Genomic DNA, 57,671 nt, shown 5'->3' on the forward strand with positions numbered 1-57,671 from the left:
GGTGCCGTTGAGTCCGAATCCGATGGACAATCCGGGGCGTCGGTTGGGTGGTCCGGGTGAGAATCCGTTCCCTGCGCCGGAGTCGAAGCCGCAGGGTTCCGGCGGGCCGGAGTCGCACTCCGACCCGATGGCGAATCCCGGCCGGACCTTGGTCGGCGCGAAGCCCGCGCCGGATTCGGGCTGGAAGGAGCCGGGTCGGGGCGGATCGTCCGGGACGTCATCCGGAACGTCGTCCAAGCCCGTCAGCTCCGATCCGATGGAGAATCCGGGACACCGCCTGGGCGGCGGCATCCCGGACCCGAACGGCCTGTGGAAGCCGCCCGGTTCAGGCAACCGGGGCGACGGCTCGCACGGGGCCGGACCGAAGCTGCCGCCCGCGCCGAAGCAGCCAACGCGCAAGGGTCCCGGTTACGACGGTCCTGCGACGCTCGACGACGTACCGGGCGGGCGGTCGAACTCCGGCAACGGGAGTTCGGGCGACGGCCCCGGCAATCTGCGGTCCAACCAGGGCAACAGCAGCCACACGCAGATCGAGACCGCGCCGCCGCCGCACGAGCCCGGTTCCGGGAAGGACTCCGGTTCCGGGAACGGCAGTCGGCCCGACGGCGGCCAGACCGTACCGCCGGTCGGCAAGGAACCCCCGGCCGCCGCACCGCACACGAAGGAGGCCCCGCCGACCACCGCGGCCCCCGAGCCCAAGTCGCCCGCTCCCTCCGGCAAGGAGGGCAAGCAGCCCCAGAACGGCAAGTCGACGTCGGAGACCACCACCGAGCCGGCCCCCGCCTCGTCGGACAAGGGCAAGGGCAAGGAGCCCGCGACGGACGAGGGCAAGGGCAAGGAGCCTGCCACGGACGGGGGCAAAGGCAAGGAGCCCGCGTCGGAGGAGGCACCCCCCTCGGAGCACGTGCCGCCGGGCGAACAGCCGCACGAGCAGGAGGGGTCGGGCCACGGTCCCGGTCTGAGCGAATTCGACAAGGTGATCCTGGCGCACGAGATCAACCGCGAATTGCACCGGCTCGATCCACGCCGCCCTCCGGTCCGCCCCGGGGACGTGGACGAGCTGCACGCCCAACTGCCCCACTGGCGGCAGCGCATGCCGTTGCGGCCACGCGGTGAGGCGATCGCGCAGACGATGGTGACGGGCAAGCCGCTGTCGCTCCCCGGCGGGTCCTCGCATTCGGGTTCGGGAGGATATTCCAGGACGTCCGTCTTCACCGACCCGAGGGAGCAGAGCAGGCCGCCGGTCTCGTCCTCCGGGCGCCGGTCGAGCCGGCGGTCCTATCCTTCCCCCGGGTCGGTCCAGCGGCCTGGCCTGCTGTCCTACCCCTCCTCCGGGCTCGGCCGCCGACCGATTGCGCCGCCCGCCCCCGCGCCGAGGAGGCAGCCCAGCAGCTCCGGGTCGCGCGGGCAGTCGTACGCCCCGCCGCCGTCGGGATCGAGCCGACAGCCGTACCCGCCGCCGAGTTCGAGCCGACCGCGCACCCCCGTCTCTGACATCGGGGACGTGGAGATGATGGACGCGCCGCCCCCGGAGCACGCCCCCTTCTACGCGCCGACCGCGACGGTCCGGCCCCACGGCATCTCCGACAGGCATTGGCACGACATCCTGGAGGCCCAGCGGATCTCCGAGCGATGGCACACCGACTACTACCGGCGAATGGGCCTTCAAGAGGAGGCGATCCGCCAGAACCTGCGAAATCAGGGAATTCCGGTCTCTCCGCACGACACATTGCCGTTCGAGCCGCTGCCGCGCGAGATCGAGTTGTTGAACTTCGGTCATGAGGTCTTCGCCGACGTACGCCGCATTCTCCACGGGGGCCAGTCGAATCAGGCGTCCTCGGTCGCGGCGACGGGCGGGGCGCTCCAGATTCGCCTTTCCCTGGCCCGGCAGGTCGCTCCCCGGGAGCAGCCCAGAAATACCATGGAACAACTGGGGCAGAGCGCGGCCACGGCATCCATCACCGGCACGGGCAACTGCGGTGAGCACGCGGCCTTGACCTACACGCTCGTGAACCGGCACAGGCTGCCCGAGGGCATGCGTATCTGGTACGTGCCTCTGAATCTGCACCGGGGTGAACGCGGCGACAACCCCGTCGCCCCGTACACCGACCATGTGTTCATCGCGGTCGGTTATCCCGAGCGGCCCCGTAACATCGTCATGCTCGACCCGTGGGAGGTGAACGCGACTCCGATCTTCGCCGGGGATCCCGCTTTCCGCTTCCCGTTCCTGGTCGGTCCGCGCAATGCGCCGTCGATCAACCCGCGGGCCGTTCTCCTGCCGAATGACGGAATCGACTACCTGGCCATCGGCCATCGTCAGATCGGGCACGAAGTCCACGACATCATGGATTTCACCGGTACGCCTCTCCCCGCCAGCCAGTACCAGGGGGTGTACAACATGTATCAGGACTTCGCCATGCCGGCGCCCGTCCGGAACATGTACCCGGCCGGCCCCGCGTGGGACGCCTATTTCGCGCACCGGCACCCCCAGCAGCCCGGCTTGATCCGGCCGGGCGGTTCGTCGGGTCAGCCGTCGGGTCTGATCCGTCCGGGTGGTCCGTCGGGTCAGCCGTCGGGGCTGATCCGGCCGGGTGGTCCGTCGGGTCAGCCGTCGGGGCTGATCCGGCCGGGTGGTCCGTCGGGTCAGCCGTCCGGCCTGATCCGGCCGAGCGGTTCGTCGAGTCGGCCGAGCAGCTCTTCGGGTCGGCCGGCCGGGCCGTCGAGGCAGCCGAGCGGCATGTCGCGTCAGCCCAGCGGTTCTTCGCGTCGGCCCAGCGGCTCATCGCGCCAGCCTGGCGGCTCTTCGGGTCAGCCCAGCGGTTCTTCACGGCGGCCGAGCGGCTCGTCGCGTCGGCCGAGCATGCCGTGGGACCAGCCGGGCGGCCCGGCCCGTACGGTGGGCGGTTCGCCGGACACGGGGATCGATCCGATCCGGGAGCAGTGGGGCATCGGGCGGGTGGTCACGCTGATGGAGCCGCGCTCCGACACGGGGCTGGTGCGCGGTCCTGCCCCGGAGACCGGTCCGCGTACGACCGGTCGACCTGGTGAGTTCGCGGTGTTCGACCTGCCGCTGCCTCCGGCCGACACGCCGTCGTCGTCACGGCCGTTGGGGTACGAGGTCGATCCGGGCGGCTGGATCAGGCTGCCGGACGGCAGCGTGCTGTCGCCCGGCGGCTGGGTCAGCTTCGGGGACGACTTCATCCACACCCCCACGGGCGCGATCATGCACGGTGACAGCGGCTGGATCGGCGAGGTCGGCAACATCGAGCAGATCGCCGAGACCTGGCACCACTTCGACCCGTCGGCGGCCCCACACCTGCCGGTGCCCTCCGGCGACGGCCTGCACATGGTGCCGGTACACCCCGGCGACCAGGCCGTGCACATCCCGCTGCGGCCCCGTACCGACTCGGAGACGCAGGCGGCGGCCCCGATCTCGCACCCCGGCTCCGGGACGCCGCGGCCCCGTGGCCCCGTGCCGACCGGCACATCGGGCACGGCGGGCACGGCGGGCACGGCGGGCACATCCGGTTCACCGGGTCCGTCCGCCAAGGGCAAGGAGCCCGCGACGGAGGGGACTTCCGGCTGGGACGAGACGCCCGCGGCGGCCTGGGCGCCCGTCGTCCGGCCGATGGCGCCGACGCCGTCCGCCGTGCCGTCGCCTCCCGCGCAGGGGACGTCCGGCCACGGTTCCGACCTGAGTGAATTCGATCAGGTGGTCCTGGCCCAGGACATCAACACGGAACTGCACCGGCTGGACGCGACGCATCCGCCGGTGACGGTGGCCGATGTGCCGGAGCTGCACGCGCAGTTGCCCGACTGGCGGCAGCGTATGCCGCTGCGGCCGCGTGGCCAGGCCATCGCGCAGATGATCGTGACCGGTCGTCCGATGTCGCTCCCGGGCGGGTCATCGTCGTACTCGGGTTCGGGAGGGTATTCCAGGACCACCGTCTACACCGATCCGAGGGAGGAGAGCCGGCCGCCGGTGTCGTCTTCCGGTCGCCGGTCGAGCCGCCGGTCCTATCCCTCCTCCGGGTCGGTCCGGCGGACGGGCGTGTTGTCCTACCCCTCCTCCGGGTTCACCCGCCGACCGAGCAGGGAGTCCTCCTTCGCCGAGCCGAGCAGGCAGCAGTACCCCTCGTCGGGATCGAGCAGGCAGCAGTATCCGCCGTCGTCGGGATCGAGCCGACAGCCGTACCCGCCCACCGCCGGATCGAGTCGGCAGCCGTATCCGCCGTCCGCCGGGTCGAGCAGGCAGCCGTATCCGCCGTCCGCGGGGCCCAGTCGGCCGCCTGCGCGCTCCTTCGAGCCGGAGGACGTGGAGATGGCGGACGCGCCGCCCTCACCCCGCCTGCCGAGCTGGCAGCCCGCCCCCTTCTACGTACCGACCGCGACGGCTCCGCCGCCCGGCATGGCGCCCGAGCAGTGGTTCGCCATCGACCGGCTCAACCGTCAGTCCGTGCAGTGGCACACCAACTACTACGCGCAACGGGACGCGGCCGAGGCGGCGAGTCGCGGCGGGCGGCGGGTGGGGATGGGCGATCCCCTTCCGCCCGACATGCTCCCGTCGGAGCCTTTGCAGAACGAGCTGTGGCTGATGGACCTCGGCCATGAGATCTTCGCCGGGGTACGCGAGATCCTGCACGGAGGCCAGTCGAATCAGGCGTCCTCGGTCGCGGCGACGGGCGGGGCGCTCCTGGTGCGCAACCACCTGGCCCGTCAGGTGCCCCGCGTTCAACCCCGCAATATCCAGGAGTCGTTGGGGCAGAGCGCGGCCCAGGCGTCGCTGGTCAACACCGGCAACTGCGGTGAGCACGCGGCCCTGACCTACGTCCTCCTGAACCGGAGGCAGCTGCCCCCGGGGATGCGGATCTGGCACGTGCCGCTCAACCTCCACCCGGGCGAACACCCGTTGCACGCCATCGCGCCGTACACCGACCACGTGTTCATCGCGGTCGGCTATCCCGAGCGGCCTCGCAACATCGTCCTGCTCGACCCGTGGGAGGTGAACGCGACTCCGATCTTCGCCGGAGACCCCGCGTTCCCCTTCCCGTTCCTGGTCGGTCCGCGCAACGCGCCGTCGATCACCCCGAGGGCCGTTCCGCTCCCGCACGACGGGGTGGACTACCTGAACGTCGGTCTCAGCCAGATCGACACGGGCGCGATCCTCAACATCATGGACTTCACCGGCACGCCTGTCGCGGCCAGTCAGTACGAGGGCTTGTACAACATGTACCAGGACCTCGCGATGCCGTCGCCCGTCCGGAACATGTATCCGCCCGGGCACGCTTGGGACGTCTACTTCGCGCACCGGCACCCTCGAATTCCGGGCTCGAACCGGCCGATTGGCGGTTCGTCAGGTCGGCCGGGAGGGTCGTCCGGCCGCCCGGGAAGTTCGTCGCGGCGGCCGAGCGTGTCCTTGAGTCAGCCGGGCGGGCTGTCGCGGCGGTCCAGCGTGTCCTCGGGGCGGCCGAGCGGACTGTCACGGCAGCCGAGCGGTATGTCGGGCCAGCCCAGCGGGTCTTCGAGTCGGCCCAGCGGGTCTTGGGACCGTCCGGGCGGGTCGTCGGGTCGACCGAGTGGGTCGTCGAGCCGACCGAGCGGGTCGTCGGGTCGGCCGGGAAGTTCGGCGGGGCGGCCGAGCGGCTCGTGGGATCTGCCGGGCAACCGGTGGGGAGCGCGGGGCGGTTCGCCGGACGTGGGGATCGATCCGATCCGGGAGCAGTGGGGCATCGGGCGGGTGGTCACGCTGATGGAGCCGCGCTCCGATACGGGTCTGGTGCGGGTTCCCGCTCCTGCGGCGGGTCCGCGTACGACCGGTCGACCTGGTGAGTTCGCGGTGTTCGACCTGCCGCTGCCTCCGGCCGACACGCCGTCGTCGTCACGGCCGTTGGGGTACGAGGTCGATCCGGGCGGCTGGATCAGGCTGCCGGACGGGACTGTCCTGTCTCCGGGTGGCTGGGTCAGTTTCGGTGACGACTTCATCCACACCCCGACCGGCATGATCATGTACGGGGACAGCGGCTGGATCGGCGAGGTCGGGAACATCGAGCAGGTCGCCGAGGTATGGGACGAGTTCGATCCGTCCGCGACCGCGTACGTGCCGGTGCTCTCCGGCGACGGCCTGCACATGGTGCCGGCCCTGCCGGGGGACGAGGCGGTCCACGTTCCCGTGACGCCTCGTACCGGCACCTCTTTCGCGGCGCCGCGCGTGCGGGCGGGCGCGGACGTTCCGCCGGGGAAGGGCAAGGAGCCTGCTACGGATCAGGCCCCGGCGGCGGGCGAGGTCCCTGTCACGTACGAGGCTCCTGTCACGGAACAGGCGCCCGTGTCCCGTCCGGTACCGGTCGAAGCCGTGGTACCGGCGGTACCGGCGATGCCCGTGGCCGTACGTCCGTCGCACGACGCCCCCGAACTCCCGTCCCCCGCACGCTCGCAGGAGGACCGGCTGGCCGAGCGCGGGCTGGCGCCGCTGTACATCCTCGACCAAGGGGACGCGGTGACACACGCGTTGACCGCCGTCGCGCCGGTGGAGAGCGGACGGCTCGTGGGGCACGGACGGCCCGCCGGGTCGCAGGAGTTGCGGGACACCCTGGCCGACGCGCTCGTGACCGACGCGCAACGGCCGCCGGGGGAGCGGCGGTTGTGGCCGCCGCTCACGGGCCTGACCGCCCCCGGACGGACGGCGCCGCTCGTCGGCTCCGAGGAAGCGGCCGTCGAAGCCGTACGTACGGGGACCGGTTCCGATGACGCGGACTGGCTCGTGCTCGCGGTGGCCGCACCCGTGCTCGGGCTCCGGGTCACCGTACTGACGCCGGACGGAACCCCCTGGACGGCAGGACCGGACGACGGCCGCCCCGTCCTGCTCTTCCAGCAGGCGGACCCCGCTCCGTACACCGCGCGGTGGGCGGCGACCGAGCCCGTCGGCGCCGTACCGGAGCAGCGGCCCGTACCGCCCGTATCGCCGCTGTCGGCACCGGAGTTGGCCTCGGACCAGGCCCCGGCCCCTGCCCCGGCTCCGGTGCCCTCTGCGCCCGACCGGCACGTGGCGGCCACCGTCCCGTCCTCGTCCCCGTCCGCGCCGCTGCGACTCGGCTTCGGTACGGCTAGTGGCCCGCGGCACCGGGCCGCCTCCGGCGGGGAACCGGCGCCCGAGGTCTTCTTCGGCTCCGAACCGCGCCCGGCCACGAGGCGGTGAGGGCGAGAGCGCCGATCGCCCCGGACACCTCGGCGGATCCGGTGCCCGCACCGGCACCGGATCCGCGAGAGGAACCGCCGTAGCGGGGTGCACGCGCCGTGTGATATTCGTGGTGCGCAAGGGGAGTGGGGACTCCGGTCACCAAGCGGTACGGGCACCGCCGCGCACGGCACGCGGCCGGTGGACGCCGCACCGGGCCGGGCGGCGCCGTCCCGCCGGTCCTTCTGCTCATGTCGTGCCCATTCCGTGCCCATCCGGTTTCGGGGGCGGCCGTTGGCCTCGGTCCTGGTGCTTGACTGGCCGGGTGTGACCTGAGGGCCTTCATGTGCGTCTGAGCGATGGGCATCTCTTTGTTGGACTTTTGGCGAGTGGGGAACGGGCGTTGAGCGACACCGATCAGGACGAGGCGAAGCGGCGGCGGCGGGCACGGTTCGTCGAGGTGCTCACGAGCAGTGCCCGCCAGCCGGGGGAGCGTTCCCGGCTGGGCTCCAGGGTCGCGGGCGCCACGGCCGTACTGGCGCTCGCCGCGGGCGCCACCATGGGGATCGGCGCCTGGCGCGGCCACCAGGCCGACCAGGACGCGAAGGAGCTCACGGCCGCGCAGACCAAGGCGGCCGACCGGCTCGCCCACCTCCCCACCGGCTCCGTCAGCCCGACCGCGAAGAAGCCGACGCCGAAGCCGTCGCACTCCGCCACGCCCAAGGCGCCGGTCCACACCACCCACTCGCCGACGCCTTCGCCGAAGCGGTCCAAGAAGGCGACCGCCACTCCCACGCCGACCATCGCCGTCTACCCCTCCACCGCGCTGCTCCTGAACGCCGCGACGGCGCTGTGCGCCGACATCCCCTACTTCGGCGCGGGCAAGGTCGGCGGGTCCGTCAACACCCACAAGTGCGACGGCACCAGCAACGACAACCAGATCTGGAACATGCGCGTCCAGCCCGTCGGCAAGGGCCCCGGCGGCACCGACCTCGTCCTCTTCGTCAACGCCAAGGACGATCTCTGCCTCGACATGCCCAACCGCGGCCCCCAGCCCGCCGGCACCACCCTCAACGAGGCCAACTGCGACGGCACCCTCGCCGACAACCAGCTCTGGTGGCTCGAACCCGTCGGCAACAGCGCCGTCCACATCCGCAGCTTCATCAGCGGCAACCTCTGCATCCGCCCCGGCAACGTCAGCCCCGGCGGCTCCGACCGCCGCCTCATGATCGCCACCTGCGGCGCCAACGACGAGTCCCGCTGGTTCCTCTACCCCGTCTCCGCCTGACCCGCCGCCACGGGCTGCTCCGCCTCAGCCCGCGCTGCTCCTCGCGGTTCAGCCGGGGATCATCGAACCGGGGTGGCGCCGGTCGATTGGTCACTCGTGCCGTTGCAACCGGCCGCGAGTACGGCCCCGGCTGCCTGGCGAATGGCGGCAATCACTGGACGTTCGCGGTCCGCCGCAGACCAGGCCAGTGCGGAGGTGCAGGGGGTTACGCCCACAAGGTCTATGTACGCCACACCGGGACGGGGAAAAAGGTGCGGAATGCCGACGGAAGGAAAGCCATAGCAGCACCTGTCGCCACGATGTGCAGCAGTGCTTCCAAATCAGTGGCAATGGGGCCGTATCGCACCGGCGAGCCGTCAAGTCGAGGATCGGAGACCCAGTAGTTCCACCAGGCTTGCGGGGTTCCCAGCGGAATGTCCACCACGGGGTGGTTGGTGAGGTCGGCGAGCGAAACCGACGGTCTGGCGGCGAGGGGGTCGTGAGTGGCGAGACAGACGACTCGCGTTTCGGTGGCCATGTGAAGCAGTTGAATACCCGGTGTGACGGGAGGACGTAGGAAGACGACGTCCACTTCCTTCGGTTGTCTCCACTTTGTGACTGCTCCTCCTGAACAGCTCGAACCCAGCCTTTGTTCAAGGTGCCTAAGTTGTCTGCTGAGTACCGGTTGCGACACGAACAAGCGGGCCGCGGCTCGCCCGCCCGGCCTTTCGGGAATGCTCTGAGCAAGGGTGCAGGGTGCATCCAGGGGAGGGAAACCGGCGTGAAAAAAGTTCTTTGCGGGCCGAGCGATACGAGCCGCTGCAGCGGTTCTCGCACTGGGTTGCATCAGCGTCGCGGCCAGCGGCACGGCCCACGCGGCCGACCCTGTGGTCACGCCGTTCGGAGTGGCCGGCACAATGATCCAGAACTTCCACACGCACAACTGCCTGGACGACAGCGAAAGTTACGGCCTGCGTGCGATCAACTGCACGGACGACAACAACCCCCACCAGCAGTTCTACTACTACCACGAGATCAACCAGACCGATTTTCCCGGCTTCCAAATCGTGAGCGTACAACTGGGAGTCTGTCTGGATGACAGTCCGACCTGGGGCCTGCGCAACAGTGCCTGCAGTTCTTTGTACAACGACCACCAGAGGTGGTTCAGCACCGTGTACTGATGCCGCCGCAGAGAACCGTGCCCGTGCCGGTTCTCCGCCTCGGCATTTCATGACGGCCCGCCAGCTCGACTGGCGGCCCGTCATGGCTTGTGAGCAGCCGAGAAGGTCACACATAGTTCCGCGTTGGTTCAGCGATGTGAGCCTACGTACGGCGCCAGACGGTGCAGGCGAGTGTGATAGTCAGGGTGAGAGGCCAGGAGCTTGCCCAGCAGGCCCGGGCGGTTTCGATGCGCTCGGGTGACCGAACCAAAGGCACCGGTGTTGCCGCGCGCAGCAAAGGATGCCGTCATAGGGACATCGGCTCCTGACCCCTGCGTATGCATCGTCTGGAGCACCTCGGCGAGCATCGGCCCGAAACCGAGAGCCGCGGCATGCTGGTCAGCACGCAGCTCTGCCCGGCGGGCCACGGCGGCCAGAAGATACGGCGCTACGACCAGAGCCAGAATGACGAACCAGTAGGCCAGGGCGAAGGCCACCACGGTGGTGACCGCCGCCACGAGAAGAGCCACCCCCAGACAGCCGTTGAGACGCCGGACGAGTGTGATACCGAGCCGGGCCAGCTTGCGGACGGCGGCCCACGCGAGCCGTCCGGGCACTGCGTACCACTCGCCCAGGAGTGAGGACCAGGCGTGGCCCCCGACGTGGTGCGCCAGTTCGTGAGCGAGAACGGCGCCAAGGTGACCACTGGATAGATTGTTGAGCGAGAACCGAGTGACGCTCACGATGTGGCCGGCCGCGGCAAGCGCATTGAGGTCGTCACTTTCTTCGATCCATAGCTCGTAGGCCCGGCCCTCGACGCCCGCCCGTGCGGTTACTTCCCGCCAGATCGGCTCCAACCGCTCACGTTCCCGTGGTGTTGGATAACGGAGGTTCAGCAGGTGCCGGGCGAGGACGCTTTCGGTCGGCCGATGGAACGCCAGCACGCCCGAGGTGAGCCAGAGGAGCACGACCACCCATCCCGCGTTCGGGAGCACCGCGTAGGAGGCTGTTACCACGATCAAGAAGCTCGCGCCGAACGGCGGTAAGTGCAGGATCAGTTGACCCACCGCCGTGGCATCGAGGCCCCGCTGCCGATCCGAAAGGTGCACCCGTCCGCGGCGGCCGAAGCCCATTTCGCGCGGCTGATCTGCGTTGGTGCCAGGTCCGGTTTCGGGGTGTGCGCCGGTGCCACACCATAAGTCCGCCGGCCCGGTAGGGGGGCGGGGAGCCGCGGTTCGTTCCGGGCTCGGCCGTGGCGCGACTGGATACGGCGGTGGCGGACCTGGCTGCAGTGCCTCCCCGGCGTCGCTCGAGCGCTGTAGGGGAACCGCAGCGCGCGGGTACGCCGGTGGGGGACACGCCATTGTGGTCGGGTGCTCGGGGATGTCAGAGGAGAGGGCGCTGCCGGAATTGATGGGATCGGGTGGGATAGTCACGGCGAAGTGTCTTCCTGGGTGAGCGTTCAGTCGTGCCTCAAGGCACGGCGATTGGATCGGCGACGATCAGTGCAGGGCAAGCGCGATCGGCAACAGCACCGCTCCCGCGAAGTAGAAGGCCAGGCCCGCGCGTATCCAGCGGTGCTTGCAGTCCACGATGCGGCTGTTCTCGGTGAGTGCACTGAGCAGTCCGGCGTCCGGGTCGGTTCTCGTCTGGTCGAGCGCTTCGGCCAGCAGACCCTGTCTTGCAGCGCGACGGATGTCGTCGAAGTACGTCAGGGGGCGTCCCGGCCCCCAGGGGCTCCTGCTGTAACGGGGCCGCACGGCGAGGAGCAAGGACAGCAATGATCCGGCCAGGGCCGTCACAGCCGCCCACCACAGCACGGTTCCGGTGGCGGAGAGCTGCGAAACTGCCCATCGGCGGGTCGCGAGCAGGCCTCCGAGCAGGCCAGCCGTCATACTCAAAGCGCCCAAAAGCAGGGAAGCCTTGCTGTCCGCGTGTGCCGTCTCCGCCCGCAACTCCGTGAGAAGGCGGGAGCCCACGGCCGAATTGTCCGCGACCGGTCCGCTCACTGTCCGTCCTCCGCCCCGTCCGCCGGAGCAGCGTCGGAAGGCATCCGGAACGACGACCCGGTGCCGTCGGCGGGCTGCCAGGTCAGTGAGCCCGGCGCGAGTGGAGCAGGAACGGCTCCGGGCAGACCCCGGGCGAGGAACTCTTCGATGATGCGCAGTGCGGGCCCGGTCAGGCCCGCACTTTGGTAGTCCTCCAGTTTGCTTTCGCCCTTGAGCACTTGCAGAGCGACGTCCCGCTGGCTGCGGATCAAGGTCAGTTGATCCTCGCGCAGGTTCTCCATCACCAACTTGGAGTCCTCGGGGTGTCGACTCAGATGGAGAGCCCAGGACGCCACGCCGCGGTGCTGGAGGTAGTACTCGTAGTATTCGATCCTCTCCGCTTCGAGCTTTCTCAGCTCCGCCTCCTGGCGGCTCTGCTGCATCGCGAGTTCGTGCTGCTGCCCTGCCCGTGCTCTGTCCCGCTCGGCTTGGAGCTCGGCCTCGCGCATCGCCAAATCGTGTGAGGTGCCGAGTTGCTCGTCGGAGTACCTGATCTCGCGCAGCGCACGCTGTTGTGCGATGGCGGCGTCGTCCTGCCGCAGCCGGATCGTCCACGACACACGCAGCCCGGCCTTCTCGGCGAGCGGCCCGCCAGCGGTGACTGCCTGGCGTACGGCCCCTTCCGCCTCAGCACTCCGGTCGATCGGGAACCTGCGGCTGATCTCGCGCATCAGCTCCTCCAGGCGCCTGGTCAACAGCGCGGGAACGTCCCGCTCCCGGCTGGTCACGAACTGGTCCGGTCGGGTGACCTGCCAGGTCATCGCCAGATCGGCTGTGAAGTCGAAGGCGTCGTTGTCGCTCGGCAGTGCGAGCGAGCCGGTGCAGGAATGAACCCCCATGTCCACTTCGTAGACAGCCGTGTACCGCCTCGTGGCGAACTCCGGCCGGGTGGGACGACGCGGCGGAAGGTAGACGTCGTGCTCTCCCTTGTTCGTGGTGAAGACCAGAGCGTTGTCGATCCGGCTGTAGTTCTTGCGGTAGTCGAACCGCGCTAACTGGCGAACCGTCACGACCGGGTCGGCAAGGGCACTGTGCCGATGCGCGCCCTGGTCCCAGTCAGGCTCGTGGCGAAAGTCCGGCATGGGGAGTCACTCCTTGCTCTGCGTTCGTCAGCTCATGGCCGGGCGGCCGGTTGGTGTGGCGGCTCACAGCACGTTCAACAGCCGCTCGGCCACTTTGAGTTGCTCACCCCGCCGACCATGCAGCGTCCGCAACATGTGGCGTAGGCGCTTGCGGTCCTCCGCGGTGAGAGCGAGAGCGGGCAGCAGCACTGCCAACTGCCGTTCGGCGTTCGGGTCGTTCTCGGCCGCGCGGACCCACCCGCCTAGGGCATTCAGCGCGTCGCCGGTGTACCTGAGGTCACTGAGAACGGTCCGCCACAGGTAGGACAGATGCCGGGCGTCCTCGGTGCCTGCCCGAGCCGTGGCCTCGGCGTACCACTGCAGGAGCAGTCGGTCATCGGTGTGGGTGCACGCCAGGACGAAGGCGCGCAGAGCCAGTTCGCTTACAGGCGGCTTGTCCTGGAGTAGTTGGACCACGTCGTGGAGGACCTGACCGCGTACCGGGAGCGACGGATCGGTCAGCAGCAGCGCGACGGACTCGGCGACATGCGCGGTCTGCGCTGCGTCGTCGCCCTCACGGACTGCTTCCACCAGCGCTTCCAGCGCGACCTGCGGCATCTTCCCGCCCACCAGCCCGTAGACACGAATCGCCGTCCAACGGAGCCGGGATCCGGACTCTTCATCGCACCAGGACCGCAAGATCTTCGGGATGTTGGGGGCGGCGACGGAATGGGCCATCGCCAGGGCGTTGGCGGCGACCAGACACGTCCGAAACCGTCTCGATTTCGCCCAGCCCTCGATGAGCAGCGCCATGGCTGAGGGAAGGTCGGCGTCGGCCAGCACCGCCGCTGTGACCGCCGCCCTTGTGCGCACCAGCGGTCGTCCGTCCTCGGCCAGTCGTCCTAGCCAGCGGATCAGGGCCGGCCGCGCTGACGGGTGGGCCGTCCACACCTCGCGGAGGATCTCGCCGGCGGTCCGAGGCTCCAGGAATCGGGCCACGCGCTGCGTCACCGGCCCCCACTCGGTGTGCTCTTCTCGCTGGTACTCCTCGGCGCGTGCGAGCGTCAGCCGTTTGGTGATCGACGTGCCGAAGATGCCGACGCGAGGGCTCGATCCGGCGTCCTCGGTCCGCTGGAACTCCGCCCACAGGCTGTCGCTCAGCTCCGCAGTCAGGGCGTACGCCGCTTCGTCGAACGCTGCGAGGGAGAGCAGAAATGCCTTGTCCCGCAGGAGAGTCCGATCGTCGCTGAACCATTCCTGGACCTGTTTGCGGAGCAGCCTTCTACTGACGGCCGCCAGCTCCTCCTGGTTGGCCTCGCTGTCCGCGTGGCCGGCCAGCGCCTTCGCGAATACGGCTGCCTCGCGAAGTTGGTGGTTGTCGTAGGCGAGGAAGTCGTGAGCGGCAGGCAGAGCGAGAAGCTCCCTTTCCCTCACCGGGTCGTCCACCAGAGCATGAAGATGGGAACGGAGGACGGCCTCCGGGGATGGCGGCCGCCACTCGACAGCACTGACGCCGTGCAGGACGGCGTACAGATCAACCGTCACGACGAGGTAGGCGTTGTTCTTCTCCAGCTCGTCCCGCACGGACCAGACATCGATGTTGCGCAGCGGACTGTCCCTGCTAGTCACCAGGTCGGTGACCAGGTAGCCCAGCGACGTGCCTGTCACCTCGTCCTTGAGCGCGGTGGGCTTGGTTTTCGGGTCGAGGGCGCGCACGGGTACGGCCCCCAGGGCGTGCAGCAGCATCAGGGCGGCACTGTGGCGACCGCTGAACGGCGCGCCCGACAGAACGAGGACCCGCTCCTCGCGCAACTGCCCGAGGAGCGGGTGCACGAGCTCTTCGTATCCCGCGAAGACCAGGGCACGCTCTTCCAGCTCGGACGCGGGGATATCGCCGGACGCGTGGCTGGACATCCCATATCGGAAGTGTTGCTCGATCTTCGTGCCCATGACGAGGTCGCCGGCGACGTGGCCGCCGCTGACCCCGGTCTGGGCGCCGCCGACCAGACTGCCTCCGAAGGAGCGCGGCGCGTGGTGGAGCAACTCGTCGCGAGCTGCCCACGGATCCTGCGGGCTGTCGTTCTCCTCCTCGGCCTGCTGGTTGTCGGCGTGCTCTTGCTGGCCGGGCGGTGGGTCGGTCTCTCCCGGACCCTGTTGGTTCGACTTGTCCTGACGTGGCTGCTCACTCATCAGCAACCGTCCCGGTCCTTGCGCTGGACGCTGCCCATGACGACGTCGCCAGAGACGTGACCGCCGCTCACACCGATCTGATCACCGCTGACCTGGCTGCCCCCGAAGGTCAATGAGCCTCCGCTCACGCTGATGTTCGTCCCGCCTCCCGCGGTTGCCCCGGTGCGAGTGACGGGTGCGTCCGTTGTGCCACGGACCGGTTCGTGTCCGCTGTCGGCATCGGACGTAGCGGCGGATCCTCCGTGCGGCAGGGGCCCGTGCAACCACGCTTCGAGAGTGTCCTTCTTCACCGACACGTCGACCCGGTGGAACTCCTCCGGCCGCAGTCCGCGGTGGCCATGGCGGACGACGCCTTCGAACACCGGTGTCGAGACGCACAGAACGCATTCGGTGGCCCGCTGCTTGAGTGCCTCGCGCAGGACATCGGCGTCCAGCAGCCGGCACGCCTGGTTCAGGTCGTGGCCGACGAGCCCGCCGACCGTCCCCTCACGCGGGTCGCGGGCGACTTCTCCCGATGCCAGGACGGTTCGCAGTCGCATCTGCGCGCTGGTCGCCGCCACGCGGTTGTAGTCACGCAGCGCGTCCGGAGCCGTAGTCAAGAGTGCTCGCAACAGCGCGGTCTTCGGGATGTCGGCGCTGATCAGGATGATCAGACCGTCCCCGCGATCTTCCCTGTACTGCCGGTTCGGCTCGACGCCCGCTGCGGCGAGGATGTCCTCGACCACGTTGTGCAGCCCTCGGCGCAGGAATGCCTGTTCGACGTTGTCCCGGTTGCTGAAACTCTCGATGTCGAGCAGGAGAATCGTGTGGTTCACGGGTTCCGTCAGGGTTAACGACATGCGTGCCTCTCGGACGGCTCGGCTCGGTCCGCAGCACTATCTCGTGAGGGTCTGACAGTGGGGGAGGAACGTCGTCACACCTCATCTGTGACCAAGTGCACACACGCCGATCGCCGACGGTTGACCGACCGGCAGTCGTTATTCGCCGCGGCCGATCCGGCGTAACTGCTCAGGGCGCACGATGACCAGTCCTCTGCGGCTGGTGCGGACGATGCCGCGTTCTCGTAGATCTTTCAGGAGCCGGGCCACCGCCTCACGGGATGCTCCGACCGACCCCGCAAGTTCGTGCTGGCTCAGCCCGGTTGTCAGCCGGACACCCTCTGGATCCTGCTCGCCGTGCGTGCGGGCCAGGTCCAGCAGCAGAATCGCGAGCCGTTCACGTACACCGAGCGCACCCTGCTCCACGCGCTGCCGGTCACTTGCTCGCGTGCGGTCTGCGGTCAGGCCGAGAAGCTGAAGCGCGGTGTCCGACGAGGCGGCCAGGTGGCTCAGGAAGCGGTCGCGATCGATGGTGACGGCTTCCACCTCCCCGAGCGTGGTCACCGTCGCCGAGCGGAGCCGACCGCTGACGGCGGACGCCTCACCGACGATGTCGCCAGGCCCGCGCAGAGCGAGCAGGGCCTCGTAGCCCGTGGCCGCGGAGCGGGTGACCTTGGTCCATCCGGTGAGGATGATGACGACGTGTGTGGACGGTTCGTCCTGACGCATCAAGGTGGACCGTGCGCCGTACTTCATGGGACGGCCGAGTTCCAGCAGGGATAAGCGCTGCTGGTGTTCCAGCCGGGCAAGGAACGGCACCTGGTCGTCCAGCCTCCCGACGCCTGCCTGGGCGGCCGCGGCGGAGGAAACAACCGGCGATCGTCGCCCGGACGATGGATCGGTGGTGTCACCGGAAGGGGCCACTGTCCAACTCCCCGGGTTTTGGTTCTCTACCTCATCAACGGGACTGCTCGCCCCCAAGCTGTAGCTCCTCAGACTAGGACGCCGGCCCTCAAAGATCCCAGCCTGCGCGCAATTTTGACAACATCGTCCCAGGGGCTCGCCTCAGCCGGGCGTCCTAGCCTTCCGAATCCAATTCGCGGCTCGTCACCAAATAGGAAATCCCACTGCGCCAGTCGTTGAACCTGGCGGGGTGCTGAAAACTGCGCGGGATAATGCAGAAATGCAAGGCATCCAGCAATGGGCAAATGTACGGGCAGGTGCCGCCTCGGACAGCGTGGCAGCGGAAGTACGTCGAGTACATCGCCGAGCGTGGGATGCGTTGCCGACGCGCCGGCTGCTGAGTCGGCGCGCCGTGAAGCGGAAGCCGTGGCTCGTCACGGCGCTGAGGCAGGCGCTGTTGCCGCACAGTCATTCGGTCACCTGGATTCGTACCCCTCCCGGTGCGCTGGCATCCCTGGCCGAGACCGGGGTTGGGGGCGTGAAGGAGTGCGATGGGGTGACCTTGGTCTCCGCTGGCGGGACGGGGGAACACCGGTGGGTCGGGGTCGGGCCGTCCGAGGGGGGCGGGGGTTGCGGCATGACGTGCAGGTGGATCGCGGCTGGAGTGTGGCCGCGGTGACAGGTTGGGTGGGTGCGGAACTGGCGCGGGCGATCCGGGTGGGTCATTTGGTGATACCGAGAGTCGAGCATCAGTTGAACGCCAGTTGGCGTGCGATGAGTGGGTCGGGGTTCCGGATCCGGCGTTGTTCCGGAACCCCGGCGCGGTTAGTTGATGGTGGCGATGTCGCTCCAGCCGACGTTGCCGATCTGGGCGGGCGAGCCGGGCGAGCCGGGTGTGCCGTCGAATTGTGTTGTTCCACCGGTGGTGTTGCCGAGTTGGTCGACGAGTTTTCCGGTGGAGGTGGTGGCGATGAGGTCGGGGACAGCGTCTCCGCTGATGTCGCCGACGCTGATGATGAGGGGGTAGTCGGCGGCGGCGTATCCGGTGCCGATCTGGGTTCGGGTTCCGAGTGTGACGACTCCGTTGCCGTCAATCGTGTTCGTGTAGGAGTAGACGACGCCGGTGGCATTGTTGCGGGACCACAGGGTGGCGTGGCCGTTGTCGCCAGGAGTGTTGCCGGGGGCGATGGCGGTGAAGGTGTCCCAGCCGCCGTTGCCGATGAGTTGGGGTGCGCCGAGTTTGTTGCTGGTGCTCGTTCCTGGGAAGAGCCAGAGAAGATTGTTGGTCTCGGCGGTGATGAGGTCAGGGTTGCCGTCGCCGTTTATGTCGCCCGGTGCGATGAGCTGTGTGACCGATGACCAGCCGGGGGCGTAGAGGGCACAGGTTGCCGTGTCCGCGGTGCAGGTCGGCCTGGTGACGGCGGCTCGTTGGTCCTTGGAGTAGTACTGGTTGCCGTTGTTGCTTGTACCCGAGCCGTTCACAGTGTCCCAGTAGAGGTAAAGCAGATCGTTGGTGCCCAAGGCCCACATGTCGTCGGTTTTGGTTCCGGATGCGGATCGTTGGGGGGTGGAGCGGTGGGCAATGAAGGCGTCGTTCCAAGTGCCATTTGTGTTGGGGCCGTTGGCGTTGTCGGAGGCGACGGTGGGTGGGACGTTCGCGGTGTTAGTGGGGTAGAAGCGCAGGCCGGTGGGGGAGCCGGTATAGGTGTCTTTGGTGATGGCGGCGAAGTCGCGGTATCCGTCGCCGTCAATGTCACCGGGCGTGACGCCCATGAGCGGGTTGTCGGGGACGTAGAAGCTGTAGCAGACGGCTCCTGATTCGTTGCCGGCTTTGTCGACGGCGGCGACGTTGAGGAAGTAGGTGCCCCAGCTTCTTGGGGTGATGGCGAGTTTGGTGTCGCCGAGGGCGTGGTTGCCGCCGTTGTCGGCGAGGTCGGATGCGGCGCCGAGGGTCCAGTCGAAGTGGTCGACGCCGCTGCCGGTGTCGGTGGCGGCGAGGGCGAAGTAGTCGGTGGTGCCGGCCTTGCTGACGGTGCCGCCGTCGGTGCAGGAGCCGGTGCCGGGCCCGGAGCCGTTGATGCTGACGTTGGTGGGTGCGGTGGTGTCGTACTTGAAGTGGCAGACCGCCGTGGTGGCGGAGTGGTTGATGCCGTCGTCGGAGCGTACTTGCCATCCGTAGAGATGGCCGTGGATGAGATTGCTTGCTGGGACGGCCTTCGTGGCGGTGCTGCCTGAGGTCAGCCAGGCGGTGTTGCTGTTGACCGGTGCGCCGGGGGTTCCGTTGCCCATGGAGATGATGGCGGTGGCTGGGCTGGTGCTGTCGTCCCAGAGCGCGAACTGGCCGCGGACGAGCTGGCCGTCGCTAGAGTCGGGGTCGGTGACTTTCGCGGAGAGGGTGAGATTGCCGCCGGCGGCGCCGTTGGGGATCCATCCATAGGCGTCGGAGCCGCAGCCTTGTGTGTCTCCACCGGGGCCGGTCCGCGGTGTGGGTGTGGCTTTGGTTTCGGTCGGGACGCCGGGAGTGGTGTTGTAGGTGAAGCTGAGGGTCGCGGTCTTGGCGAAGCGTTTGAAGCTGTCGCGGTCGCCGGTTCCTTCGCTGCCGACGAGTTCCAGGGTGATCATGCCGTCGGTGTCGTTGCTGACGGCCGAGGTGACATCGAAGGCGGAGTGGAACGCTCCCGCGCATCCGGTGTTGTAGGCGCCGCCGATGGGCTGGGTGTCCATCAGTGTGCCGGTGGTGCCGTAGTAGTTGTTCCAGGTTGTGCCGTCGTTGATGTGGGTGGCCATGGAGTACGCCCGCACGTCGTGGGCAGTGCAGCCGTAGCTGGCGGTGTAGGTCTCATCGACGTTGAGCGTGGCGCTGTGAACGGTTTTCGCGTCGATCCAAGTCCCCAGGAACCACTGGTAGATGCTGCGCTCGACGCCGTTGGGGGAGTCATAGCCCTGGTATCCGACGCCGATGCCACGGTTGTCGTAGTCCTCGTTGGACTTCCAGTTGGACGTCCCGGGGTGGCCCTGCTGGATGTAGGTGTAGTCGCCGGTCTTTTGTGATCCGGGAACCCAGGTGGGCGTGTAGCCGGGGTCGATGAACACTGGGTAGGTGGTGCCGGCACCGGTGAGCAGGTCCGGGTCGGGTGTGAGTTGCAGGTCGCCGCCGTCCACCGCGACTGTCACGGGCGCGACCTGTGCGCCGGGCGCAGGACCGGCTGCCTCTGAAGCCGTATCGTCGGCCGGTCCGGCCGTTGCCGTGGCGGCCTTCGAGGCAGCGGGTGCGGAAGCGGTGGTGGAGTCCCACATCTCGGGCGCCGGCGCGTGGAAGATCAGGGTTCCCGAGCTGTCGGTTGCGGAGATGTTCCCGGCGCTGTCGGTGCTGAGCGTCACGTTCGTGCTGTCCGTGGCCAGGTGCAAGGTGCTCAGCGCAGGGTTCTGCGCGGCTTCGGCGGTTTTGACGATGATGGTGTCGCTGAATCCGCCCTGGTCGTTGGCCTGCACGGACAGGTCGACGCCGGGCAGTACCTCGGCGTAGAGCGCGGTGGATCCGGTCACGGTCGGTGCGGGCAGTGCGGTGGGCCAGGTGAATGAGAGTTTCTTGCCTGCGTCGTCCATTGTTGCCAGGGGTGCGGTGCCGCCCCCGGAGAGCGTCAGGGTTGCGGTGGTGGCGGTTGTCCCGTACGTCCCGTCGGCGTTGTGATGGAGCGTCGGGTCGAGCTGAACCCAGGAACCCTCCTGCTGCATGCGCTGCGGTGACGCGCTGACGTTCTGGGTGAACGTGCCGTCGGGCTGCGCGGTCAGGGTGGAAAAGGCGTCGGTTGCGTAGTCCACCTGTACCGGTCGTCCGCTGGCACGAGCCTGGTCCGCGGCAGCGATCTCCGCCGATTGCAGCGGCCCCGGAGAAGCGGCCGGAGGCGAATCGTCGGCCTGCGCGGGAACTGCCAGCGTCAATAGGGAGGCGAGAATTCCGCTTACCGCGGCGATTCCCGTCAACCGGAGACGGCGTCTGCCGCGCACGTAAGTGATGGTCACAGGTTCCACTTTCGAGTAGGTCGGACAAGGCGGAGCCTGGACGCTAGTTGGGGGATACATCAGGCCACAAGGCGCTTTTTCTTTCTTCCTTGAGGCGGCCCGCCTGTTGGTTTTCGGTTCTCTCGGGGTTCACATGCGGGCCCCTGCGGCTTCTGGAGCGATCGCCCCGGCAAAGAATTTTCGCCGCCATGGGAATTCTTTTAGCGAATCATGACTCCATGGTTGGGTCGGTACGTCTAGGTTCAGCGGGTCATTGGGGAGTTCCGTGCGTGCCGCACGGATGTGGGGGGAAGTTGATGCACCGTCATCAGCGCGCTGCCGCGCGCCTGAAGCTGCTTTCGTGCGCCGCCGTGCTCTCGGTCGCCTCTGCCCTGCTGAGCGCGGCCGGTGCAGTGGCGGACCCCACGCCTCCGCCACTGTGGTCACCTGGACCTTTGCCGTCCCAGCCCTCGGTGTCGGTCACCGACGTAACAGCGCAATCCGGTCCGACGAAGCAGCCCGCCGCCCTGCGCGCCGCGCAAAACGCCAGGCAGACGAAGAGCTCGGCACCTTCACCGGTGCGGTGGCCGGCAGCAACCTCCGCGGATGTCTCCCTCGCACAGGGCCGGCCAACCAGACCATCGGCGCTGACGCCGGCGCGAATCCGCGCTCTCACCGCGGGACCGCTGAAAGCCCCTCAGCTCGCCGTCCGCACACCGGTCAAGGCTGCCGGTGTGCCGGTATACGTCGGGCCCGCGGGCGCCCTCGATGTGAAGGTGCTGCCCGCGACGGCCGCGACTCGCGCGGCCATCAAGGCGAACAGTTCGGCTGCGGTTCCGCAGGCCGTGCACACTGCGCTGGCCTCGCATGCGGTTGCCCAACGCGCCGGGGTGAACGGGCTGCTGGTGTCGTTGTCACGTACCGACGCCAGCCCGGCCACCGAGCGGGTCTCCGTCGGACTGGACTACTCGGGGATCAAGGACGCCTTCGGCGCCGGATACGGCGACCGGCTGCGGCTCTCGACGTACCCCGCGTGCCTCCTGACGACGCCGCAGGTTGCCGCGTGCCGCGTCGGAACGCCGGTCACGGCTTCCGTCAACGACACCGCGCATGACCGCTTGGTCGCCGATGTCACCCTCCCCACGACCACCGACCCCACCGCACTTCCGGATGCGGCCGGCGTGGTGACGACCGCGCAGGTACGCAGCGCGACGTCCGCGGTGGTTCTCCTCGGAGCGACGGCAGACACATCCGGATCTTCCGGAAGCTTCAAGGCGTCGCCGTTGTCGTCGTCCTCGAAGTGGGGCAGCTCAGGGGCCACGGGTGCCTTCACGTACTCGTATCCGATCGCAGTCCCTCCTGCGCTGGGCGGGACTGCGCCCAATCTGGCGCTGACGTACAACTCGCAGGATGCGGACGGCCGTACGTCCCAGACCAACAACCAGGGTTCGTGGGTTGGCGATTCGTGGACCTTGTGGCCGGGGTCGGTGAGCCGTTCGTACCGGACGTGTGCCGATGACGGTCAGGGCGCGACGGATCAGGAGCAGTGCTGGGCGGGTGACAACGCGACCCTGACCCTCAATGGTGCCAGCCATGAACTGGTCCACGACGGTAGTACGTGGCGGCTGGCCGATGACGACGGCTCGGTGATCAAGGAGGTGACGGGTGCGTCCAACGGTCTCAACGGTGGTGTGTACTGGCAGCTCACCGACCGGTCCGGCACTACGTATCTCTTCGGCGCCGACCACCTGCCCACCGCGCAGGGCGGAACCGGCTCGGATGCCTCGACCAACAGCGCCTGGGGCGCCCCGGTATACGGCAACAACGACAGTGAGCCGTGTCACGGGAGCACGCTGGACGCGTCGTGGTGCACGCAGGGCTGGCAGTGGAATCTCGATTTCAGCATCGACGCGCACAAGAACATCACCGTTTATCACTACGCGGCCGAGACCAATTACTACGGGCGGGGCAGCGCTCACACGCCGACCGCCTACACACGCGGTGGTGCTCTGACGTCGGTCACCTACGGGCAGAACGTCGCCGACTACAAGGCCGGCCACAACCCGGCGGCGAACGTCACCTTCACCCGTGCGGCTGACGGCCGGTGTGATGCGACCGGGTTCACCTGCACGGGCGCCACTTTGTCGACCGCGAATGCCTCGCACTGGCCGGACGTTCCGTACGACCAGAACTGTGGCTCCTCCTCGTGCTCGAACTACGCGCCGTCGTTCTGGACCAATGACCGGCTGACCGGGATCTCGACCCAGGTGTGGGACACCAGCCTGACCACCCCCGGCTACCGCACGGTCGACACCTATGCACTGGCGAACCAGGACTTTCCCGACCCGGCCGACGGATCCACCAGTACGAACCCGCACGCTTCGACGCCGAAGGCGATGTGGCTGGACTCGATCACCCACATCGGCGCCGACACCGGCGGCGGCGGAACCGCGGTCACCGAGAAGCCCATCACATTCATCGGGGCCTTCTACCCCAACCGGGTCGACGGACTGATTGAGCCCGCTGTCGTCCCGCTCAACCGGAAGCGGATGACGTCGATCACCACCGAGACCGGTGCCACCATCGCCGTCTCCTACCAGAACGACACATGCAGTCGGACCAGTCCGCCATCGGAGGACAACGACCACACCACCTGCTACCCCGTCCGGTGGGAGCCCAACGGCTACGCCGCTCCAATCCTGGACTGGTTCAACAAATACCTCGTCGGCGAGGTCGACGTCTCCGACAACTCCATCACCAACTCCCCGCCGCAGGTCACACGCTACGACTACGCACAGGGGATCCCTGCATGGCACCACGACGACGACGAGATCACCGCAGCGAAATACCGTACCTGGGACCAGTGGCGCGGCTATTCCCAGGTCACCACCCGCACCGGCGCCAGCCCCGCCCCGATCAGCGAGTCGACCGCCTGGTACTTGCAGGGCATGGACGGCGACCTTAACGCCAATGGAAGCCACAAAAGCGTGTCGGTCACCCCGGCCCGCGGCGGCACCATCACCGACAGGGACGCGTGGTCGGACCTGGCGTACCAGACCGTCACCTTCGACCATGACGGCGGTGTCGCCCGCAAACGCACCGTGACCATCCCCTGGATGTCGCCCGCTACAGCCACCCATGCTCGTGCTGACGGCCTGCCCGACCAGAACGCCTACTTCACGGACACCGCGGCCACGTACAACCAAACGCTGGTCAGCGGTAGCAACTGGCTGACGTCCGGCAGCTTCAGCACCTACGACGACGCAACAGGCCTGGTCAAGACCGACGACGACAGAGGGCAGATCGACGCTTCGGACCAGCCGGTCTCCGGCAGCACCACTCCCGAGCGGTGCACCAAATCGGTGTGGGCCACCACGACAGCCGGAGCTCCCACCGGACTCCCGTCCGAAGTGATCGACCTCACCGGCGGCTGCAACCAGTCCGAGGACGCCAGCCACACCCTCTCCGACGTCAAGACCTTCTACGACCACTCAAGTGCCCTCGGTGAAGTACCGGGAGCTGGCGACCCCACCTCGGTGACCGCACTGAAGGACTTCAACGGCGCAGGCGGGGCAGCGCGCTGGACTGCCCCGACCGACACGGTCTATGACACCTACGGCCGCATCACCTCAGCTACCGATGCGATGAACCGTACGAGCAGTACCGCCTACTCGCCTGTCGGCTCCCTCGCGCTGCCCACATCGATCACCGTCACCAACCCCAAGAAGTGGACGACGACGACAACGCTGGACGTCGCCCGCGGAATCGTCCTCAGCAGCTCGGACGCTAACAAGAACGTCACCAGCTACGCCTACGACGGGCTTGCCCGGCTCATCAAAGGCTGGTCGCCCGTCCATTCCAAGGCTGCCAACGCCAACACGCCGGTGGTCAAGTTCACCTACACCACATCGTTGACCGGTCCTTCATGGGTAGAAGAGCAGGACCTGCGCGACGACGGCGTGACGTACAAGCCCGAATACAAAATTTACGACTCCCTGCTCCAGTTGCGTGAGGTACAGACAACCACCGCGGACGACACCGCAAGCGCCCGGCTGATCTCGACGAACTTCTACGACTCTCTCGGCCGCACCGTTGCCGCGGACGCGGAGTTCTTCAACGACAAGGCCGCCCCGTCGTCCACCTTCGTGCTACCGGTGGACGCCGAAGTGCCCAACGAGACCGTTACCGCCTATGACGGAATGGGACGGATCCTCACCGCCACACAGGAGTACAACTCAGTCCCCCAGACCACCACGACCACTACCTACCCCACGGGCACCGAGACCGACGTCACCCCGCCCGCCGGTGCAACGCCTACCGCGACCATCACGGATGCGCGTGGCCAGACCACCGAGCTGTGGCAGTTCCACGGACAGACACCTGCCGGACCGTACGACGCCACGCACTACGCCTACGACGCGAAGGGCCGACAGACCGCGCTGACGGATTCCTCCGGCAATACCTGGACCACGACCTTCGATCAGCTCGGCGACAAGGCCAAGACGACCGATCCGGACACAGGCGTCACGCTCAACCAGTACGACGACAACAGAGAAGTCACCGAGACAACCGATGCTCGGCACGCCCCCGGTGGCGGCATCTCCACCAGCTACGACAATCTGGGCAGGCCCACGGATACCTCAGCGACCTCGGCCGACGGTGCCACGACGACTCACCTGACGCACACCGCATACGATCCGGCCGGCGCTCTCGGCCAGGTCACAACGAGTACCAGCTACGACAGCGCCGGGCGTGCCTGGACCAACACCTTCACCGGCTACGCCGCGGACTACTTGCCCACGGGCTCCACCACAACGATCCCGGCCGGTGCAGTGGGTAACGCCGCAGCTATCAGCTACACCACCGGCACGACGTACAACCCGCTGACCCGCAACGTGGACACCACCACGCTGCCTGCCGCGGGCCCGATGGCGGCGGAGTCCGTCAGCTATGGCTACGACGACAACGGTCTGACCATCGCCTCGGGCGGCAAGGACAAATACCTGGGGTGGATGGAGTACACCCATCTCGGCCAGCCGCTGCGCGCCCACATGGGTGTCACACCCACCCAGATCGACGAGACCTACAACTGGGAAGCCTCCACCGGGCGGCTGTTGAACACCGCCCTGGATATGCAGTCCGGCGCCACCCACGTGGAGGCAACTGCCTACACCTATGACCCGGCCGGGCAGATCACGTCCATCAGCGACGTACAAGACGGCGGCGGCACCGCGAAAACCGACACGCAGTGCTTCACCTACGACTACATCCAGCGTCTGACGCAGGCGTGGACCGATACCGGCGGGACCACGACCGCACCCCTGCCGTCGATCATGGGTGAGGGCGGCTGCACCCACACCACACCCAGCGCTGCCAACCTCGGCGGCCCGAACCCGTACTGGCAGTCCTTCGGTTACGACGCCACTGGCAACCGCACCACCGAAACCGACCACTCGACCACCGGCGACACCGGCCAGGACGCCACCACCACCGAGACCTACCCGACCCCTGGTACCGCCCACCCACACGCCGTCACCAAGACCACGGTCACTGGCAACGGCGGCGGACAACAGGACTTCGCCTACGACCCGGCCGGCAACACCACCGAGATCGAACTGGCCACCGCCAACAAGACCCTTGCCTCCGGCGCCACCCTCACCTCCGGCAACAGCATGGTCACCAACACCATCCGCCTGACCATGCAGAGCGACGGCAACCTGGTGATGTACGCCCGCAGGTCCGGTCAGGCCCTGTGGTCCAGCAACACCCCAGGCAACGCCGGCGCCGTCCTGACGATGGGCACCGACGGCAACCTCACCGTCCACACCATCAGCGGCACCACTCTGTGGTCCAGCGCCACCACCGGGACCGGCGACCATGCCCGGCTGGACGACGACGGCCAGCTCCTCGTCCTCAACGCCGCCGGAACCTCGGTGTGGAAGACCCCGACCTGGACCGCGGACCGCGCCGCCGACGACTTGAAGTTCACCTACGACGACAACGGCCGCCTGGCCACCACCACCCAGTCGACCACCACCACGACCTACCACTACGACGCCGCGGGCAATCTCCTGACCCGCACCGACAACGGCACCACCACTGTCTTCCTCGGCGCCGACGAGCTCACCCTCAACTCCGCCGGCACTGCCACCGCCGACACCCGCTACTACACCGTCGCCGGGGCCCCCACCGCCGTCCGCACCGCCACCGCTGGAACGACCGCCACAAAACTGCACTTCCAGGCAGCCGACCCCCACGGCACCGCCACCACCGACATCACGGCCGACAACACCACCGTCACCCGCCGCGCCTACACCCCGTTCGGCCAGGACCGCACCACCGGCGGCAATCCCAGCGCCTGGCCCGGTGACCAGGGTTACGTCGGCGGCACCCCCGACCCCATCACCGGCCTCACCAACCTCGGCGCCCGCGAATACGACCCCACCCTCGGCCGATTCCTCTCCGTCGACCCCATCTTCGACGCAACCGACATCCAATCCCTCAACGGCTACGCCTACGCCGACAACACCCCCGTGGACTCCGCCGACCCCACCGGTCTGAACCGCGACGGAGGCGGCGACTGCGGAGTCACCAACACCTGCAACGGAGCACACCCGGCCAGCGACTGCCCGCCCTTCTGCACTCCCGACGGCGTTCCCCACGGGCCCAGCACCGGCGACTCCGACGGCACCAGCGAAGGCAGCAACTCCAAAGGGAAAGGCAAGGGCCACCACGGCCATGGCCTCCCCAGTTGGTTGACCTCCAGTGCCGGGAAAGCCGGCCACACCCTCGGCAACAGCGCCGACGCCGTCAGAAACTACGTCGACGCCATCGCCACCACCCCAGACGTCTGGATCGGCGGAGCAAAAACAGCCGGCAGCCTCCTCCTGATCTACGCAGGCGAAACCGGTGTCGAGGCTGGTGGCCTCGCCTGTGCCACCGTCGTAGGATGCGTCGGCGGAGCACCACTGATCACGGTAAGCACGGCTGCCGTTGGTTACGGTGGCGTCCAAGCCGTCGACGGTGCCAAAACATTCGGCGACGGGCTCAACCAGGCTTTCAACGAGGCATCAAGTGAGACCTCTGGTGGGACGTATGAGCCAGACGTCGATGTCGACGGACACGTTCCCATGCCCGGGACTGTTGGCACGAAACCATTGGATGGAGGGCCGACCGGTGCAAGCGTTGGGAGAAACATCTGGGGGGCCAGACCTAAGGGCGTTCAAGAGGCCCTTGAGAGGACTCCGAGTCCCCAGGCACTTCGTAATCAGGCCTCTCTTTCGGATGCACTCAGACTTCGTAGATTCTATGTCAACGCAGATGCGGTCAGTCCGCAGAATCCCAGTGCGGCGGGGCGAGTAAAACTTCTTCAACGTATCATTGATGCCTACGGATACAAAGGTTGAGAGCTGACGTCCATGAGCCGGATAAGAATCGGGGCCGACGAATCCGTCGGTTGCTCAGTAATGGTTGAGCCGTTGGGTGTGGTTTACGAACTGGACGCAGGGGCGTTCATGTTCTTCGATTTTCCTTCTTCCAGGATCGATGAAATGGAAATTATTTACTGGAACGGTGGGATTACGGTCTGGCTGTACGGTCATGTGACCGTTTTTGATCGAAATAATGAGGAGATCGATCGGCTCTTCTCTTGATGTGTGCCCAGTAGTCGCACAGAAAAGGACCTCTTCATGGCTGGGGCGGTTGTGGGAGTTCTCAAAGTCCTCGTAGGACGATCACGGTCGGTGTTTCTTGAGCCGTCTCCATAGGATGAGGCTGCAAGCAAATGGGTTGAAGGCGTCGTGGAGGTCGGCATAGTGTTCCCACGGGACGGAGAGGTGCGTGAACTGGTCGAGGAGCGTGAAGGTCTGCTCGACGACGTAGCGGAGCTTGCCCAGGCTGTGGGTGTTCGGTGCCTTTCCGGGAGATGACGGGCGGATCCTTCGGTTGCGTAGTTCTCCGCGGTTGGGGTGATGGGCCGTTTCGGCTCCCCTTTTCCGCGCGGACGTGAGAGCGTCCACGCAGGCATGGGACCAGTCGAGTTCGCCAGTTGCGTTCAGCTCAGCGAGAAGGCAATTCAGAGATGTTCATGGCTTCGAGGGCGACTGTCTCGCAGAGGCGATGCCGGTCCTCGTCGATTTTGAGCTCGTAGCGGCTCTGCGGGACCAGTCCAGGTTCAGGGGCGTGCTGATGATCCCGCCCGTTGGCCTGGCCAATTCAGTGAGCGACTCGGGAACCGTGTACGGGCGGATGTCCGCGTAGCGGACCTTCGGCTGCAGGCAAGGTGGTGTGCCCCGCACGGCCTGGGAGACACGACAGCGCGGGCTCACCCCTGCATGGTGTCGGGCTGTGACGGTCAGCATTGGGTTTTCACGAGCTGATCGTTCGACCGGCGGATCCCGGGTGAGCGGCACCCCTCCGCTGCGTTGAGCGTTGAACAGGCAGAGAGGCGGCGAGCGTCATGCGGAATGAGGCAGCGCACGTCGGTAAGGCAGGCGCAGGAAGCGCCGGGGGAGGCCGGGCTCGGCAAGGCGTGGCAGAGCAACGGCGCCGGGTGTCAGACGGCTTGCCGACGAGATGGCGGCTGAACTCTTGAGCGCTGTAAGGCACGAAGCTGGCAAGGGTATGGTTGGCGCGGCGGCTGCGGGCTGACGCGGTTCACCTCATGCCGGGCGGAGTTGGTACGACTTCGCACTGGATTTCATGGATCTGCGCTGGCGGCAGACTGCGGCGAAGACACGTTGTGAAGACAATGACGGGGCTCTGTGCCGGCACGCTGGCAATGATCGTGGGGCGGACCTTGCGGCCCGACGAGAAACTGCTGCGGCGGGCCCTGCGGCTTCGGGCATTTGTGGTGCCGCGCCTGGCGGACCGGGAGGTGCCGGGCGACGAACGGATGGCGCTGCGCTGGGTGGCTCGGGCGACGGCCTGCGAACAATCTTCTGGATCCGGAAGTGATGAAAGCGGTTATCCGGTCGCTGAGAGTCCGTCCCCACCGGAACGATGCTCAATGCATCGACGAAAGCATCTTTCACGGCGTCGGCCCCCGCCGCGAAAGCATCTTTCACGGCGTCGGCCCCCGCCTACGCGCGGCCCCATTTCACGCAGGATAGCCGCCTCTGGGACGCCTTCGACCAAGACGAGGCGCTCAGCGAACAGGGCGGCAGACCGGCTGGCGTCCAGACGCAGCCGCGCCATCCGCAGCGTCGCAGCCCGATGCTTCACCGGCACGACGTTGGCGACAGCCCGGCAGACCCTACCTTGATCGGTCTCGCGTACCACGACGAGATACTCGGGGTCGCAGGACGTGATGACGTCGGTGGCGTGACTCGACAGAATGACCTGCACCTCTGGCCTCGTCTTCACGGCTATGCGCAGGTACCGGGTGAGTGCGTGCTGGAGCTGGGGATGCAGACGTGCTTCGGGCTCCTCGATAACGGCCCTTGTGTGAAAGGGAGTTGCCGGAAAGAACGAGTCCTCATCCAATTCAGCTTCGGCCTGGATGAGGCTCTCGCGGATCCGCTGCTCCTGCTCTGCGTCCGAGGCGGGGTCTGTGGCAGAGGGCGGCTGCTCGGGTTCGGTCGCTGGGTGCTCAGAGGTGTCAGGTATGGCAGCCAGGGTCACCGCGATGTGGAGGAGGTTGACGTACGCGAGCCCGGACACCTCCAGCGGCCGGGCCGTGGCGCGGCCTTCCATCACCGCGAGCATCAACTCCAGGACGCGTGCCAGGTAGGCGTCGTCACCTACCTGCCCCCTGATGTAGGGCCACTGAGGGTTGACTCCGGCAGACAGAGTGGTGAGGTGGCCGCGGATCCGCTTCCCAAGGCTATCGATGATGTCGTCCTTGGCGAGTTCCTCCAAGAGGGGGGACGCGCGGACCCGAAGGGGTACCAGGCTCCGGCTGGCATCGAGGCGTTGCTGCTGGGCTTGCAGGAGTTCGATCAGGATGCGGGCTTCACGCCGGGCCAACTCGTCCAGCGGTGACGCCAGGCCGGCAGGTAGATCAACTTGAACGGGTCAAGTTCCTGGGTGACGCCATACAGGGAGTCGACCTTGGAGGTAACCGTCCTCATCTTGCGCTTCAGCGAGACGCTCCACCACTTCTCGACTGTGCCCTGGCTGCGGTAATGACTCTGGAACAACTGCTGTCCAAGGCGCCCCTCAGCAGTTGTACCTGCCCCAAACGAATACTCGACGTCTATGCTGCGAGCGACGTCTCTGGGGCCGAGGGCAGCTGAGCTGTGCCGGGGGAACGCCGGAAAGCGGCTGGGGTGTGCCAGGTACGCGGCGTCAGTGAGAGTGGTCTTTCCAGCACCGTTGGCCCCGATCAGAACGCTGAACCTCCCCGGCAGTTCGCAGACCAACTCCCCCTCGGCGTTAGCGCGCAACCCGCTCACCTTGATCCGACTCAGATATATCCCGACCCCGAAGGGCAGCCGTGGCCTCCACACCCTCGCCGCCGGCAGCGACCGCGACCGGGCCGCGGCCATCACTGGGCCCATCCTGCCCTGGAACTCGGGCGTCGTGGAAGGGCACGTCAACCGCATCAAAATGCTCAAACGCCAGATGTTCGGCCGAGCCAGCTTCGCGCTCCTGAGGAAACGAGTGCTCCTCGCTCCATGACCGATACCAACGCGTGAAACGCTTCCGACATCGATCAACCCCACCGCAGGAGCCCACAATGTCCAGGACCGCCGACATCGATCTCGTGTTCGCACGTGCCGTCACCGTAGACGCCGTGGTGCGAGCCCTGGCCGGTGAGGGGTGGGCGCTGCAGGAACCGCTCGGTATCTCCTACATGGTCAACAACGATGACCTGTTTAACTGGCAGTCGGCCTCAACCGACCAGGCGGTTGAGGTCATGACGGTGGTGGATTCACCGGACAACATCGACTACCACGTCGGCGTCTGCATCTATCACTCAACTGCGGAAACCGGTGGCCAGCTACTTTTCCGTGCGGGCCGATCGCACTGTTCCTTCATCCCGACGATCAACCGACGAAGCCTTCCCGGAACACCAGCTCTGACCGACATGATGTGGTATTTGAACGCACTGGTACCGCCCCTGTCTGCCATGGGGCTGGCAAGCTACGAAGCGAGGGACCTTGCCGAGTGAGACTCATTCGTCAGCAGCTCTCGGCCGACATGCGGGCAGCACGTGTACTCGGATCGATTCTCGCTGCTTGCCCGACCGCGTCACTCCTGACTACGCGATCACGGAACTCGAGCCAGAGCCGAAACTCGTGGACATTCCGGCCGACCCGCTACCGCTTACCGTCTCCCGAACCGGTGTGGAGGCGCCCCGTTCTTGTGAATAGAGCGACAGCAGCTGGGCTTCCCCGTTCGATGATCTCGCCGACGTGACGTCGGAGGTGCATGAGGGCCTCGGGGCGAGCACCAGCGTGCCTGTAGATTCCGATCGGCTCTTCCGACAAATTCGGCCGGGGCGCAGGCTGACGAAGCGGCGTGGGGCGTGCTGTTGGCTGCCTGGGGCAGCGGCTAAAGTTGGAGCGGCGCTCCTGGAACCTGCTCGATGAGGCTGCCCGCAGCAAGCCCGTATGGGACCGGGCGTGGGACCAGTCGAATGAGCAAGATCAGGTCGGGCCGAGGCGGTCAGAATTTGGTGCTGTGCGGCGGCCGAGCGGACTGCGGGCCCGACCGTTTCCGGGCGACAGCGGTAACGTCAATCGGTCGGTCCGTTCGCACTGTTATTGTTCGTCGCCTCACACAAGTCGGTCGATCCGTTGGGGTAGTCCGTACTCCCGGAATACGCTGCGTGGCTGACTTGTCGTGTGCGACCTATCTGCCGAACAGTGAAGTGGCAAGGGGGCATCCGCCGTCTCCCTCACCCGCACAGCGGAGCGCATAGCGGCTGAATGCTTGGCCAACAGAGTAAATCGGTTCCGTTCACTGTCCGTTGCAGTGTTCCACGTGCTGGAACGCGATGTGAAAAACGCCTGTCGAGATCCTACAAACTTCACCCCGGAACGAAGCCGTTAATCAAGAGCAACTACCCTCGGGACCTCTTGTGCTTGCGGCATTCGTTGCAGGTTGCAGGGCTGCTCGTGCGGAACACGGTCGGCGGGTGAACCGAGACCGCAGGGTGCCCTCGGCGAAGGGGGAGGAGGTCGTCGCTCGACGACTGGCCGCCTGACCTGCGGCGTTGGCCGAACCGAGTGTGCTCAGGGCTGATTTGTAGGGCTCTCGCGCCGAAAAGAGCATCGGCCAGAAGACCGTGTGCGTGGTGGCAGGTACAAGAAAGGCTCTGACCGGCATTTCTGCTGGTCAGAGCCTTGTTTCCGGAAGTGCCCCCGGCAGGATTCGAACCTGCGCACACGGCTCCGGAGGCCGTTGCTCTATCCCCTGAGCTACGGGGGCGACGGGAAGAACATTAGCAGGTTGGGGGAGGTGGGCTGGACAGGGTTTGGGTGGGGGAGGGGAGGTGGGGGGGTGCTGGGGGGAGGGGGGTTCACCCGTGGCGGGGAAGAAATGGGCAAAACGCGGACGCATCGAGAGGGGCACGCCTACTCTTCGAGGTGTGGCGGGTGCGTCCGGCCGGGTGCTTGTTGTGGATGACAACAAGGTGATCCGGCAACTGATCAGGGTCAACCTGGAGCTGGAGGGCTTCGAGGTCGTGACCGCGGCTGATGGTGCCGAGTGCCTGGAGATCGTGCACAGTGTGCGGCCGGATGTGGTGACGCTGGATGTGGTCATGCCGCGGCTGGACGGGGTACGGACGGCGGCGCGGCTGCGGGCGGACCCGGATCCAGAGACGCGGCGCGTGGGCATCGTCATGGTGAGCGCCGGGTCCCTGCCGGAGGGGACGGGCGGGGTGGACGCCTATGTCGCGAAGCCCTTCGAGCCCGCCGACCTCGTGGAGACCGTACGTGGGCTGGTCCGGCGCGGCCCCGTGCCGCCCGAGCCCCGCGGGCAGACGGCTTCCGCACCCGGTTCCGCGTAAGCCCGGCGCCTGGGCAGGGCCGGGGGACCGTACCCGAGCCCGTTCGGCAGGGGCCCGTTCCGTAGGGCGAGAGTGCCGCGCCCGCCCCGCCCCGCCCCACAGGGCCGGTCGGGCCTGGCACCTGCCCCCGCGGAGAGCTAGCGCCGCACCCCGCACCGACCCGTGCGGCCCCCGCCCCGCCCCCCGCGTCGAAAGACGCCCCCCGCCCCCGTAACGCCGCTGCGGGCGGTGGCGCCTGCCCCCGCGTAGAGCTAGCGCCGCACCCCGCACCGACCCGTGCGGCCCCCGCCCCGCCCCCCCGCGTCGAAAGACGCCCCCGCCCCGCCCCCCGCAAAGCAGGCGGCCGCGACCCCCCTGGGAAAACCCGGTCGCCCCCGGGCCCGCCCCCTCGCCTAGGCTTTGCCGCGTGACCCCCGCTGAGCTGTCCCGCACCGTGCTGAGTACGGTGCGCCGTGCCGTCGCGGCGGGGGAGCTGGGGGTGGAGGTGCCGGAGCGGGTCGTGGTGCAGAGGCCCCCACGGCCGGGATGCGGGGACTACGCGACGAACGTGGCGTTGCAGCTCGCGGGAGCCGCGGGGCGCCCGCCGCGACAGGTCGCGGAGATCCTCAGCAGGCGGCTCAGCGCCGAGCCCGGCATCGCGCTGGTCGAGATCGCGGGCCCCGGCTTCCTCAACATCACCCTCAACGCGTGGGCGTACGCGGACGTCGTCCGGCAGGTGCGCGCCCAGGGCCCGGAGTACGGGACCGGGGACGGCCTGGCCGGTGAGGCCGGCGGCGTGGCCGCGGAAGAAGGGGCCGTACGGGCCCAGGCCGTCGCCGAGGCCGTGAACCGGCTGCTGCGCGCCGCGGGCGCCGCACCAGGAGCCGCCGAGGAACGCGTGACGGCGGCCGAACCCCAGGACGACCCCGTCGCCCGCCTCGGCCCCGACGCCGCCCGCTGGTCGCTGCTCCGGCCGCCCGCCGAGGACCCGCCCCGTACGGACGACACGTTCCTCGCGCAGCGCGAGAGCAACCCGCTCTTCCGTATCCGATACGCCCACGCCCGCACCCGCGCGCTGCTCCGTAACGCCCATGACCTGGGCGTGGAGATCGAGAGCACGGTGGACGACCCGTACCACCACCCCGCGGAGACCGAACTGCTCGGCCTGATCGCCGACTTCCCCCGCGTCATCGAGACCGCCGCACGGCGCCGCGCGCCCGACCGGCTCGCCCGCCATCTGGAACGGCTGTCCGACGCCTTCCTCCGCTTCCACGACGAGTGCCCCGCGCTGCCGAAGGGCGACGAGAAACCCTCGGCCGTCCACGCCGCCCGGATCCGGCTCGCCGACGCCACCGGCATCGTGCTCGCCAACGGCCTCCACCTCCTCGGCATCAGCGCTCCCGACCGCGTCTGAGGGCCGGAAGCCCGGCGAACGACAGCGGGCCGCCGACGAGGCCGGTCCACAACCCAGCACCCCATAAAACAACCCCCGATCTGCGAAGAAAGACGACACCGTGAGCCGTTCCGCACACCCCGCCGGGCCCCGCCACGCCGATGTGCTGCCCGAGGGCCACTACGCCGCCCCGCCCGCCGACCTCAACACCCTCGACACCCGCGTCTGGTCCCGCACCGTCACCCGTAACGCCGACGGCGCCGCCGAAGTCGGCGGCCTGGACGTGCGCGCGCTCGCCGAGGAATACGGCACGCCCGCGTACATCCTCGACGAGGCGGACTTCAGGGCCCGCTGCCGCGCGTGGCGGGCGGCCTTCGGGCACGACGCGGACGTCTTCTACGCGGGCAAGGCGTTCCTGTCCCGCGCGGTCGTGAAGTGGCTGCACGAGGAGGGGCTGAATCTGGACGTCTGCTCCGGTACGGAGCTGGCGGTGGCGCTGGAGGCGGGGATGCCCGCCGAGCGGATCGCGCTGCACGGCAACAACAAGTCCACCGCGGAGATCGAGCGCGCGGTGGAGACCGGCGTCGGCCGGATCGTGCTGGACTCGTTCCAGGAGATCGCCAGGGTCGCCGCGGAGGCGGACCGGCAGGGCAAGCGGCAGCGCGTGCAGATCCGGGTGACGGTCGGCGTCGAGGCGCACACCCACGAGTTCATCGCGACCGCGCACGAGGACCAGAAGTTCGGTCTCGCGCTGGCGGGCGGGCAGGCCGCGGAGGCGGTCCGCCGGGTGCTGAAGCTGGAGAGCCTCGAACTGGTCGGCATCCACAGCCACATCGGCTCGCAGATCTTCGACATGGCCGGCTTCGAGGTGGCCGCCCGCCGTGTCGTGTCGCTGCTGGCGGAGGTACGCGACGAGCACGGCGTCGAGCTGCCCGAGATCGACCTCGGCGGCGGCCTCGGCATCGCGTACACCACCGACGACGACCCGCGCGAGCCGCAGGAGATCGCCAAGGCGCTCGGCGAGATCGTCACCCGCGAGTGCGAGGCGGCCCGGCTCGCGGTGCCCCGGCTCTCGGTCGAGCCGGGCCGCGCGATCGTCGGACCGACGGCCTTCACGCTGTACGAGGTCGGCACGATCAAGCCGCTGGACGGCCTGCGCACGTACGTCAGCGTCGACGGCGGCATGTCCGACAACATCCGCACCGCGCTCTACGACGCCGAGTACAGCGTCTCGCTGGTGTCCCGTACGAGTGACGCCGAGCCGATGCTCAGCCGGGTCGTCGGCAAGCACTGCGAGAGCGGCGACATCGTCGTCAAGGACGCCTTCCTCCCCGCCGACCTCGCGCCCGGCGACCTGCTCGCCGTACCGGCCACCGGCGCGTACTGCCGGGCCATGGCCAGCAACTACAACCACGCGCTGCGGCCCCCGGTGGTCGCGGTCACCGACGGCCGGGCGCGGGTGATCGTCCGCCGCGAGACGGAGGACGACCTGCTGCGGCTGGACGTCGGCTGACCCCGAAGGTGCCGAAAAGGCCGCGGAAAAGCCGCAGAAGAGCCGCCGAAATGCCGCCAGACGCCGCCGGGACGCCGGCAGCGCGAAGCGCCCGCGATGGTGAAGAATTCACCGTCCCCGCAAGCACGTTGAGGCGATTCGGCAGTACGAGGGCCCGCTGACGCGTAATCTCACGGGCCGAACGCGCTCGGTGACGTGAAATATCGCCGGGTGAACGGCCGGTCTCACTCACCGGACAGGGCGTGGCATCTCCCGTCCGGTGAGTGAGACTGGTTCCCATCCACGAGCTGTACGGACCCCGGGTCCGCACGGAGCTGTACGAGAGACGAGGTCGGATGATGCGTACGCGTCCGCTGAAGGTGGCGCTGCTGGGCTGTGGAGTGGTCGGCTCAGAGGTCACGCGCATCCTCACGACGCAGGGCGCCGACCTCGCCGCGCGGATCGGTGCCCCCATCGAACTGGCCGGGATCGCGGTACGCCGCCCCAACCGGGTCCGCGAGGGCGTCCCCGCCGAACTCCTCACCACGGACGCGACCGCCCTGGTCAAACGGGGCGACATCGACGTGGTCGTCGAGGTCATCGGCGGCATCGAGCCGGTCCGCACGCTGATCACCACCGCCTTCGAGCACGGCGCGTCCGTGGTCTCCGCGAACAAGGCGCTGCTCGCCGCCGACGGCGCGAAGCTGCACGCCAAGGCCGCCGAGCACGGTGTCGACCTGTACTACGAGGCCGCCGTCGCCGGGGCGATCCCGCTGATCAGGCCGTTGCGCGAGTCGCTCGCGGGCGACAAGGTCAACAGGGTGCTGGGCATCGTCAACGGCACGACGAACTTCATCCTCGACAAGATGGACTCCACCGGCGCCGGGTACAGCGAGGCGCTGGACGAGGCGACCGCGCTCGGATACGCCGAGGCCGACCCGACCGCCGACGTCGAGGGCTTCGACGCCGCCGCGAAGGCCGCGATCCTCGCCGGAATCGCCTTCCACACCCGCGTGACCATCGACGACGTGCACCGCGAGGGCCTCACCGAGGTCACCGCCGCCGACATCGCGTCCGCGCGGAAGATGGGCTGCACGGTGAAGATGCTCGCCATCTGCGAGCGCCGCCCCGACGGGCGCTCGGTGACCGCGCGCGTCCACCCCGCGATGATCCCGCTCAGCCACCCGCTGGCCTCGGTGCGCGAGGCGTACAACGCGGTCTTCGTCGAGGCGGAGGCGGCCGGGCGGCTGATGTTCTACGGTCCTGGTGCGGGCGGTGCACCCACCGCCTCCGCCGTCCTCGGCGACCTGGTGGCCGCCTGCCGCAACAAGCTGGCCGAGACCACCGGCGCCGGCGAGTCCGCGTACACGCAACTGCCGGTGAGCCCGATGGGCGATGTGGTCACCCGCTACCACATCAGCCTCGACGTGGCGGACAAACCGGGCGTCCTGGCTCAGGTCGCGACGGTCTTCGCCGAGCACGACGTGTCCATCGACACGGTGCGGCAGCAGGGTAAGGACGGCGAGGCCTCCCTCGTCGTCGTCACTCACCGCGCGCTCGACTCCGCCCTCTCGGCGACGGTCGCCAGCCTGCGGAAACTCGACACCGTACGCGGCGTCGCCAGCATCATGCGCGTGGAAGGGGAGTAGGGCCCGCTATGAACAGCACCATGAACAACGGAACCGTCGACCGGCCCCGAATGTCGGGCACCCACCAGTGGCGCGGCATCATCGAGGAGTACCGGGACCGGCTGCCGGTCGCCCCGGGCGCCCCGGTGGTCACGCTGCTGGAGGGTGGCACCCCGCTGGTCCCCGCCCAGCTCCTGTCCGAGCTGACCGGCTGTGACGTCTTCCTGAAGGTCGAGGGCGCCAACCCCACCGGCTCCTTCAAGGACCGGGGCATGACCATGGCCATCTCCAAGGCCAAGGAAGAGGGCGCGCAGGCCGTCATCTGCGCCTCGACCGGCAACACCTCGGCGTCGGCCGCCGCCTACGCGGTGCGCGCGGGCATGGTCTGCGCGGTGCTGGTGCCGCAGGGCAAGATCGCGCTCGGCAAGATGGGCCAGGCGCTGGTGCACGGCAGCCGCATCCTCCAGGTCGACGGCAACTTCGACGACTGCCTCGACCTGGCGCGCGGGCTGAGCGAGAAGTACCCGGTGGCGCTGGTCAATTCGGTCAACCCGGCCCGTATCGAGGGGCAGAAGACCGCCGCCTTCGAGATCGTCGACGCGCTCGGTGTCGCCCCCGACATCCACCTCCTCCCGGTCGGCAACGCGGGCAACATCACCGCGTACTGGAAGGGGTACAGCGAATACGCGGCGGACGGTGTGTCCGCCGCGCGGCCGCGGATGTGGGGCTTCCAGGCGCACGGCGCCGCGCCGATCGTCAACGGCGCGCCGGTACGTCAGCCGCAGACGATCGCCACCGCGATCCGGATCGGCAACCCCGCGTCCTGGCAGCAGGCCGAGCAGGCCCGCGACGAGTCCGGCGGCCTCATCGAGGCCGTGACCGACCGTCAGATCCTGGCCGCCTACCGGCTGCTGGCCGCGAAGGAGGGCGTCTTCGTCGAGCCCGCCTCCGCCGCCTCGGTCGCCGGGCTGCTCAAGGCCCGCGAAGAGGGCAAGGTGGATCCCGGTCAGCGGATCGTCTGCACGGTCACCGGGAACGGGCTCAAGGACCCCGGGTGGGCCGTGGAGGGTGCTCCGCAGCCGGTGATCGTGCCGGTCGATGCCGATGCTGCTGCGCAGCGGCTCGGGCTGGTCTGAGCCGGGCCGTCTCCGGGGCGGGACGCGCCCCGCCAGGGGTGCGGGGAACTGCGCGCTCAGCCACCGATGGTGGCGCGGCCTAACAACCGGCCCCAGCGGGGCAGTTGCGGCTGTTTCCGGGCTGACAGCCCGGTGGGGGCTTGTCGCGCAGTTCCCCGCGCCCCTGAAAAGATCGGCTCGCCGTCCTCGGCGGTGCGGCGCCCCGGAAAAGATCGGCTCGCCGTCCTCGGCGGTGCGGCGCCCCGGAAAAGATCGGCTCGCCGTCCTCGGCGGTGCGGCGGCTCTGAAAAGATCGGCTCGCCGTCATGGGGAAGCGTGCCGCAGGCACGGGGCGCACAGGGGAGGGGCGACACGCATCACGCGCTCTTCGTGCGCCCTATGTCGCAGGAGAACCTTCCTTCGATAGGCTTACCTCAGCGGCACCGCAGTGTGCCCGACTCCGGCAGTTGCCAATGGGCAGTGCCTCCCCCGCCCCGCCGCCCGGCGATGACGCCGCGCCCGCAGGGCGAACCGCACGAGGAGATTCGTCGAACGATGGCCGGTCCCGCGTTCCGCGCCGCCGCAGTACGAGTGCGCGTCCCCGCGACCAGCGCCAATCTGGGCCCCGGTTTCGACGCCTTCGGCCTGGCGCTCGGCCTGTACGACGACGTCGTGGCCCGCGTCGCCGACTCCGGCCTGCACGTGGACATCGCGGGCGAGGGCGCCGACACCCTGGCCAGGGACGAGAAGCACCTGGTCGTACGGTCGTTGCGGACCGCCTTCGACCTGCTGGGCGGTCAGCCGCGCGGCCTCGAGGTGGTGTGCGCCAACCGCATTCCGCACGGCCGCGGCCTCGGTTCGTCCTCCGCCGCCATCTGCGCGGGCATCATCGCCGCCCGCGCGGTGACGATAGGCGGCCCCGCCGTACTCGACGACATCGCGCTGCTGGAGCTGGCCACCGAGATCGAGGGCCACCCCGACAACGTCGCCGCCTGCCTGATGGGCGGCTTCACCCTGGCGTGGACCGAGGGCGGCGCGGCCCGCGCGATCCGGCTGGACCCGGCGCGCTCGCTGGTCCCCGTGGTGTTCGTACCCGCCACCCCCCTGCTCACCGAGACCGCCCGCGGGCTGCTGCCGCGTACCGTCCCGCATGTGGACGCCGCGGCCAACGCGGGCCGGGCCGCGCTGCTGGTGGAGGCGCTCACCCGGCGCCCCGAGCTGCTGCTGCCCGCCACCGAGGACCGCCTGCACCAGGACTACCGCGGGCCCGCCATGCCCGAGAGCCTGGCGCTGGTGAACCGGCTGCGCGCCGACGGCGTACCGGCCGTGATCTCCGGTGCGGGACCCACGGTGCTGGCGCTCACCGAGGAGGGCGCCGCCGACAAGGTCACCCGGCTCGCCGGCGAGGGCTGGGCGGCCAACCGTCTGGCGCTCGACACGGCCGGAGCCAGTGTCCTGCCGCTCGCAGGGGGGCAGTGACACGATTGCCGGTCGTAGAGAGGGGGAATGTTTGTTGGATCCGGTAGTGTTAACCTCAAGCCTGCATTCGACGCCCAATGGGCGCGATGCACTGTGTCCCTTCCGTGGGACCGCTTATCTTCCGGGAGCCTCCCACACCGCATAGGCAGCAGTCCTGCGCAGTGTCGAGCACGCTCCGGAGTCGGCACCAGAACCCTTGTCGTGCCGAGCCCCGAATGTATTTCTGCCGCCGTCAGGCGGACCACCGCCCCGGCTCTGAGCAGCGGAAACGCCCAGATCCGGACAGCACGACCGGTCGCCGAGCCAGACAGGCCGACGTCCGCTCCAGGGAAGGACCCTTCGTGAGCGACACCACCGATCTGATGGGCGTGCGCGCAGAGAACTCTGTCGCCGCGTCCGATGCCGACGCGCCTGCTACCGGTGCTGCCACGGCCAGTGCCTCACGGCGACGCCGGTCCGGGACCGGTCTTGACGGCATGGTCCTGGCCGAGTTGCAGCAGCTCGCCTCCGGTCTCGGGATCAAGGGCACCGCGCGGATGCGCAAGAGCCAGTTGATCGAGACCATCAAGGAGAAGCAGGCGGGCGGCGGCGCCGCGACGGCCCAGGCCGCCGCGCCCGCGGCAGAGGCCCCCGCGGCCGAGAAGCCCAAGCGCCGCGCGACATCGCGGGCCCGGCTGGCCGAGGCGCCCGCCGAGGCGGACGGTGCGGCCAAGGCCGCCCCCGCCAAGGCCGCCGCCACCGCGCCCGCGGAGCCCCAGCAGATCGAGATTCCCGGCCAGCCCGCCGGTGAGCAGGCCAAGTCGGCCGCGAAGGCCGAGCGCGCCGCCGAGGCCGCCGCCGACACCGCGGAGGGCAAGACCGACAGCCGTACCGAGGCCAAGGACGCCAAGGGCGACGGCAAGCAGCAGCAGAACGGCGGCGGCGCCGCCGGGTCCGGCGACGAGCGCCAGGACCGGCAGCGCGGCCAGCGCGGCGACCGCCGTGAGCGGCAGCGCGACCGCCGCGGGCGCGGCGAGGACGGCGCCGAGGGCGGCAACCGCGACGGCGGCAACCGGCAGAACCGCGACCGCGGCGACCGGGGCAACCAGCAGCAGGGCGGCGGCCAGGGCGGCCAGAACCAGCAGCAGGGCGGCCAGGGCGGCGGCGGCAACGCGCAGGACGACGACGAGTTCGGCGACGGTCGCGGCCGTCGGCGCGGGCGCTACCGCGACCGCCGCGGGCGGGGCAACCGCCGCGACGAGTTCGGCGGCGGCGAGGTCCAGGTCTCCGACGACGACGTGCTGATCCCCGTCGCGGGCATCCTGGACATCCTCGACAACTACGCCTTCATCCGGACCTCCGGCTACCTGCCGGGTCCCAATGACGTGTACGTCTCGCTCGCCCAGGTCCGCAAGAACGGCCTGCGCAAGGGCGACCACGTCACCGGCGCCGTACGGCAGCCCAAGGACGGCGAGCGCCGCGAGAAGTTCAACGCGCTGGTCCGGCTGGACTCCGCGAACGGGATGGGCGCCGACTCCGGCCGCGGCCGTCCGGAGTTCAACAAGCTCACGCCGCTGTACCCGCAGGACCGGCTCCGTCTGGAGACCGACCCGGGCGTGCTGACCACCCGGATCATCGACCTCGTGTCGCCGATCGGCAAGGGCCAGCGCGGTCTGATCGTGGCCCCGCCGAAGACCGGTAAGACCATGATCATGCAGGCCATCGCCAACGCGATCACCACGAACAACCCCGAGTGCCACCTGATGGTCGTCCTGGTCGACGAGCGTCCCGAAGAGGTCACCGACATGCAGCGGTCGGTGAAGGGCGAGGTCATCTCCTCGACCTTCGACCGCCCCGCCGAGGACCACACCACGGTCGCCGAGCTGGCCATCGAGCGGGCCAAGCGGCTCGTGGAGCTGGGTCACGACGTGGTCGTGCTGCTCGACTCCATCACCCGTCTGGGCCGCGCGTACAACCTGGCGGCGCCCGCTTCCGGCCGCATCCTGTCCGGTGGTGTCGACTCGACCGCGCTCTACCCGCCGAAGCGGTTCTTCGGCGCGGCGCGCAACATCGAGGACGGCGGCTCGCTGACCATCCTGGCCACCGCGCTGGTCGAGACCGGCTCGCGGATGGACGAGGTGATCTTCGAGGAGTTCAAGGGCACCGGCAACATGGAGCTCAAGCTCGACCGCAAGCTCGCGGACAAGCGGATCTTCCCCGCGGTGGACGTCGACCCGTCCGGCACCCGTAAGGAAGAGATCCTGCTGGACCGGGACGAGTTGGCGATCGTCTGGAAGCTCCGCCGCGTTCTGCACGCGCTCGACTCCCAGCAGGCGATCGAGCTGCTGCTGGACAAGATGAAGCAGACGAAGTCCAACGCGGAGTTCCTGATGCAGATCGCGAAGACGACGCCGGGCAACAACGACTGACCTTCCGGTCAGGACAGACGAGAAACAGCTCGGCCCGCCGGTTTCCCGGCGGGCCGAGCTGTTTCTTTGCTCAAACATGTGTTCCCGGCTACCGGTGAGGGTGGTCCGGGCCAAGCTGGCAGTCATATGATCTGCCAGTCGCAGGTGGGGGGAACCATCTTCGGACGTCCGACCCGGCCGCAGGGCTGTGCTTCAGCCTGCCCGCGCCCCTTTTCGCCGACGTCCGGTCAGCTACTCGCTCCTGTGCACATCTCCCGTGCGGCCACCGCCCGTTGGCGGCCGTCGCGCATTTCTACGACAGGAGTTCTGAGTGTTCTCTGCCCATGAGGGCCGGGGGCGCTGGCGGCGCAGCCGTACAGCGGTCCTCGCAGCCACGGTCGCCGCGGGCGCCGTGAGTCTGTTCCTGGCGACGCCGGCCCAGGCCGGCGACCCGCAGCCGCCCGTTCTCCACCCGGCCGGGCACCCCAGTGCGCCGTCCCAGGCGGAACTGCGCGCCCGCGTCGCGGGCGCGGTGGCGGCGGACGACGGCCCGTCCCGCACCAAGCTCTCCGCCGGCCCGCACACGGTCGACCCGAAGATCATCGGCGGCACCACCACGACGATCTCCAGCGCGCCGTGGATGGTCCAGCTCTGGTACTTCGACGACAAGGGCACCGACTCGACGAAGGACGACGACAGCTTCTTCTGCGGCGGCACCGTGGTGTCCCCGTCGAAGATCCTGACCGCCGCCCACTGCGTCGCGGGCCTCAACTGGAATCTGCACGGTGTCGTCATCGGCGGCACCGACCAGCTCCCCACCGACAGCGCCGACGGCACCACCACGGATCTGCACGGAGGCACCGCCACCGGCGTGTGGCGGCAGTGGAGCAACCCGACGTACGACAACCCCGAGTACGACAACGACGTGGCCGTACTGACGCTCGACGTCCCCACGACGGCCAAGCCGCTGCCGATCACCACGGCGACCGACAGCGCCTCGTACGTCACCGGCACCCAGGGAACCGTCTACGGCTGGGGGCGCACCAGCTCCGGCAGCCCGGACCCCTCGCAGACGCTGCGGAAGGCGACCCTGCCGGTCGCCGCGAACACCGCGTGCACAACGGTGTACGGGTCGAGATTCGTCGCGGGCCACATGGTCTGCGCGGGAGCGCCCGCTTCCGGCGCGGACGCCGGGACCACCGCGACCTGCAACGGTGACTCGGGCGGTCCGCTCGTGGTCGCCGGGAAGCTGGTCGGCGTCGTCTCGTGGGGCACCAAGGACTGTGTCGCGCAGGGCACGTACAGCGTCTTCAGCCGGGTCAGCGCCTACGTCGGCGCCGTCAACCCCCGGATCGACGACGCGAATCTCAGCCTGGACGACAAGGCCGACCTGGTCGCCGTGACACCGGCCGGATCGGCGTACGAGTACGTGTCGACCGGCGGCGCCTTCGCCCCGAAGGCGTCGATGGGCGACTTCAGCGGACTGAACCTGGTCCGTCAGGGCGACCTGGACCGGAACGACTACCAGGACCTGGTCGTCCGCACCACGGACGGCCGGCTGTTCTGGCTGGACGGATACAGCGGTAACAATGTGCTGATCGGTCCGGGCTGGAACGTCATGAAGTCGATCATCACGCCGGGTGACGTCAACGGCGACGGTCTGCCGGACGTGGTCGCCACCGACACCAGCGGGAACTCGTGGCTCTACCCCGGCAACGGCAAGGGCGCCCTCGGCGCCCGCGCCAAGATCGGCGGCGGCTGGGACATCTTCAACGGCCAGATCTACGGCAAGGGCGATCTGACCGGCGACGGCCGTCCCGACATCATCGCGCGGGACAGCGCGGGCGCCCTGTGGCTCTACAAGGGCACGGGCCTCGCGTCCGGACCCTGGGCGGCCCGTACGAAGATCGGGACCGGCTGGAACGCGTACAACGCCTTCGCGGCCGTCGGTGACATCACCGGCGACGGCAAGGCCGACCTGATCGCCCGGGACGCCTCGGGCACGCTGTGGCTGTACAAGGGCACGGGCTCCGCGTCCGGCCCCTACGCGGCCAAGGTCAAGATCGGGACCGGCTGGAATGCGTACAACCTGTTCGGCTGAGTTTCACGCAGGGTGATCAAAAGAGCGCCCGCGTACCCCCTGACCTGGGGGTACGCGGGCGCTCGCACGTCTTCTCCCGGTCTCCCCGGATGCCGGGAAGGGGAACCTCGGCGGAGGATGGAGCGTCTGACACTTCGGGACGAATGCCCGCGAAGCCCACGAAGCCCACGGGGACCGTGACGCCGGGCGAAGCCCACGAAGACCGTGCACGCCCACGACGCCCAGGAAACGGAGGGAGCCATGTCCGAGGACCAGCTGCCGACCGGGGCCACTGCCGTCAGCGACGGCAAGGGCAGCAGGCGGCACCAGCGCACCCGGCGCCGCCGGGTGCTGCGCGTGGTCGCCTGGGGCACCGCGGGCCTGGTGCTGCTCGGCGGCGCGGGCGCGGGCTATCTCTACTTCCGGCTCAACGGCAACATCAAGAGCGTCGACATCGACTCCGCGCTCGGCACCGACCGCCCCGCGGCCCTGGACAACGGCGCGATGGACATCCTCGTGCTCGGCTCGGACTCCCGGTCCGGCGCCAACAGCGAGTACGGCCACGCGGGCGGCGGCGCCCGCTCGGACACCGCGATGATCGTGCACCTGAACAAGGGCCACAAGGCCGCCAGCGTGGTCAGCATCCCGCGCGACACCCTCGTCTTCCGGCCCGTGTGCGCCAAGCCCGGCGGGGGCACCGCACCGGCCGTGCCGAGCGTCATGTTCAACAGCGCCTACGAGGTCGGCGGCCCGGCCTGCGCGGTCAAGACCGTCGAGGCCATGACGGGCCTGCGGATGGACCACTACATCGAGGTGGACTTCACCGGCTTCAAGAACCTCATCAACGCGCTGGGCGGCGTCCCGCTCACCACCACCCAGGCCATACACGACACCAAGAGCCACCTGGACCTGGCCGCGGGCACCCACACCCTCAACGGCGAGCAGGCGCTCGGCCTGGTCCGCACCCGGCACGGTGTGGCCGACGGCAGCGACCTGGGCCGGATCCAGCTCCAGCAGGCGTTCATGAAGGCGCTGATGAACCGGGTGAGCGGGCTCGGCCTGCTGACCAGCCCCACCAAGCTGATCGACGTCGCCGACACCGCCACCAGCGCCATCACCACCGACTCCGACCTCGCCTCGGTCGGCTCCCTGATGGGCTTCGCGGAGAGCGTGCGCGGCCTGGACTCGACGAATGTCCACATGGTGACACTGCCGGTCCAGTACGCGGTCAGCGATCCCAACCGGGTGGAGCCGATGCCCGCGCAGGCCGCGATGGTGTGGGCCGCGCTGCGGGCCGACCGGCCGATCCCGGCCGCCGCCACCAAGGGCTCGGCCGCCGACGAGGTCAACGCCAAGAAGGTGGTCGGGGCCGGTGCCACCGCGGACCCGGGCACCTCGCCGAGCCCGGGCCTCAGCCCGAGCACCACGCCCTGACCTGGCCGGACCCGCCCCGGACCCGCCCCGGACCCGAGCCGGGCCCGCCCCGGACCCGAGCCGGACCCGCTCCGGGGCCCGCGCCCCGCACCCGCTCCGACCTGCGCTTTCGGGCCGGGAATTATCCGGGCCCACCCCTCGTTTTGGGAGATACGGCCAGTCCTGGCAGACTGGACCGCTGGCTCCGGTTCACGTGCACGCAAACCCGCGGTACGACCCGGCGCCCTCCCGAACCTAGGAGCATCCCTTGAAGCAAGGCATCCACCCCGAGTACTTCGAGACCCAGGTCACCTGCACCTGTGGCGCCTCGTTCACCACTCACAGCACCGAGAAGAGCGGCCAGATCCGCGCCGACGTGTGCTCCGAGTGCCACCCGTTCTACACGGGCAAGCAGAAGATCCTCGACACCGGCGGCCGTGTGGCCCGCTTCGAGGCCCGCTTCGGCAAGGCCGCCGGGTCCGCCAAGAAGTAGCGACCCGCAAGCGCCGGTTCCCGGTCGCCCAGTCATGGGTGACCGGACCGGCGCTTTGTCGTCCCGGGCCAGCCAGGCCAGGCAGCCACTTCATCCAGCTAGGGAACCGAAGATGTTCGAGGCGGTCGAGGAACTGATCGGCGAGCACGCCGACCTCGAAAAGCAGCTTGCCGACCCCGCGGTCCACGCGGACCAGGCCAACGCCCGCAAGCTGAACAAGCGTTACGCCGAGCTGACCCCCATCATCAGCACGTACCGCTCCTGGCGGCAGCTCGGCGACGACATCGGTACCGCCCGCGAACTCGGCGCCGACGACCCGGACTTCGCCGCCGAGGTGAAGGACCTGGAGAAGCAGCGCGACGAGGTGACCGAGCGGCTGCGGCTGCTGCTGGTGCCCCGCGACCCCAGCGACGACAAGGACGTCATCCTGGAGGTCAAGGCGGGGGAGGGCGGCGAGGAGTCCGCGCTGTTCGCCGGGGACCTGCTGCGGATGTACCTGCGCTACGCCGAGCGCGTCGGCTGGAAGACCGAGATCCTCGACGCCAACGAGTCCGACCTCGGCGGCTACAAGGACGTCCAGGTCGTGGTCAAGGCCAAGAGCAACCACGAGCCCGGCCAGGGCGTCTGGGCCCGTATGAAGTACGAGGGCGGCGTGCACCGCGTCCAGCGGGTGCCCGCCACCGAGTCGCAGGGCCGTATCCACACCTCCGCGGCCGGTGTGCTGGTCACCCCGGAGGCCGAGGAGGTCGAGGTCGAGATCGGCCCCAACGACCTGCGGATCGACGTCTACCGCTCGTCGGGCCCCGGCGGCCAGTCCGTCAACACCACCGACTCCGCGGTCCGCATCACACACCTCCCCAGCGGCCTGGTCGTCTCCTGCCAGAACGAGAAGAGCCAGCTCCAGAACAAGGAGTCGGCGATGCGCATCCTGCGCTCCCGGCTGCTGGCCGCCGCGCAGGAGGAGGCGGAGAAGGAAGCCTCCGACGCCCGCCGCAGCCAGGTCCGTACCGTCGACCGCTCCGAGCGCATCCGTACGTACAACTTCCCCGAGAACCGCATCTCGGACCACCGGGTCGGCTTCAAGGCGTACAACTTGGACCAGGTGCTCGACGGGGACCTGGACGCGATGATCCAGGCCTGCGTGGACGCCGATTCGGCGGCCAAACTGGCCGCCGCTGGCGACGGCAGCTAAGGGGGGAAGGCAGAGTGAACCTGCTGCTCGCCGAGGTGGCGCAGGCCGCCCAGCGACTGGCCGACGCGGGCGTGCCGTCGCCACGCTTCGACGCCGAGGAACTCGCCGCGTACGTCCACGGGGTCAAGCGCGGCGAACTGCACGGCGTCGCCGACACCGAGTTCGACGCCCGGTACTGGGAGGCCGTGGCGCGCCGCGAGGCACGCGAACCGCTCCAGCACATCACCGGCCGGGCCTTCTTCCGCTACCTCGAACTCCAGGTGGGGCCAGGGGTGTTCGTGCCCCGCCCGGAGACCGAGTCGGTGGTCGGCTGGGCGATAGACGCCGTACGCGCCATGGACGTCGCGGAACCGCTGATCGTGGACCTGTGCACCGGCTCCGGCGCCATCGCGCTGGCGCTGGCCCAGGAGGTGCCGCGCTCGCGGGTGCACGCCGTGGAGCTGTCCGAGGACGCCCTGGAGTGGGCCCGCAAGAACGTCGAGGGCAGCAAGGTCGACCTGCGGCAGGGCAACGCGCTGACCGCGTTCCCCGAACTCAACGGCCACGTCGACCTGGTGATCTCCAACCCGCCCTACATCCCGCTCACCGAGTGGGAGTACGTGGCGCCCGAGGCCCGCGACCACGACCCCGAACTCGCCCTGTTCTCCGGCGAGGACGGCCTGGACACCATCCGCGGCATCGAGCGCACCGCGCACCGGCTGCTGCGGCCCGGCGGCGTCGTCGTCATCGAGCACGCCGACTCCCAGGGCGGCCAAGTGCCGTGGATCTTCAAGGAGGACGCGGGCTGGGCGGACGCGGCCGACCACCCCGATCTCAACAACCGCCCCCGTTTCACCACGGCCCGTAAGGCGACACCATGACGGGGACACAGCATCTTCTGGAGGTCAGCTAATGGCACGGCGATACGACTGCTCGGATGCGACCGACCGGGCCACCGGCCTGCGCGAGGCCACCTCGGCCGTCAAGCGCGGTGAACTCGTCGTCCTGCCCACCGACACCGTGTACGGCATCGGCGCGGACGCCTTCGACGCCGAGGCGGTCGGCGACCTGCTGGAGGCCAAGGGCCGCGGGCGCAACATGCCCTCGCCCGTCCTGGTCGGCTCCCCGAACACCCTGCACGGCATCGTCACCGACTTCTCCGAGCAGGCGTGGGAGCTCGTCGACGCCTTCTGGCCCGGCGCGCTCACCCTGGTCACCAAGCACCAGCCGTCGCTCAACTGGGACCTCGGCGACGCCCGCGGCACCGTCGCCGTCCGGATGCCGCTGCACCCGGTCGCGATCGAGCTGCTGACCGCCACCGGGCCGATGGCCGTCTCCAGCGCCAACCTCACGGGACATCCCTCGCCGCAGGACTGCGACGCCGCCCAGGGCATGCTCGGCGACTCCGTGGCGGTCTACCTCGACGGCGGCCCCACCCCGTCCGCCGTCGCCTCCTCGATCGTGGACGTGACGGGGAAGGTCCCGGTACTGCTGCGGGCCGGGGCGATCAGTGCGGAGGAGCTGCGCAAGGTGGTCCCCGACCTGGAGGAGCGCAGTTGACTGCGCCCGACGGGCGTGGCATACCGGGCCTCGCCGCCCGCGCGGGGACCCTCCCCGGACAGGGCGGTGACGCCTTCCGCATCCTCCACGTCTGCACCGGCAACGTCTGCCGCTCGCCGATGGCCGAGCGGCTGACGCGGCATGGGCTGGCGCGCCGCCTCGGCGACGGCGCCACCGGCATCGTCGTGGAGTCCGCGGGCACCTGGGGCCACGAAGGCGCGCCGATGGAGGCGCACGCCGCCGCCGTACTCGCCGAGTACGGCGCCGACCCGACCGGTTTCACCGGCCGGGAGCTGCTCGACGACCACGTGATCGACGCCGACCTCGTCCTGACCGCGACCCGCGACCACCGTTCCCAGGTGATCTCGATGGGACACGCGGCGGGTCTGCGTACCTTCACGCTCAAGGAGTTCACCCGCCTGGTGCGGGCCATAGACCCCACCACGCTGCCCGAGGGCAGTGTCACCGACCGCGCCCGCGCCCTGGTCGGCGCCGCCGCCGCGCTGCGCGGCTGGCTGCTCGCGCCCAGCCCCGACGCCGACGAGGTCCACGACCCGTACGGCGCTCCCATCTCGTACTTCCGCAGCATCGGCGACGAGATCCACACCGCGCTCGACCCCGTCGTCACCGCCCTGACGGGCATCCCCGCGGCCGTCTGAGCCCGCGACGGCACGCCCGGGACAACCCCTTCACATTCCCCGTACAGCCGGTGTGCAACCGTGGGCCCTCCCTGTGAGTCTTGATTGATGTTCGCCGTCTCGGCCCGGCCACCACTAGGGTGTGACGCTGTGAGGATCCCCCGGACGTGTGCGCAGCGCTGCTACGCCCCCGAAGTCGTCGGAGGCTGCTCGTGCGCGAGTATCTGCTGACCCTGTGCGTCGCCGCCGCCGTCACGTATCTGCTGACCGGCCCGGTACGGAAGTTCGCCATCGCGGCGGGCGCCATGCCGCCGATCCGCGCGCGTGACGTGCACCGCGAGCCCACGCCCCGGCTGGGCGGCATCGCGATGTTCGGCGGGCTGTGCGCCGGTCTGCTGGTCGCCGCGCACCTGAGCAACATCGGGGACGTGTTCTCGCAGTCCAACGAGCCGCGCGCGCTGCTGTCCGGCGCCGGGCTGATCTGGCTGCTCGGTGTGCTGGACGACAAGTGGGGCGTCGACGCGCTGGTCAAGCTCGGCGTGCAGATGATCGCCGCGGGTCTGATGGTCTTCCAGGGCCTGACGATTCTGTGGCTGCCGGTGCCCGGTGTCGGCCCGGTCGCGCTCACCCCGATCCAGTCGACGCTGCTGACGGTCGCGCTGGTCGTCATCACCATCAACGCGGTCAACTTCGTGGACGGCCTCGACGGTCTGGCCGCGGGCGTCGTCTGCATCGCCGCCATCGCGTTCTTCATGTACGCGTACCGCATGTGGTACGGCTACGGCGTCGAGGCCGCCGCGCCCGCCACGCTGTTCAGCGCGATCCTGATCGGCATGTGCGTGGGCTTCCTGCCGCACAACATCCACCCGGCGCGGATCTTCATGGGCGACTCGGGGTCGATGCTGATCGGCCTGGTGCTCGCCTCGTCCGCGATCTCCATCACCGGGCAGGTCGACCCGGACGCCATCACCGACTTCACCGGCTCCAGCCGCAGCACCGTGCACTTCATGGTGCCGGTCTACATGCCGCTGCTGCTGCCGCTGACGATGATCGCGATCCCGGCCGCCGACCTGGTGCTTGCCGTGGTCCGCAGGACGTGGAAGGGGCAGTCGCCGTTCGCCGCCGACCGCGGCCACCTGCACCACCGGCTGCTGGAGATCGGGCACTCGCACAGCCGGGCCGTGCTGATCATGTACTTCTGGTCGGCGCTGTTCGCCTTCTCCGCGGTGGCGTTCTCGGTGAACTCCTCCAGCCTCGGCATCGTCATGGTGATCGTCGGCCTGAGCGCGCTGGGTCTGCTGGTCCTGCTGCTGCCGCGGTTCCGGCCGCGCGCGCCGCGCTGGGCCGAGGCGTTCGTACCGCCGCGCTACCGGCGCCGACGCCGCCGGCTGGCCGCCGCCGCTGCCGCGGCCGAGCGGGAGATGCGCTCCGAGGACCGTCCGCCGCTGCACGGATCGACCGCGATCGGCGACCGTTCGCGGCTGCCGGACCGGCGTCCCGTCGAGAGCCGCCGGTAGGTGTCGGGCAGGCTCTGAGCGGCGTCGGCGGCCGGTAGTTGACCGTCATCGATAAAGTCCTTTAAGTCCGGCATATCCGGCAATTTCCCCGAAGTGGGCAAATAGGACGTCAGTTGAACGGCGTGTCGATACCTCTCCCGTGTGACAGTGAGCACATCTCCATGGTAAAGCCCTGGCTAAATACTTTGTGATACCGTTCACGAAACCCGGGAAACAAGCCGAAAGACCGTAGTGAGATGGTCTTCCGGCGTGAGGCACGTCCCCAAACCCGGATTACGCTCGTCTCCGACGACACCCGCTTTCCCCAACTCCCGCCGGAGGAGCTGCCACCATGCAGTCCAACGACGTCCGAACTCTCCTCAACTGCACCGTCCCCACTGCCGCGGCCGGTGTCATCGCCACCGCTGTGAGCGGAGCGGTGGCCGGTGGCAAGGGAGCGATCGGCGCCGCCGCCGGCACGTTGGTCGTGATCGCCTTCATGGCGATCGGGATGGTGGTGCTCCAGCGCACCGCCAAGGCGTACCCGTCGCTGTTCCAGATGATGGGCCTCGTGCTCTACACCGTGCAGATCCTGCTGCTGGCGATCGTGCTCGCGGTGTTCAAGCACACCTCGCTCTTCAACACCCGCGCGTTCGCCTTCTCGCTGCTGGCCGCGGCGCTCGTCTGGATCGCCGCGCAGGCACGCGCGCACATGAAGACCAAGATCCTTTACGTCGAGCCCGAGTCGGCGGGAACACCGTCGTGAGCCGCGGGTTCGGTAGGGCCGGTGTAAAGACCCTGCCGCTCGTTTGCTATCGTCCGGACTCAACTGCGGCGGAGCTGCCGCGAGCGGCACTCAAGCCTGCCCTGCCGCTCGGTTCAGCGCCGACTCGCCGCGTACACATCCGACCCACCAGTCCAGTGCCGTTCCGTGGCCGTCAGGCCCGCCGACACATCGAGGTTGCCGTACCCATGCGCCACGCTGAAGGAGCTCGCGGTGAGTGCTGACCAGGTTCTCGCCTTCGAGACGAACTGCCACCTCTTCGACGGGTGCGGCTTCCCGGCCCCCGGACTGCACTCGTTCGTCTTCGAGCCGATCTTCTCGATCGGCAGCTTCCACTTCAACAAGCCGATGCTGCTGGCGCTGTTGAGCACGATCGTGGTCGTCGGATTCTTCTGGGCCGCGTTCAACAAGCCCAAGGTGGTCCCGGGCAAGGTCCAGATGGTGGGCGAGGCGGGCTACGACTTCGTCCGCCGCGGCATCGTCTACGAGACGCTCGGCAAGAAGGTCGGCGAGAAGTACGTCCCGCTGATGGTCTCGCTGTTCTTCTTCGTCTGGATCATGAACATCTGGTCGGTCATCCCGGTCGCCCAGTTCCCCGTGACGTCGATCATCGCCTTCCCCGTCGGGCTGGCCGCGATCGTCTACGTCACGTGGATGTACCTGACGTTCAAGAAGCACGGCTTCGTCGGCGGCCTGAAGAACATCACCGGCTACGACAAGACACTCGGCGCCGTGCTGCCGCTCTCCATGACCATCGAGTTCTTCTCGAACGTCCTGGTGCGGCCCTTCACCCACGCGGTCCGGCTCTTCGCCAACATGTTCGCCGGTCACACGCTGCTGCTGCTGTTCACCATCGCGAGCTGGTACATGCTCAACGGCATCGGCATCGCCTACGCGGGCGTCTCGTTCGTGATGACCATCGTGATGACCGCCTTCGAGCTGTTCATCCAGGCCGTTCAGGCGTACGTGTTCGTGCTCCTGGCCTGTAGCTACGTCCAGGGCGCGCTCGCCGAGCACCACTGAGCACCGCCCCCACGACCCGATAGATGTCCGGTGGCCAACCCCCACCGGTCCGAGAAAGATAAGGAAGAACCGGCATGTCCGCTCTCGCGCACGCGACGCTCGCCGCCACCCAGATCAAGGGCAACCTCGGCTCGATCGGTTACGGCCTCGCGGCCATCGGCCCCGGCGTCGGCATCGGCATCATCTTCGGTAACGGCACCCAGGCCCTCGCCCGCCAGCCCGAGGCGGCCGGTCTGATCCGCGCCAACCAGATCCTCGGCTTCGCCTTCTGTGAGGCGCTCGCCCTCATCGGTCTGGTCATGCCGTTCGTCTACCCGGCCACCTGATCCCGGCCGACGAACAGAAACCTAGACGGAAGGCACTGATGTGATCGCCCAGGTACCGCTGGCGACAGCGGAGAACCCGCTCATCCCGCCGATCCCCGAGCTCATCATCGGCCTGATCGCCTTCGCCATCGTCTTCTTCTTCCTCGCCAAGAAGCTCCTCCCGAACATCAACAAGGTTCTGGACGAGCGCCGTGAGGCCATCGAAGGTGGCATGGAGAAGGCCGAGGCCACCCAGGCCGAGGCCCAGCAGACGCTGGAGCAGTACCGCGAGCAGCTCTCCGAGGCCCGGCACGAGGCCGCGCGACTGCGCCAGGAGGCGCAGGAGCAGGGCGCCGCGCTGATCGCGGAGATGCGGGCCGAAGGCCAGCGCCAGCGCGAGGAGATCGTGGCCGCGGGTCACGCGCAGATCGAGGCCGACCGCAAGGCCGCCGCCGCCGCGCTGCGCCAGGACGTCGGCAAGCTCGCCACCGAACTGGCGGGCAAGCTCGTCGGTGAGTCCCTGGAGGACTCCGCCCGGCAGAGCCGCACCATCGACCGCTTCCTCGACGGCCTGGACAACGCGGCTCCCGCCGCCGGTTCCGCGACGGCCGAGGCGGCGCGATGAACGGCGCGAGCCGCGACGCGCTGGGCGCGGCCCGCGAACGGCTCGACGCGCTGACGGACGTCCAGTCCGTCGACGTGGCCAAGCTCGCCGAGGACCTGGCCGCCGTCACCGGGCTGCTGGACCGCGAGGGCACGCTCCGTCGCGCCCTGACCGACCCGGCGAAGTCCGGCGAGGCCAAGGCGTCGCTGGCGCGGCAGCTCCTCGGCGGCCAGATCGGCGGCGAAAGCCTCGACCTGCTCACCGGCATGGTCAGGTCCCGCTGGTCGCGCTCGCGCGACCTGGTCGACTCGGTCGAGGAGCTGGCGTCGAGCGCCGACCTCGCCACCGCCCAGCGGGCCGGTCACCTCGACGACGTCGAGGACGAGCTGTTCCGCTTCGGCCGGATCGTCTCCGGCAGCACCGAACTGCGCTCCGCTCTCACCGACCGCGTCGTCGGCGCTCCGGCCAAGGCCGCACTGCTGCACACGCTGCTCGGCGGGCGGGCCAATCCGGTCACCGAACGGCTGGTCGTCCGGCTGGTCACCACGCCGCGGGGACGTAGCCTGGAGTCGGGGATCGAATCCCTGTCCAAGCTGGCCGCGGCCCGCCGTGACCGGATGGTCGCGGAAGTGGTGTCGGCGACTCCGCTCAGTGACCAGCAGAAGCAGCGCCTCGGCGCCGCGCTGGCCCGGATCTACGGCCGCCAGGTGCATCTGAACCTGGACGTGGACCCCACGGTCCTCGGCGGAGTCCGGGTGCAGGTCGGTGACGAGGTCATCAACGGAGCCATCTCCGACCGTCTCGACGAGGCGGCCCGGCGGATGGCGGGCTGACAGCCGGTCGCTCCACCAGGACCGCGCGGCACCAGCCACGCAGAACGCAGTACGAAGCACGACGACGCAGTACGAGCGGCCCGAGTTGGGCCGACGGAGCCTAACAGAGCCTTTCTGGGGGTTGACCCCAGAAACCCCCAAGAAGACTTTCGGGCCCAACAAGGAGAGCAGGGAACCCAGATGGCGGAGCTCACGATCCGGCCGGAGGAGATCCGGGACGCGCTGGAGACCTTTGTCCAGTCGTACAAGCCGGACGCCGCCTCGCGCGAGGAGGTCGGCACGGTCAGCGTTGCCGGAGACGGCATCGCGAAGGTCGAGGGTCTGCCCTCGGCCATGGCGAACGAGCTGCTGAAGTTCGAGGACGGCACCCTCGGTCTCGCCCTCAACCTGGAAGAGCGCGAGATCGGCGCGATCGTCCTCGGCGAGTTCAACGGAATCGAGGAGGGCCAGCCGGTGCAGCGCACCGGCGAGGTGCTCTCCGTCGCGGTCGGCGAGGGCTACCTGGGCCGGGTCGTGGACCCGCTCGGCACCCCGATCGACGGCCTCGGCGAGATCGAGACCGACGGCCGCCGCGCCCTTGAACTGCAGGCCCCCACGGTCATGCAGCGCAAGTCGGTGCACGAGCCGATGCAGACCGGCCTCAAGGCCGTGGACGCGATGACCCCGATCGGCCGCGGCCAGCGCCAGCTCATCATCGGCGACCGGCAGACCGGCAAGACCGCCCTGGCGATCGACACGATCATCAACCAGCGCGACAACTGGCGTTCCGGCGACCCGAAGAAGCAGGTCCGCTGCATCTACGTCGCCATCGGCCAGAAGGGCTCCACCATCGCGGGCGTGCGCGCCTCGCTGGAGGAGGCCGGCGCCCTGGAGTACACGACGATCGTCGCCGCCCCGGCGTCCGACCCGGCCGGCTTCAAGTACCTCGCCCCGTACACCGGTTCTGCCATCGGCCAGCACTGGATGTACCAGGGCAAGCACGTACTGATCGTCTTCGACGACCTGAGCAAGCAGGCCGACGCCTACCGCGCGGTCTCCCTGCTGCTGCGCCGTCCGCCGGGCCGCGAGGCCTACCCGGGCGACGTCTTCTACCTGCACTCCCGCCTGCTGGAGCGCTGCGCCAAGCTCTCCGACGACCTGGGCGCCGGTTCGATGACCGGTCTGCCGATCGTCGAGACCAAGGCGAACGACGTGTCGGCGTTCATCCCGACCAACGTCATCTCCATCACCGACGGCCAGTGCTTCCTGGAGTCGGACCTGTTCAACGCCGGTCAGCGCCCCGCGCTGAACGTCGGTATCTCGGTCTCCCGCGTCGGCGGCTCCGCGCAGATCAAGGCCATGAAGGGTGTGGCCGGACGGCTGCGCGTGGACCTGGCCCAGTTCCGCGAGCTGGAGGCGTTCGCCGCCTTCGGTTCCGACCTGGACGCGGCGTCCAAGGCCCAGCTCGAGCGCGGTCAGCGGATGGTCGAGCTGCTCAAGCAGGGCCAGTACGCGCCGTACGCGATCGAGGACCAGGTCGTCTCCATCTGGGCCGGCACCACCGGCAAGCTGGACGACGTACCGGTCGAGGACGTCCGCCGCTTCGAGCGCGAGCTGCTCGACTACCTGCACCGCGAGCACAAGTCGCTGCTCACCGCGATCGTCGAGACCGGCAAGCTGCCGGACGAGACCGTCGAGGTGCTCACCGACGCGGTCGCCGCCTTCAAGAAGCAGTTCGAGACGTCCTCGGGCGCGCTGCTGGTCGAGGGCTGATCGCATGGGCGCACAGATTCGGGTTTACAAGCGCCGGATCAAGTCCGTCACCGCCACGAAGAAGATCACCAAGGCGATGGAGATGATCGCCGCCTCGCGCATCGTCAAGGCGCAGCGCCAGGTGGCGGCCTCGTCCCCGTACGCCGATGAACTGACCCGTGCGGTCACGGCGGTGGCGACCGGCTCCAACACCAAGCACCCGCTGACCACCGAGGCCGAGAACCCGACCCGCGCCGCGGTCCTGCTCGTCACGAGCGACCGCGGTCTGGCGGGCGGTTACTCGTCCAACGCGATCAAGGCGGCCGACCGGCTCATCGAGCGGCTGCGCGCGGAGGGCAAGGAAGTCGACTCGTACCTCATCGGCCGCAAGGCCGTGGCGTACTACAGCTTCCGCGAGCGGACGGTCGCCGAGTCCTGGACCGGCTTCTCCGACAGCCCCGGCTACGGCGACGCCAAGAAGGTCGC

Annotated in this window: 39 protein-coding genes and 1 tRNA gene (1 of these 40 cut by a window edge); 28 read left to right on the forward strand and 12 right to left on the reverse strand. The window is 68.8% G+C overall.

All coding sequences use genetic code 11. The features are described 5' to 3' along the window. Positions 1 to 237, reverse strand: a 237-nt coding sequence (locus tag ACZ37P_RS27090) for a hypothetical protein (protein ID WP_467349035.1), incomplete at its 3' end; no start/stop codon positions are given. A 19-nt stretch (positions 238 to 256) separates the two neighbouring features. On the opposite strand from ACZ37P_RS27090, the gene ACZ37P_RS27095 reads away from it, so the two are divergent. Beyond that, positions 257 to 7,195, forward strand: a complete 6,939-nt coding sequence (locus ACZ37P_RS27095; protein ID WP_467349037.1) for a hypothetical protein — start codon at positions 257 to 259, stop codon at positions 7,193 to 7,195. A gap of 382 nt (positions 7,196 to 7,577) precedes the next feature. Beyond that, entirely contained in the window at positions 7,578 to 8,462 is an 885-nt protein-coding gene (locus ACZ37P_RS27100) for an RICIN domain-containing protein (protein WP_467349039.1), read from the forward strand. Between the two features lie 220 nt (positions 8,463 to 8,682). Here ACZ37P_RS27100 and ACZ37P_RS27105 read toward each other — a convergent pair whose 3' ends face one another. Further along, positions 8,683 to 9,288: a LysR family transcriptional regulator gene (locus ACZ37P_RS27105; protein WP_467349090.1), complete on the reverse strand. Its 606-nt coding sequence runs from the start codon at positions 9,286 to 9,288 to the stop codon at positions 8,683 to 8,685. Between the two features lie 70 nt (positions 9,289 to 9,358). On the opposite strand from ACZ37P_RS27105, the gene ACZ37P_RS27110 reads away from it, so the two are divergent. Further along, positions 9,359 to 9,622, forward strand: a complete 264-nt coding sequence (locus tag ACZ37P_RS27110) for a hypothetical protein (protein ID WP_467349040.1) — start codon at positions 9,359 to 9,361, stop codon at positions 9,620 to 9,622. 128 nt (positions 9,623 to 9,750) lie between these two features. Here ACZ37P_RS27110 and ACZ37P_RS27115 read toward each other — a convergent pair whose 3' ends face one another. The 7 genes from ACZ37P_RS27115 to ACZ37P_RS27145 all read right to left on the reverse strand — a co-directional run bounded on the left by ACZ37P_RS27115 (position 9,751) and on the right by ACZ37P_RS27145 (position 20,443). Further along, positions 9,751 to 10,668, reverse strand: coding sequence for a M48 family metalloprotease (locus ACZ37P_RS27115; RefSeq protein ID WP_467349042.1), 918 nt, complete (start codon positions 10,666 to 10,668; stop codon positions 9,751 to 9,753). Positions 10,669 to 11,103: 435 nt separating this feature from the next. After that, positions 11,104 to 11,610 carry a Pycsar system effector family protein gene (locus ACZ37P_RS27120; protein WP_467349044.1) on the reverse strand — a complete coding sequence of 169 codons (507 nt, stop codon included), beginning with the start codon at positions 11,608 to 11,610 and terminating at the stop codon, positions 11,104 to 11,106. Beyond that, complete coding sequence (locus ACZ37P_RS27125) at positions 11,607 to 12,731, reverse strand: PE-PGRS family protein (protein ID WP_467349046.1); 1,125 nt, start codon at positions 12,729 to 12,731, stop codon at positions 11,607 to 11,609. Before ACZ37P_RS27125 ends, ACZ37P_RS27120 begins: the two co-directional genes overlap by 4 nt. 63 nt (positions 12,732 to 12,794) lie before the next feature. Continuing rightward, positions 12,795 to 14,900: a hypothetical protein gene (locus ACZ37P_RS27130; RefSeq protein WP_467349048.1), complete on the reverse strand. Its 2,106-nt coding sequence runs from the start codon at positions 14,898 to 14,900 to the stop codon at positions 12,795 to 12,797. Next, the gene (locus ACZ37P_RS27135; protein WP_467349049.1) at positions 14,900 to 15,739 is read right to left on the reverse strand and encodes a hypothetical protein; all 840 of its coding nucleotides are present in this window, start codon (positions 15,737 to 15,739) and stop codon (positions 14,900 to 14,902) included. Before ACZ37P_RS27135 ends, ACZ37P_RS27130 begins: the two co-directional genes overlap by 1 nt. Positions 15,740 to 15,877: 138 nt before the next feature. Then, on the reverse strand, positions 15,878 to 16,549 hold the full coding sequence (locus ACZ37P_RS27140; protein ID WP_467349092.1) for a Crp/Fnr family transcriptional regulator: 672 nt from the start codon (positions 16,547 to 16,549) through the stop codon (positions 15,878 to 15,880). An 897-nt stretch (positions 16,550 to 17,446) separates the two neighbouring features. After that, positions 17,447 to 20,443, reverse strand: coding sequence for a hypothetical protein (locus tag ACZ37P_RS27145; RefSeq protein ID WP_467349050.1), 2,997 nt, complete (start codon positions 20,441 to 20,443; stop codon positions 17,447 to 17,449). Positions 20,444 to 21,096: 653 nt separating this feature from the next. Between ACZ37P_RS27145 and ACZ37P_RS27150 the strand changes: the two genes are divergently transcribed. After that, positions 21,097 to 28,029: an RHS repeat-associated core domain-containing protein gene (locus ACZ37P_RS27150; protein WP_467349052.1), complete on the forward strand. Its 6,933-nt coding sequence runs from the start codon at positions 21,097 to 21,099 to the stop codon at positions 28,027 to 28,029. A 12-nt stretch (positions 28,030 to 28,041) separates the two neighbouring features. Then, a complete protein-coding gene (locus tag ACZ37P_RS27155) occupies positions 28,042 to 28,275 on the forward strand; it encodes a hypothetical protein (protein WP_467349054.1) in 234 nt (77 codons plus the stop codon). Positions 28,276 to 29,587: 1,312 nt separating this feature from the next. Here ACZ37P_RS27155 and ACZ37P_RS27160 read toward each other — a convergent pair. Both ACZ37P_RS27160 and ACZ37P_RS27165 read right to left on the reverse strand, forming a co-directional pair. Further along, on the reverse strand, positions 29,588 to 30,589 hold the full coding sequence (locus tag ACZ37P_RS27160; protein ID WP_467349097.1) for an ATP-dependent nuclease: 1,002 nt from the start codon (positions 30,587 to 30,589) through the stop codon (positions 29,588 to 29,590). Further along, positions 30,562 to 31,179 carry a hypothetical protein gene (locus ACZ37P_RS27165; protein ID WP_467349098.1) on the reverse strand — a complete coding sequence of 206 codons (618 nt, stop codon included), beginning with the start codon at positions 31,177 to 31,179 and terminating at the stop codon, positions 30,562 to 30,564. Before ACZ37P_RS27165 ends, ACZ37P_RS27160 begins: the two co-directional genes overlap by 28 nt. Positions 31,180 to 31,301: 122 nt before the next feature. Here ACZ37P_RS27165 and ACZ37P_RS27170 point away from each other — a divergent pair, with 122 nt between their 5' ends. Beyond that, positions 31,302 to 31,736 (forward strand): hypothetical protein, encoded by a 435-nt coding sequence (locus ACZ37P_RS27170; RefSeq protein WP_467349055.1) that lies wholly within the window; start codon positions 31,302 to 31,304, stop codon positions 31,734 to 31,736. A 1,190-nt stretch (positions 31,737 to 32,926) separates the two neighbouring features. On the opposite strand, the gene ACZ37P_RS27175 is transcribed toward ACZ37P_RS27170, so the two are convergent. After that, positions 32,927 to 32,998 (reverse strand) — tRNA-Arg (locus ACZ37P_RS27175). Between the two features lie 190 nt (positions 32,999 to 33,188). Between ACZ37P_RS27175 and ACZ37P_RS27180 the strand changes: the two genes are divergently transcribed. The 22 genes from ACZ37P_RS27180 to ACZ37P_RS27285 all read left to right on the forward strand — a co-directional run. Further along, positions 33,189 to 33,581 carry a response regulator transcription factor gene (locus tag ACZ37P_RS27180; protein WP_391122650.1) on the forward strand — a complete coding sequence of 131 codons (393 nt, stop codon included), beginning with the start codon at positions 33,189 to 33,191 and terminating at the stop codon, positions 33,579 to 33,581. Positions 33,582 to 33,987: 406 nt separating this feature from the next. After that, on the forward strand, positions 33,988 to 34,974 hold the full coding sequence (gene nrtL, locus ACZ37P_RS27185) for an ArgS-related anticodon-binding protein NrtL (protein WP_467349058.1): 987 nt from the start codon (positions 33,988 to 33,990) through the stop codon (positions 34,972 to 34,974). A gap of 100 nt (positions 34,975 to 35,074) precedes the next feature. Further along, positions 35,075 to 36,466 (forward strand): diaminopimelate decarboxylase, encoded by a 1,392-nt coding sequence (lysA, locus tag ACZ37P_RS27190; RefSeq protein ID WP_355344221.1) that lies wholly within the window; start codon positions 35,075 to 35,077, stop codon positions 36,464 to 36,466. A 335-nt stretch (positions 36,467 to 36,801) separates the two neighbouring features. After that, positions 36,802 to 38,094 (forward strand): homoserine dehydrogenase, encoded by a 1,293-nt coding sequence (locus ACZ37P_RS27195; RefSeq protein WP_355344218.1) that lies wholly within the window; start codon positions 36,802 to 36,804, stop codon positions 38,092 to 38,094. A gap of 50 nt (positions 38,095 to 38,144) precedes the next feature. Then, complete coding sequence (gene thrC, locus ACZ37P_RS27200) at positions 38,145 to 39,209, forward strand: threonine synthase (protein ID WP_467349094.1); 1,065 nt, start codon at positions 38,145 to 38,147, stop codon at positions 39,207 to 39,209. 534 nt (positions 39,210 to 39,743) lie between these two features. After that, a complete protein-coding gene (thrB, locus tag ACZ37P_RS27205; protein WP_467349060.1) occupies positions 39,744 to 40,667 on the forward strand; it encodes a homoserine kinase in 924 nt (307 codons plus the stop codon). Between the two features lie 341 nt (positions 40,668 to 41,008). Next, positions 41,009 to 43,075, forward strand: coding sequence for a transcription termination factor Rho (gene rho / locus ACZ37P_RS27210; protein ID WP_355344209.1), 2,067 nt, complete (start codon positions 41,009 to 41,011; stop codon positions 43,073 to 43,075). A 310-nt stretch (positions 43,076 to 43,385) separates the two neighbouring features. Beyond that, complete coding sequence (locus ACZ37P_RS27215; RefSeq protein ID WP_467349062.1) at positions 43,386 to 45,155, forward strand: trypsin-like serine protease; 1,770 nt, start codon at positions 43,386 to 43,388, stop codon at positions 45,153 to 45,155. Positions 45,156 to 45,395: 240 nt separating this feature from the next. Next, entirely contained in the window at positions 45,396 to 46,568 is a 1,173-nt protein-coding gene (locus tag ACZ37P_RS27220) for an LCP family protein (RefSeq protein ID WP_467349064.1), read from the forward strand. Between the two features lie 247 nt (positions 46,569 to 46,815). Continuing rightward, positions 46,816 to 47,040: a 50S ribosomal protein L31 gene (gene rpmE, locus ACZ37P_RS27225; protein WP_188281959.1), complete on the forward strand. Its 225-nt coding sequence runs from the start codon at positions 46,816 to 46,818 to the stop codon at positions 47,038 to 47,040. Positions 47,041 to 47,152: 112 nt separating this feature from the next. Continuing rightward, complete coding sequence (gene prfA, locus ACZ37P_RS27230) at positions 47,153 to 48,232, forward strand: peptide chain release factor 1 (protein WP_355344200.1); 1,080 nt, start codon at positions 47,153 to 47,155, stop codon at positions 48,230 to 48,232. A gap of 14 nt (positions 48,233 to 48,246) precedes the next feature. Continuing rightward, complete coding sequence (gene prmC, locus ACZ37P_RS27235; RefSeq protein WP_188281957.1) at positions 48,247 to 49,092, forward strand: peptide chain release factor N(5)-glutamine methyltransferase; 846 nt, start codon at positions 48,247 to 48,249, stop codon at positions 49,090 to 49,092. 31 nt (positions 49,093 to 49,123) lie between these two features. Further along, entirely contained in the window at positions 49,124 to 49,771 is a 648-nt protein-coding gene (locus ACZ37P_RS27240; RefSeq protein ID WP_188281956.1) for an L-threonylcarbamoyladenylate synthase, read from the forward strand. After that, complete coding sequence (locus tag ACZ37P_RS27245; RefSeq protein ID WP_188281955.1) at positions 49,768 to 50,430, forward strand: arsenate reductase/protein-tyrosine-phosphatase family protein; 663 nt, start codon at positions 49,768 to 49,770, stop codon at positions 50,428 to 50,430. The genes ACZ37P_RS27240 and ACZ37P_RS27245 overlap by 4 nt, the downstream gene beginning before the upstream one ends. A 191-nt stretch (positions 50,431 to 50,621) precedes the next feature. Continuing rightward, a complete protein-coding gene (locus ACZ37P_RS27250) occupies positions 50,622 to 51,926 on the forward strand; it encodes an MraY family glycosyltransferase (protein WP_391161540.1) in 1,305 nt (434 codons plus the stop codon). 331 nt (positions 51,927 to 52,257) lie between these two features. Next, complete coding sequence (locus ACZ37P_RS27255) at positions 52,258 to 52,671, forward strand: hypothetical protein (RefSeq protein WP_188281953.1); 414 nt, start codon at positions 52,258 to 52,260, stop codon at positions 52,669 to 52,671. A 216-nt stretch (positions 52,672 to 52,887) separates the two neighbouring features. Beyond that, positions 52,888 to 53,712 (forward strand): F0F1 ATP synthase subunit A, encoded by an 825-nt coding sequence (atpB, locus tag ACZ37P_RS27260; RefSeq protein WP_391044822.1) that lies wholly within the window; start codon positions 52,888 to 52,890, stop codon positions 53,710 to 53,712. Between the two features lie 74 nt (positions 53,713 to 53,786). Continuing rightward, positions 53,787 to 54,038 (forward strand): ATP synthase F0 subunit C, encoded by a 252-nt coding sequence (gene atpE / locus ACZ37P_RS27265; protein WP_188281952.1) that lies wholly within the window; start codon positions 53,787 to 53,789, stop codon positions 54,036 to 54,038. 40 nt (positions 54,039 to 54,078) lie between these two features. Next, positions 54,079 to 54,642: a F0F1 ATP synthase subunit B gene (locus ACZ37P_RS27270; RefSeq protein WP_188281951.1), complete on the forward strand. Its 564-nt coding sequence runs from the start codon at positions 54,079 to 54,081 to the stop codon at positions 54,640 to 54,642. Beyond that, positions 54,639 to 55,454: a F0F1 ATP synthase subunit delta gene (locus ACZ37P_RS27275; RefSeq protein ID WP_355344188.1), complete on the forward strand. Its 816-nt coding sequence runs from the start codon at positions 54,639 to 54,641 to the stop codon at positions 55,452 to 55,454. The genes ACZ37P_RS27270 and ACZ37P_RS27275 overlap by 4 nt, the downstream gene beginning before the upstream one ends. A 180-nt stretch (positions 55,455 to 55,634) precedes the next feature. Next, positions 55,635 to 57,206, forward strand: coding sequence for a F0F1 ATP synthase subunit alpha (gene atpA / locus ACZ37P_RS27280; protein WP_355344185.1), 1,572 nt, complete (start codon positions 55,635 to 55,637; stop codon positions 57,204 to 57,206). Positions 57,207 to 57,210: 4 nt separating this feature from the next. Continuing rightward, positions 57,211 to 57,671 carry the start of a F0F1 ATP synthase subunit gamma gene (locus ACZ37P_RS27285; protein ID WP_355344182.1) on the forward strand. The gene runs 466 nt beyond the window's last position, so the window shows 461 of its 927 coding nt (coding positions 1-461); the start codon lies at positions 57,211 to 57,213; its stop codon lies off the right edge, out of view.

The organism is Streptomyces sp. NPDC024632 (assembly GCF_055559175.1).

Bases quoted from the DNA above. Each gene is read 5' to 3' on its own strand.
- ACZ37P_RS27255 (WP_188281953.1), top strand. From the start codon at position 52,258: ATGCAGTCCAACGACGTCCGAACTCTCCTCAACTGCACCGTCCCCACT.
- thrC (WP_467349094.1), top strand. From the start codon at position 38,145: ATGTCGGGCACCCACCAGTGGCGCGGCATCATCGAGGAGTACCGGGAC.
- prfA (WP_355344200.1), top strand. From the start codon at position 47,153: ATGTTCGAGGCGGTCGAGGAACTGATCGGCGAGCACGCCGACCTCGAA.
- ACZ37P_RS27155 (WP_467349054.1), top strand. From the start codon at position 28,042: ATGAGCCGGATAAGAATCGGGGCCGACGAATCCGTCGGTTGCTCAGTA.
- ACZ37P_RS27125 (WP_467349046.1), bottom strand. From the start codon at position 12,731: ATGCCGGACTTTCGCCACGAGCCTGACTGGGACCAGGGCGCGCATCGG.
- ACZ37P_RS27220 (WP_467349064.1), top strand. From the start codon at position 45,396: ATGTCCGAGGACCAGCTGCCGACCGGGGCCACTGCCGTCAGCGACGGC.
- ACZ37P_RS27275 (WP_355344188.1), top strand. From the start codon at position 54,639: ATGAACGGCGCGAGCCGCGACGCGCTGGGCGCGGCCCGCGAACGGCTC.
- thrB (WP_467349060.1), top strand. From the start codon at position 39,744: ATGGCCGGTCCCGCGTTCCGCGCCGCCGCAGTACGAGTGCGCGTCCCC.
- ACZ37P_RS27110 (WP_467349040.1), top strand. From the start codon at position 9,359: ATGATCCAGAACTTCCACACGCACAACTGCCTGGACGACAGCGAAAGT.
- ACZ37P_RS27170 (WP_467349055.1), top strand. From the start codon at position 31,302: ATGTCCAGGACCGCCGACATCGATCTCGTGTTCGCACGTGCCGTCACC.
- ACZ37P_RS27130 (WP_467349048.1), bottom strand. From the start codon at position 14,900: ATGAGTGAGCAGCCACGTCAGGACAAGTCGAACCAACAGGGTCCGGGA.
- ACZ37P_RS27195 (WP_355344218.1), top strand. From the start codon at position 36,802: ATGATGCGTACGCGTCCGCTGAAGGTGGCGCTGCTGGGCTGTGGAGTG.
- ACZ37P_RS27105 (WP_467349090.1), bottom strand. From the start codon at position 9,288: ATGCAACCCAGTGCGAGAACCGCTGCAGCGGCTCGTATCGCTCGGCCC.
- ACZ37P_RS27240 (WP_188281956.1), top strand. From the start codon at position 49,124: ATGGCACGGCGATACGACTGCTCGGATGCGACCGACCGGGCCACCGGC.
- atpA (WP_355344185.1), top strand. From the start codon at position 55,635: ATGGCGGAGCTCACGATCCGGCCGGAGGAGATCCGGGACGCGCTGGAG.
- ACZ37P_RS27095 (WP_467349037.1), top strand. From the start codon at position 257: ATGGAGAATCCGGGACACCGCCTGGGCGGCGGCATCCCGGACCCGAAC.
- atpE (WP_188281952.1), top strand. From the start codon at position 53,787: ATGTCCGCTCTCGCGCACGCGACGCTCGCCGCCACCCAGATCAAGGGC.
- ACZ37P_RS27135 (WP_467349049.1), bottom strand. From the start codon at position 15,739: ATGTCGTTAACCCTGACGGAACCCGTGAACCACACGATTCTCCTGCTC.